This is a genomic window from Caballeronia sp. GACF4, assembly GCF_023631025.1.
Lineage (GTDB): Bacteria > Pseudomonadota > Gammaproteobacteria > Burkholderiales > Burkholderiaceae > Caballeronia.
In genome coordinates, this window is the sequence record NZ_JALQDW010000019.1 from 1 (window position 1) to 57,671 (window position 57,671).

Sequence of the window (57,671 nt, forward strand, 5' to 3'; positions counted from 1 at the left end):
GCAATACCCACGACGAGCGAGATGAAGCCAACGGTACGCACGGTTGCGTAGCTGCTGTCGTTTTCCTCGTCCTGGCGAGCCGCGTCGATGAGTTGAAATTCCTTCAGCTTCTTGAAGGCATCGCTCGTGCGATTGTAGGCATCGGGCACATCTTTCTGTGCATAGCGAATGATCTCGGTCTGATCGCGTTTCTCGATGGCGGCGCCAAAACCTTCGAGCGCTTTGCGCATTTGAGTGCGGCCTTCAACCACGTCCTTCGCGAGGACGTCTTCATCTGCGCCACGGGGGATGACATCGTACTTTTTGTACCACTCATCCGAATCGGCCAACGCTTTTTCTGCGCGCGCGCGCAAATCGGCCGATTCGGTGCCGTCGCGGTCAAGTGCAAAGCGGTCGAGGAGCACGCGTGCGCGGTTTAGGTACACATCCGAGACACCCAGCGCGTTGACGGAGGGCAACGTGCTCAGACTCACATCTCTTGCGGATGCTTTGATCGTCGCCATGCCGTATAAACCGATGCCCACGGACAAGCTGAGCAGCACCCCAAGGAGGATCATGGTAAGCGCGAGCCGCGCGCGGATAGACAGACTCTTCATTTTGAATTTTTCCCAATTGTTCAGTTGCGAAGTAAAGCGAAATACAAATTTATATGGCCTGCGCCGTGTCGACGTGTTATCGGCATGTGGTGGAAAGACTGTAATAAGTCGTATGAATTTTCTCCAGCAGAGACCACCGTAGCAAATTGCGGCGATCCGAAGATGCACCGACAATCAAGGCTCAAAGTCCCTGGCAGCGCAACGTGAATCGTGAGAGCGTCGAGGCACTCACGCAGCGATAAGCAGCGCTACCTATAGCGAAGGTCAACGCAGTGCAGATGGCTTGAACATGGATCGCTACTTAACCAGATCGAGCGAGCAATTTGCGAGCTCCTTCGTTCTCACTGAGAACTGCTGGCACTTGCGCATAGGAGGTTGCTTTACCAAAAAGGTATCCTTGACCAAAGCTGCACCCGCGAGCTCTCAACGCGCTCTCTACGTCTTGCGACTCTATCCCTTCTGCCAAGGTTCGCAGGCCTAGACCGTCTGACAGATTCAAAATGGCATCGACGATCTTTTCGTGCTCAGGGTTAGACAGCATTGTTAGCACGAACGACTTGTCGATCTTTACCTTGTCGAACTTGAGTTCGCGCAGATGGTGCAAACTGGAATAGCCGGTCCCAAAATCATCCAAAGAAACTTTGATCCCTAACGCCCGAAATTGATCGATGGCAGACTTCGCGGCGTTCAAGTCATCCACTAGGGCAGATTCAGTCATCTCAATTTCAAGCCTTCTCGGAGAGAAATCTTCCTGCTGTAACACTGTGACCATTTGCGTCGGCAGAAGTGGATCGGCAAGCTGTAGTGGTGAGACATTTAAGGCTAAGACAATATGGTTCGGCCAGTCTTGGGCATGCCTGCAGGCGCGACGAAGCATGGAAATCGTAAACGGCGTCGCAAGTCCTAAGCGTTCAACGACGGGGATAAAAATCTCGGGCGACACGGCTCCTCGTCTTTCGTCCGTCCATCGTGCCAGAACTTCAAATCCGTAGATACTATCGCCTTGTAGGTCAACCAAAGGCTGGTAATAAGGTTCGATAAGCTCCTTGGCCACTGCGTTCCTTACGTCGGCTTCTAATTGAGCCTGAACCTGCATTGCCTCGCGCATGCTTTCTTGGAAGAACTGAAATGTCCCTCGGCCACTGCTCTTCGCGGCATACATCGCCGCGTCGGCCGACCGAAGGAGGGTGTCTGCGTCGACGCCATCCCGACCGTAGCGTGCAATGCCAATGCTGCCACCAACCTCGATCTGACAATTGTCGACTGTGACAGGCAATGAAATAACTGCAAGCATTCGTGCAGCAAGCAAGCCGGCATCTAAGTCTTCGTCCATATGCCCAAGCACGGCAAACTCGTCGCCGCCTAGACGGGCCACGATGTCGCCTTCACGAGTTTCGCCGCGCAGGCGTTCAGCAATCTTGCAGAGCACAGAGTCGCCGGCGGCGTGCCCATGAAGGTCATTCACCGGCTTGAAGCGATCCAGATCGATCACATATAGAAAATGGGCGCGTTTCGATGCGTCTTCAGATGAAAGACTGTTGATGCGTGCCGATACGAATCCACGATTGAAGAGTCCAGTCAAGGAGTCATGACGCGCGATGCGTGCAGCCGCTTCCTCTGCCAGCTTGGTCGCAACGTAGGCGTCACGCAGCGCATCGGCGTGCTGTCGGAAACATTCGAACGCTTTCGCAAGTTTTCCTATCTCATCACCTCTATGTGCTGACAAAACGCTCACGTGACCGTTACCCGCCGATAGTTGGGTGAGCGCCTCGGTGATCTCGTTCAGCGGACAAAAAAGGAGCTTATCTAAGCGTCTAATGAAGAACACGGTAACGACGCATACCAACGACCCGATGACAATGACGGAGACGGATAGAAGATTGGATGTCGTTGAGATATGGCCCGTGTCGCTGTGGGCAGCGTTGGCGTTTGCATTAATAAGCAAATCGAGGGCTTCGTCGGCCGCGACATATAGCGCTTGCGTTTCGCCAACGAAATCAGCATGCCAGCGTAGATTCAGATCAGCGTCGCCTTCCCATGCAAGTTCTGCCGCTTCATAGGCGTGCAATGCTGCGAAAGCGGCTTCGGCCTGTGCCAAACTACGCGATGGCGCGCTTTCGAGGAACGCTCGTTCGCTGATTGCTAACGTTTCTCGGTGTTCTCCTGCTTTGGTCTTCGCATTTACGCGCGCCTCGCGCGAATTAGACAGGACGAGCAATGCCTGAGCAAGCCGCAACTCTGTTACGCGGTCGCTCATCTCGCCCAAGATTCGAGTGTTTGCTATCCAAGTGTCGTCGATGCGGTCAGCATCGCGGGCAATGCGCATCAAATTGAGGCACATCACACTGAAGGCTAAGAAAAAGAGAACCGTGGTAGTACTTGCGAAAAAAACAAAACGGTACCGACTTGAACTTGCAAGTCTCTGCATCAACGTGTTTCTCATGATTTCAACTCTCAGCGCGCTCACCGTCATCAAACAGCGGCTTTTCTTTTATAGTGGACGCAAGGCAGCAACAGCGAAGAAACCGATCGAGTTCATCGACCGCCCGGATGGTTGCCCTCAGCGCATGTACTGCACATTTGTTGCCGTTGTCCTCAATCGCCGGCGAAGCTCGTGAAGCTCATGAATAACGTCGCCGACGTAATAGCGGACATCACGCGATTCCATTTCTTGGTAACATACGCACGGTGTCCAGTCACGCTTTTCTGTTTCTACCATGCTGCCCCCGTAGTGTTTTTATGGCCTTATAGGTACCGGCCCCATGTGGGGCGGCGCGGGCACTGTTTTCCCCTATTTTCGGGCCAACCTAGCTAGTTGGAGTACGCCGAAATCGACCAGTTGCGCCTAGTCTTAAGTCAATAACGGACGCGGAGCCGAAAACTTTTGTATGCCGACCAAAAAATGCCGCCATCAAATGCTCTTAGGGAGAACTTTTTACGGAGTGGCGTCAAAGACGTCTCTGGGCTGATCAAATTATTGTTTTAATTAAGCGAATAAGAGATTGACGGTAATTTCGCAGGTGGCATTAAGCACCTACTCATTAGATTGCCGTTGGCGGCCATTCGAGGTGACCGCTCTGACAACGCTTTGGTTCGATCATCAACGGTTTGCACAGGGCTGAACTGATTTGCCGCCGCATTTGGAGAACGCGCGAATCTGTTGGATTGGCAACGTTCGACTCGGTAGCTTGAATTTGATCATCATCGGTTGATGGAACCATTCGGCGAAAACCCGCCCGCCGAAGCCGAGGCAAACTATTATGGAACCTCGAAGCAGCGGCCGCTGAAGCTGCATCAATGCAGCCGAGGCAGCCGAGGCAGCCTGCAATTTTAGTGCGGTGCAGTTTTTCGCTTAGCACTAAAAAAGTAGGCACGTAGCGCCCGATTCCACAAGTGAGGGTTTGGCCCGCCTTTACGTTATTCGAGGCAATAATAATACTCAGCTTACGCTGTATATCCGGCAGACGTTACAGTTATCGTCATTAGGGTTTATACGGTCTCAGACGACAATTCGCTTATACACCTTTAGGCATGTGCAACCGGTTATTAGCGGGAGGGTCAGGTTCCTACGCCCAAGCAAACGTTTGCGAAAGCCGGTGTTTTTTAGCCTAAGAAGGAGCGGGACCGTGTCGAATTCGTCAAAAAGAGACGCCGTATCAACAAATCAATTTGCATTTCCCCCATTGAATTTTCGCGCCGCACGGCGCCGGCTTCGGGTAGCCCTGGCGGCCTCCGTTGTCGTTCCATTGGGGCTTCTTCTCCTATACGCCTCGTACACATACCATCGAACTTTGGAGGAAGAATCAGCGACGTTGAATCGGTTTGCATGGATTGCGGAAGGAAAAGTCACAAACCTATTTGATCTTAATTGGCAATTGATCGAACGGGCCGAAAATTCAATCGGCCAGCGGGACTGCCACGGTATATCACAAGACGTTGCCTACTTGCATGCTGTCCTGGCATCGTTGGTATCAACTCACCCACAAATCGCAACGCTATCGATAGTCGATGCCAATGGAAAGCTGATAGTTAGCAGCCGGTACTTCCCTACTCCAACAGTCTCGATCGGCGCTCGCCAAGACTTCATCTCGACCCGCGCAACGCTAAGTCGTTTCTTTATCTCGCTTCCTCAACGGAGCCTAGTCCAAGGCATCGATATCGTTAGCTCGTTATCCGCGAGAGTTGGGCATGACGGCCGTTTTCTTGGCGCCATCGTTATATCCTTGCGTCGCGATTACCTCCTGAGATTTTATACGGAACTTCACGCGGAGCATTCTGCTGTGACAGTGGGTCTCTATCGGGACGACGGAGGCATTCTTGTTCGTTTCCCGCCTCCGCTAGTTCCTGACCCGCCAACGACCCACGACATTCTTGCAAAGGCTTTCGCTCAAAACCCTCGGCGTGACATCCTGAAAATCGATTCGCCACTGGACGGGAAACCAAAATTGATTTCCTATCGGAAAGCAGGCCCATACCCCGTGTATGTTTCGGCGGGCCTTGCCATGCAAGACATCATTCGAGATTGGCTTCGTGAGGACATGTCCATTGTGCTCGTTGCGCTAATACCTTGCATCTTTTCTTGGGTGCTTATCCTCTTTTCTCTTCGGCGGCTTCAAGCGGAAGAGTCGTCGTGGCGCAACTGGCGGCGCGAATTAGGTCGTCGTCAGACCGCGGAAGTAGCCGCACGTAGGATGCAACGTATGGGAGCTCTTGGAAATCTCGTCGCCAGCGTTGCCCACGACTTCAACAATTTGCTAATGGTCGTAACAGCAAACATGGAGATCGTGCGTCGCAAGGGGTACAAGGGTGTGAAATCAGAAGTCGACGCAGTCGAGCGCGCATCGACGACGGCCCGTGCCCTTGCTCGTCGGCTGATGAGCGTAGCGCGTCGGGCGCCGCTGCGAATCCAAACGATACTTCCGAGCCAATGGTTAGCCGAAACGAATCCGCTCGTTAGATCCAGCCTACGCGACGACGTAGCGTTGCACATAAGCGCTTCAGATTCGGTATGGATGATCGCGGTAGACGCGTCAGAATTGACGTCCGCGCTAATCAACATTGCGGTTAATGCCAATGATGCAATGCCGCATGGGGGCTGTTTTTCAATAGGATGCAATAACGTAACGTTTGCAACGTCTCGGCATGGCTTAACTGCGGGCGATTATGTCGAATTCATTTGTGAGGATAGCGGCACAGGGATGGCGCCAGAAGTGCAAAGTCACGCTTTTGAGCCGCTATTTACCACCAAGCCTGCGGGCATTGGCACAGGCCTTGGACTCGCCCAGGTCGCAGCGATGGCCGAGCAGGGGGGCGGTACGGCGCGAATTGAGTCAACCGTAGGACGTGGCACGGTTGTATTTTTCTACTTGCCTCGTGCGAACGAAGAAGCAGTGGCGCATACACGGACGCAGGCAACTGAGCCTTGCTCATTAACCGCCGAGTCTAACCATTCTCGCCCGATCCTTTTGCTTGTTGAAGACAACGAGGAGGTCGCTGCTGGCCTGCTCGCGGTGGTCGATGTATTAGGATGGAAAGCGCGCCATGCGCCCACTGGCGATGCTGCGCTTGAGGTTTTGAAGGAGGATTGTGCGTTTGACCTTATCCTGTCCGATATTCAGATGCCGGGCACATGTGACGGCATTGGACTCGTTGAGTGGATAAAGCAATGGCGCCCAACTCAAGCAGTTACGTTGATGACAGGCTATGCCGAGCATATAGAGAAGGCTCGACAGCTCGGGGTAGCCGTACTGTCCAAACCGTTCAATGCAGACGATTTAGCCACACTGTTAAGCAGTATCAGACCTACAAAAGTTGTTTAGGATGAGAAACGATGAACGAAATTTCGGCCTACGTTCTCGCGCCGGAAATATGCAAGTGTCGTCGATGAGGAAGGGCGTTTCGGGGCTGTTTTGGTTAAACTAATCGTCAGTGACAGTGTCGCAATCCCGAGTAGGCTGCCATAAGTCCTCCCCTTCATTAAAGGTGATTGCAACGGCGCGATCTCAGGATTTTTTGACCAGTTGCTGCCAGTGTTGCGTCGACCGAATAAGATAAAAACTTAGATGGAGAGCAGCTGCCGTCGAACTGTTAAGTACTTAAGGTGCGAGCAACACCCAAGCCGAAAGTACTTAGGACGCGTCGCCATCAAAAATGGTAAGTAAGACACCGGCCTCGCTAACAACATCGGTCCATCGCTGCATGTGGCGTCATTTCGGTCGCTAATCATGACTGTCGACGGTGGCTAGACAGAGGATTCGTTTTGATTTGAAGCATGAGCATCGACACATGAGTGGGGCGAACTGTTAAAATAAATTTAAGTTTTTGCCTTTTTGGCCGTTATAAGAGTAACTCTCAGGTCCTGTAACCCTCGGATTACAGGATCTTTCAAAGCTGCCGCTTGGCAGCTTTTTTTTGCTCGCAAGGTCGGGCCTGGCAGTTTGAGTCGCCTCCTAGTATCTCGCGACCGCCTGCAAGATGCTGCTCGAACCTGTGCGGACGACGCATTTGACCGTCCTTCACAGCGAACTTGGTGGACGGCTGAAGCGCCCCGGGTATCTCGAAACGGTTTTGCTGGAGTTACGCGGCCATTGACACTCCAGCGAGTTGCTCATAGTAACGGGCTTCCGTTTCGGCCGGAGGGATATTGCCGATAGGTCCAAGCAGACGTCGGTGATTGAACCAGTCCACCCATTCAAGTGCCGCCAGTTCGACGGCTCGCACGTTGCGCCATGGGCCACGATGATGAATGACTTCCGCCTTGTAAAGGCAGTTGATCGTTTCGGCAAGCGCGTTATCGTACTAATCGCCCATGCTGCCGACTGACGGTTCAATCCCTGCTTCGGCTAGGCGGTCCGTTTACGAATGGAAACGTAATGCGACCCGCGATCCGAATGATGTACCAAACGGTTACCTTCGGCTGGTCGCCATTCATGCAGCGCCTGCTCCAGCGCGTCCAGCACGAATTCGATACACGCTGAAATTGACACCCTCCAGCCTACGATGCGTCGCGCGAACACATTGATGATGAATGCAACGTAGGCAAAGCCTTGCCAGGTGGCCACGAACGTGAAGTCGGGCACCCATCGCGCGTTCGGCCGTGGCGCCTTGAATAGCCGCTGCATATGCTTAAGAGGACAAGGTGTATTTTTCTGGCTAACAGTGGTCGAATCGATCTGCCGCGCCGCACGCCCGCAGCCCGAGCCGCTTCATCAGTCGCTTAGTCATACACCGTGCGAGCTTGAATCCTTCGCGCAATAGCCGCCGCCAGACCTTGCGTGTGCCATATACGCGAAAGTTCTTCTCCCATACACGCCGGATATGCAGGCACAGTAGCGCATCGCGTTGCGCCCGCGGTGGCAGCCGACGCGGGTCAGCCCGCCGTCAATTAAGGCGATCATCACTCCGGTGCGCGGTCGAGCTCCGCCTGTGCGAAATACACCGAGGCCTTACGCAGAATTTCGTTTGCTTGGCGCAGTTTCCGGACCTCGCGTTCGAGAATCGCCGATTCGACCCTGCTGCTGCGTCGAGGACGCCGCCCGCAAAACACGCTCGCTCTCAGCCTGGCGAACCAAGTTTCGCAACGTCTCGCGCGACCAACCCGTCTTCGCAGCGATCGACTGGATCGCTTCCTCCTGCGTCGCGTATTCCGAACGGTGCTCAAACACTGTGCGATCCGCGCGCTCGCGCACCTCCGCCGAGTACTTCGGCGCCGTCTTCCTTTTTGCTTTGTCGATTTTTTCCACGACCCTATTCTCTCAAGAGTAAAAGGTCTCCGGCAAACCGGGACGCTTCATTTGCGCCCGTCGATGACGCCTTGCATTTCCAATAATTTACGAAGAAGCAATAAGCGCAACTTCATTAATCGCTCAGCTTAGTCGTTGTTGCTTAAGATCAGCTTTCGATCGCATCGAGCTCGGCATTTATACTGGGAAGCGAAACGAGGTTTGGAGCCAGATAACTAATGGTCACCTGTTACAACGAAGCCGCGCTGACCGTCTCAGCATCGACCGCCAATTAATCAGTGCAAGCAGTTCGACAACTCCTGCGGGCTCGCTACTTGTTTTTCGCTTTGATCATAGCCAAATTGTTCCGCCTGCACCGGCCCCTAAGACAATAGAGCTAGAAGAGCACCATACCGCCAATAACGGAGGGGAAGCAATTAAGCATTCGACGATGCCAAGTTCCTAATGGTCGACGATGAACGCTCCTTCCGCGATGGATCATGTCGTCGGCGCTGAGATATCCGTATGCTCAAGCACGACGGCGCATTTAAGTACTTTAACCACGACGTTCCTGCACGGCAATTCCCGAAATCGCGATACCCAAGACTGACCCAAAGCGAACGGCGAATTCAGCATGCTGAATTAGATGCCGTTGCTTAAGCTTTGGCTTGTTACCTTATGCCGACACTGCTGCAAATTAGGCGACTTTAGGCGTTGAAACAAGCGTCGTTTTCAAAAACTGGTCGATTTCGGTAGCCCGCATGGGTTTAGCATAATAATACCCTTGCACGAAAACCTCGCCCAAGGGACGCAGCGCGGTCAGTTCCTCGTGCGTTTCAACGCCTTCGACAATACAGTCAAGACCCATGTCTTTGCTGAGCGCGAAAAGCGACTTCACGATTTTGTAACTTGCCGGATTTCGATGGAGTTGTGTTACGAAGCTCCGATCGATTTTGATTTTGGTCAATGGGAGCGCGTGCAGATAGGAAAGACTTGAGTAACCCGTCCCAAAATCATCAAGCGAGACACCACATCCGAGCTTTCTTAGTGCGGTTGCGGCTTTTTGCACCCGCTCGAACGCTAATTCCTGGATGAATGCGGTTTCAGTGATTTCAAAGTCAATACGTGCTGGATCAACGCCACTTACTCCGATGATCCGAACAATCTCAGTTGTTTCGAGGTCCGAGCTGAGGTCGTAAGCAGACAGGTTAAAGGATAGGCGCAGCGCCAGCGGCCATGTCGCCGTTTCGGTCAAGGCCTTTTTCAACAAAGTACGCGTGAGATTGCTAACAATGCCCGCCCGCTCGGCGACCGGAATGAACCGAGAGGGCGCCACTTGCCCCAGTTTTGGGCTTGTCCAGCGTGCAAGTGCTTCAAAACCGACAGTGACTTGCGTCTGAATATCGACGATCGGCTGATACACAACTGCTAGTTCAGTCTCCACGTCCGCCAAGTGCAGTGCTTGTTCGATGCTTGCATCGGAGAAAATCGTCGCTTGGTGGTCCGCAGAGAAAAGTGCGGGGGTACCCCGTCGATTTTGCTTCGCGTAGTAAAGTGCGTAGTCGGCGTATTCAAAAAGCTTGCTAGCATCCGGCGCCATTTCGGGGAAAACCGCAAATCCAATTGTGCCGCCAATTTGGACGCGGAGATCGCCCAGCATAAATGGCTGGCGCAGCGCGTCGCATATGCGATTACCAAAATCGAGCACCGCCGCATCCGTGCCGACGTCGCTCAGGATAAGAGAGAATTCGTCGCCGCCTAGTCGGGACAGATAGACATGCTTGCCGCACGTGTCAGAAAGTCGCTGCCCGACTGACGCCAGTAGTTTGTCGCCCATCGGATGACCATAAAGGTCATTCACAGGCTTGAAGCCATCGAGATCGATGACTCCTAGCCCAAGACGGGCGCCCCGGACATTTGCGTTGCTGAACGCTCGATCGAGGGCCGAGAAAAACGCGCGCCGATTGGGCAATCCGGTGAGACTATCGTGATTTGCCAGTTGGAAATTTTCTGTCCGAGCCTCCACCATTCGGGTGAAGTCTCGATAGTGTACGAAAAGCACGGCTAACATTGCAATGCACACCAACGCGGTGTTAATCGCAATGGCGACGAAGACCGGATTATCGGATAACGCGAAGAAAATCACAAACGCACCGTTCACGATAATCGTTACGGTGATGGCGGCGGAACGCACGTGCATCAAGCAGAAAATTACCCCAATTACGGTGATCGCCATATAGAAGGCAACGTGCGCTTTCGCGTACGCATCACCGTAAGAAAACAGCGCCAGCGCCCAACCCGTGAACGCTGGAGCAATAATACTTGCTAGCCGATTGGTCCGCCGCAAGGCGCGATAAGCAAGCTGTGCGTCAGGGACCTTCCCAACCGACGTCATCCAGATCGCGATACGACCTATGCAGATGAGCGTCAACACACTCGGCGCCAAGCGGGTCATCCAAGAAGGCGCGCAGTACAGATGCGTGACTGCCAAGGCCCATGTATTAATCAAAAGGATCAAATACATGAGCGGAACCTGGTACGAAAGTACCTTGTACTGCTCGATCAATAGCTCGGGATTGTTTCGAGGGATCGAGGCAACGCTTTTTATCTTGCCGAGAGACAATGCCATAGCCCGCGCGTTGGAAATCGGAAGGTTAAACTAGGGCGAGAAAGTGGCACTCAATCGGCGATTCTTGGACGCTAAAATTAAAAAACATCCGAATTACGAATGCACCTTCCCGTGATGAAGCAGTTTACGGCGAAATTCAAAATAACTTTACAGTGGGACTCCAAAAATAAAATCGCGCGGGAATGTTCCCATTTGACCAAACCTTCACGCGATGTATTTTTACTTCCTATTGTAAGATCAAGTTCTTCCTTGGTCGTGCCGTTAAACCTTATGCGCTCGGGCAAGTCCTGCGCGCCGCACGAAACTGGCGCATCAAGAAATCGGCAGATTGACATGACAGATCACTTAACGCTCATTGAACGCGATATTCGAAACATGCAGATAGCTGTCGAGGCTCTGTGCACTTCTACGAAAAACCAGATGGCGCTTTCTGTCTGGCGATACCGTATCGAGTTATTGTTGGCATCAAGTCAACTATCGGCGATGCAGTTTTCGGAATTAGCACGGATGCTCGATTTGATCGACGCAAGCCGCACGGAATAGGTCCGTCGCTTCCGTCCACACGGCACTGGTATAAGGGAGGCGACGCTGGCCTTAGACACTGATCCTGTAAGGTATGCGTGTGTATGGCGTCAATTACTGTGGCCGCCGTGTTGCCTCACGAGAAGATTTTTACTCCAGCCGAATTGTCGTCTTCCGATTGTTTTGCGTTGAAGGTTGGCGCTGCGTAGCGGCGCCAACCTTCAACGCATCTGCGTCGCTCAGTATCCGGGTCACCAGTTCTCGTGCACGGTTTGATCTCCATGCTTTAACGCGGCGCTGCAGGGTGCGCAGTTGCGCACTGGAATACATAGCGGGTGCCAGCGCGACGAGGCGCTCGTGCAGTTTCCTTGCTGTAATGCCGGGCTCGGATTCGAGCCATTGCTGGATCGTCGGCCACGTGTGCTCGAACGGATCTTGCCGGTTGCGCCACGTATGGGGCACGCCGGCCTTTCGTTGGTGGGTTGGTATTACCTCACCGTCTTGCCACGCTGTTCCGAAGCTGACCCAAGAATTCTGCCAGAGCAACACGCTCGGGTATCTCTGTCTCGGCAGGTGGGATGCCGCGTTCACTGCAGGTCGCAACGTGCCGCTGTGCTTCACGCATCCGAGACAACAGATCCAGCGGGTCGAGCGCCCTGAATCGAGTTCGGAGTTTGCGTTTGGTTGTCGCCGGCACTTAGGCCGATCGTAGGACGCGCTCAAGCGGCGTCAAGGGCGATTCATAGTGCTTCGTCACCTTCGCGCCGTGACGTGTCTTGGATTTCAGCTTGAACGACGGTTGGAAGAAGTTAATGTAGAGCCGGAAAACCTGGTAAAGGGGCGCAAGGATTTCCGTGGCCTCCAAACCTTGCAGCCGTCCGTAGCCGACCAGGCGGCGAAGTATAGCGCCATTCTTCTGCTCGACCCATGCCTGGTCGTTCTTCTTGTAGGCACGCGACCGCGTAAGCTCGATACCCGTCGCTTTGCAGAAGTCAAACACCGTCTCGTTCATGAAAGCGGTATCGTTGTCGCAATCCAGACCGCGCAGAAGAAAAGGCAACGCACGGCGGACCTGCTCGATATACTCCAGAACGAATGCGCCGCTGCGAAACGGCATGGCCAGGCATTCGGTCCATCCCGTCGCGATATCCGTCATTACAAGCGTGTGTACGAGTTCGCTGTCGACTTTGCCGCCACCGCAATGCTGCACAAAATCGATCTCGAAATAACCGGGCAGTGGATTGTCCCAGTCTGAGAAGGTCCGGATCGGCACGGCACGGCGAATAGCACTGCCGACTCCGCTAGCGCGTCGGCGTTGGCCGCCAAAAGCCTGCTCGCGAACGGCGTGCAGCAGTCGATCAATCGTGGCGGCGCTGATCTGCTCAAGCCGCTGGTGGACGCCCTTCGATAGTGACAGGTGACCATGCCTTGTCATCGACTCGATCAGCGTCGGGATCAGCGCTTTGAGCCGCTTGCCGCAGATCCGGTCAGCGGGCTCCCAAAGGGTAATCAGCGCGGCGCGCACCTCATCGTCATAGTTATCTGGCGCTTCTCATTCCGGTCAGAACGGCGATAGCGCGCGCCGACTGCTTCAGTCAATTCTAGTCGTGTTGTCATGCTGAGCCGCCTGGTCATAAGTCGCTCCCGCCTGCATTCTGATGGGTAGCAACTTACATGAGGCAACGACTCAAAAAATTTGAGTCAATGCGTGGCGACACATAGTTGTCGCGCTCGAGTGCGTTTGCCTGTGCAGTCCGGCGACGGTAGCTCTCGACGTTCAGTCCGAACACGGTAGCGTGGTGCACCAGCCGGTCGATGGCCGCGATGGTCATCGCGGGATCTGGGAATACGGAGTTCCACTCGGAGAACGGCTGATTCGCGGTGATCAGAATCGCATACCGTTGAGCGATGAGTTCGAATAGACGCTGGTTTCGGCTTGGTCTCGATCAACAGGTCAAAGCGATCGAGCTTGTTGATCGCCGATTCAGTTGCAGGCTTTGTCGGGCGAGCGATGCCGGCTATCGGGTGTTCTTTACGCGCGCTGACGAACTTGTGCAACGTCTGCAGCCGATCAGCGCATGTCCGAGCCCGGCCGCTGCGTGCGACTTGCCGGCCCCCGGCGGCCCGAAGAGCAGCAAATTGGCACCTTTCTCAAGCCACGCATCACCTGCCGCGAGCGCTTGCAGATGAGGCTTCGATAGCATCGGTACCATGCTGAAGTCGAAGCACTCCAATGTCTTGCCAAGTGGCAGATGAGACTCGGTACGATGGCGCTCGATGCGCCGGCGCGAGCGGTCCGCCAGTTCGTGTTCAACCAGCGCCGACAGCAATCGTGTCGCAGGCCAGCCTTCCTTATCGGCGCGCTCGGCGAACTCGGGCCACAGCCGGGTGATCATCGGCAAGCGCAATTCGCCGAGCATCAGGCTCAGGCGTGCGGGGTCGGTGAAGGCGGAGCAAATGGTGGGCTTTAGTTGTCCAAGTTCGCTCGGCGTAGGCTGGTCCCTGTGCTCTTCGATGACGGAGCTTCTCTATGGGAGTCCAACCTCATCGTCCGCTACCTGTGAAAGCGGTAAATGGCGAGCGCCGTCTATTGCGATGAGCCATTGCAGCAGGCGCTCGAGGAGCGTTGGGTAGATTGGTGCGATCTGAACTCGGTGGACTCGTGACTTCTCTTCGGGGCCGTTTCAAACGACGAATGGCTTTATGCCTGAATTGCTTGACTCGCGTCTTGCCCGAGGGAGGCAACTGTGGGGAATGCTTGACCAGGCTCTTGTACAGAAAACGTACATCGGCGGATTCAATATTCAATCGCGGACGCATTGCATCGTCCCCATCTTGAATAGAACCACGCGGATTCTCCGGTTCAACGACCATATCTCGGCCATCCAAGGTCGTAAGAGCACGTGTGCCGGGCATGAGCCGAGAAGCGCTGAAGATGGCTATTTCGTCGCTACAAGTGCGCCAACTCCTACAGAAATATATATTGCAGGATCCAAGGGCCGAAACGCGAACATAAGCCTGTGCCACGTTCAGCAAAGAGTCGAGAGGCCAGTCTGGATCTAACCCGCTTTTCGCGCGTTTGTTGATAGTCGCTCTGTTGCACTAATGAAGGACAGCAAAACTACCTAGTGGCGTTTTTCCGTTTGATTAATACGCTTTGGCCAACTAATCTTCCCTGATTTCGCTTGGACACTCCTCGTTACGCCGTTGCCCTTGCTTCGCAACGAGGTGCTCGACCTTCTCTGATGCCGCGATTATCGCGTGCAGTCGGGTTTCCCGCATCTGGCGATCGTACTCGTTGATAACCAGCGTAAATTGATTGATTAGCGCGTCCGTGAATGCCCACACGCCACTCATTGCCCCGGTGTCCAACGCATCAAAGGCGCCTTTTCGAGCCTGTTGGATTAGAGGCAGCGGCAATAGACCATGGCCGGCTGCCGTGATCATCTCGCACATGAGTGAGATTGAAGCCATGTTCATAACGGTGGCTCTATCTCCTCGACCTTCCCGCATCGCTTGAAACGACAGGCGCGCTTGTAAGCACAACTGGTCAGACTCCGGCTGCTTTAGAGGCAGATACAACTGCTTTTTACGGCGCGATTGCACGGTTCTTGATTCGGACGATCTTTGACGCTTTTTCAATACTGGCATGGTCGTCAGCGGATGGCAAAGAGCTCGATAATAGGTCGAAAAAAACGCCGGTGCGCAGTGCACAAATATCTGGATGGATAGTGCGCAACATTGTCTAGGCAACAATTTGTTTGAGTTGTCGTGGTTAGTCCACGTTTCGCCTAAACGATGATCAGCGCGGCTCGTAATGCTATGGGGTTTCTATCGTAAATATCTATCGATCATTCAAGCCTGATAATCGTATATTATCGGGATGGCGGTTGCGGGTAAAATCCTCGAATTACCATTTACAACAGAGGGCAGAAGCCCGTGGCACACGACTTTGCCGGCTTTCCGGAGGACGAGGACGACCATCACGATTTCGGTGCCATGCCGGATTCGGAGGTCGCGCGCCTTGTGCTCGAACTCGACCGGACCGTCGTGCGCCGCCGCCGCGCGGCGGCCCTGCGCCAGATCGTGCAGGGGCAGCCGGTGCCGCTGCCGGTCAAACCCAGCCGCGTCGAATTGCTGGTGCTCACGGCCCTCGTCCTCACCTATGGGCCGGTGCTGTTCGGCAGCGACTTCACGCCCGTGCTCGACGTGATCGCGGAATGTGGTGCCGTGGTCTTGCTGCAGCGGGTGGTGTTTGCCGAACCGGCTGGCATGGGCGTCGAAGCCAGTGAACCGAGCAAGGACCGGCGGGTTGCCGCGCGCCTGCAGAATGCGCGACCGATGTTCGAGGCGCTGTGCCGCAAGTTTCCGGGGGCGTTCCTCGCGGACGCCCGGGTCCTGCTGAAACGCTTTACGACGTCGCGCGCCGCACCGGGGAAGGGATCGGCTGGCGCGGCTGGATCGGGCGGGGAGGGTCCGCATGGCTGAGCCCCGGCCCGCTGGGCCCAACCGGTCCGGGTCTGCCCGGGCCGCCTCAAAAGCGCCCCACGAAGCACCCCGCGAGGCGGCCCCGGAAAAGCTCACCGCAGAGACGCTGACCCTTGAGCGGCGCTATACAACGAAAGACTTCACGGCGCTGCGCGCGTACGTGCAGCGCATTGCGCCCGCGGTGATCGCGCGCACCTACTACGACCCGGACGAGGACGCGCACGCGGCGACGCCCGGCGCGATGGAGCGGCATCTCACGACCATGCTCGACGCGCTGGTGGCGCTCGCGCTGGCGCACGGGTCGACGGCACTCGCGGACCATCTGCGCGCCTCGATCCGGCAGCACGGGCAGCCGAAGCTGACGGCGGTGACGTTCCGCATGGTGACCGAGGCGGCGCAACTGGCCGCGCTGCCGCCGCAGGCCGATCACGCGATCAGTGCGTGGCTGCGGCCACGGGTGGCGCGGCGTCTCAAAGGCGAAGGCATCCAGACGCTCGGCGAACTCGTCGCGTTCTGCAACCGGCGCGGCGGCAGCTGGTGGCGCTCGATTCCGCGCATCGGCCCCGGCCGGGCGCGCGCGATCATCAGTTGGCTGCGCAGGCAGCAGGCGTCGCTGCAACTAACGATCGACCAGGACATTGACTCCGAAGAACGGGACGGCGTGCCGTTGATCGCGGCCGATCTGGTCGAGGTGGTGCCGGCCGCCAAGGTGACGGAAAGCGGCCCGAGCAGTGGTGTGGGCGGCAGCGGTCCAGGCGACGGGTCTGCGACTCGACTCACGCTGGTGCCGCTCGAGCGGCTCGCCGTGCCGCACGCGCTCTCCGGCGCCGCGGGCGAAAACCGGGCGACGGCCTTCTGTTATATCCAGGCGAACCACGATCTCGATGCAGTGCGCGCCTATCTGAACCGTTACCGCGATCAGCTGAAAACGCTGCGCGCCTACACCAAGGAACTCGAGCGTTTTCTATTGTGGGCGGTGGTACTGCGCGGCAAGGCGCTGAGCGATCTACGCGTCGACGACTGCGAGGCGTACAAAGACTTTTTGAAAAGCCCCGACCCGCGCTTTTTGGGCGAGCGATTCGCGCGTCACTCGCCGCGTTGGCGGCCCTTTGCTTTATCCACCTCCACGGCAACGCCGGAGGGCTCCGCGGCGCTTTCCGCGGAATCACAGCGCTATGCGATCCGGGTGCTGCGCGGCGCGTTTGCATGGCTCGTCGACGTCCGCTACCTGGCGGGCAACCCGTGGACGGCGGTCAACGATCCGATGGTCGTCAAGCACGAGCGACCGATCAAAATCGAGCGCGCGTTGCCGGCCGGGTTGTGGCGCAAGCTGCGTGCTGAACTCGATATGCGCTCGGCAGAAAAGGGCGCGGTGCAATGGCGCGCGGTCCGCGCGGCGATTTTGCTGATGGGTGACTCGGGGCTGCGTCGCGAAGAAGCGGCGATCGCCCGGCGCGAAAATCTGAGCCCATCCTCATATGGGACACCGGATCGCCCAGTGTGGGAACTGACTGTCGTCGGCAAGGGACAGCGTGAACGGACGGTGCCGGTGAGCGCCGCGGCACTCGTTGCGTTACGAGCCCACTGGGCCGACCGAAACGGAGCAAGGAACGATGGACGCAGTCAAGCTCACATCGATCAAGCTCAAGCATTTGAAGGAGCAGCCGAAGAAAAGCGTTCGACCGAAGAAGAACATCTAACCGGGCCGCTGCTTGCACCCGTGGTCATTCCTTGGACCGAGGCCTCGCGTCGCCGGCACCGGTGGGAACGAGTAGGCAACGAAGACGACACCCGTCCTGGCGTTCAATCTAGCTCGGAGGAGACCGGTTACACCGCTGACGGATTGAACCGGCTGATTGGCCGGATGCTCAAGGTACTCGTCGAGACGATGGATAGATTAAGCCTGGACGAGCGGGTGCTGTTGGGCCAGACGAACGCCCACGCGTTTCGCCATACCTTCGGCACGCAATCCGTCGCCGACGAGGTGCCCGTGGATGTCGTGCAAAAGGTGCTTGGCCACGCCTCGCTGCAAACCACAACAATTTACGTCCAAGCCGAAAAGCAGCGCGTGCTCGAAGAGCTGGCCGGCTACTACGCGCGACTGGCCGCGCCCGACTCAAGATAAAAGACAACCTGAATGAACTACCGAAATCCCGACGCTTACTCACTGATACATGCGGTGCGGTGCCTCGATGATTGCTGCAGGGCGAGCCGTCAACGCCACTGACTTGATGATTGCGGTTGATGCCCTGACCGCGCTCACGGGCTTTTATAACCAGCACGGGATACACGACTCGAAATCATCGATGCACGGGAAGGACTCAAGCAAATCGCGTCTGGCGACAAAATCGAGGACAGTCCTTGCGTGCGACAGCGCACGCGTCAGCTTGCAGTCATGCTGCTCGCCGTAACGCTCGATCGTTGGTCACCCGATAGAGAGCCGGTTACGTGGACGACGTTGAAACATGGCGGACTCAGCGCAAGCTATCGTAGCTGGGAGTTCGTCATGCATCGCGTGTCGAGACCGCCTGACGTCAGTTGACGATGGGTTGTTCGACGCATTGAGGGGTGCGGCGCAGAGACACGGTTCGTGCGCGTCGACGAGGGAGAAGCGCATTCCACTTTGGCGGCCGAGCTCTACATGGTGATGTGCGCTGATTTCTGCGCGCAGCAAAGCAATCCGATTGAGCGCCGGCAGGCGCGAATTCGGACGTGAAGAAGCGGTTAGCTAACTTCACCTATCTTGCCCGGCCGTCAACCCGGATGGATCAGCGACATGATGCGGCACTTTGCGACGTTCCTGCGACACCATGAGAAAAGTTGCGGTGAATTTGCGACACACCGTGCAACATTTCCGCGAAATTTGAGGTCAATCTGCGGTGAATTAGCGGTGAATTAACGGTGAATTGGAGTAAGACTTTGTCTCAAACAAATGTTCCACAGTAGACCGCACATCAAGATCGGGCATCAAGACGCTATCAAGATGAATCCAAGATGCTTTTGCATCTAACAAGATGGAATCAAGATGCTCTCAAGACGGTTCAACGACTAACAAGATTTTTCGACGAATCGCACGACGCTTTCAAGATTTCCTGAAGTAACCCGCTGATTCTTACTTGGCGTCGCAAAGTGTCGCTGAAATATCGCGATTTAGAACCGGGCAAGACATGTGAAGTAGGCCCACTCTGCCGAGATTGAGCCTTACTTCACTTTTTCCCCGATTCGCGCTTCGCGCTCAAGGGAAGTCTTGCCCTTCCAGTGGAGTCGGCTACCGCCGACGACTATGCGGCAGGGGCCGTTTAGAAAATGAACACCAAAATGAAAAACGAAACGAAGGCCACCCGAAAAGGCAGTTCGCCGATCAAGGTGTGGTGCCTGCCAGAAGAGAAAGCCAGCATTGAAGAAAATGCGCAGAATGCCGGCATGAGTACGTCGATGTACCTTCGCAACGTTGGAATGGGCTATCAGATCAAGGGCGTTATCGATCAAGACCTCGTGCTGAAACTCGCCAAGATCAACGGTGATCAAGGCCGGCTGGGCGGATTGCTGAAGCTATGGCTGACGAACAGCGAGAAATTGAGCCACCAAGATCCGGAGCAAATGCGCCGGGTCATTCATGGCGTGCTCGAGCGCATCGTGACGATGCAGATCGCCATGCTGGATCTCGTGACAAAAACAAAGTAGAGCAGTTGTGAACGGACCTTCCCGACATGTTGCTCTGAATCGGAGGGTGACGACCCGCACGCAGGGCGTGGGGCAGGACTGCATCCAGCGGCGAAAGGGGGAACCTCAGTGACCCTCGAACGCGCCGAGCAGTTCATCGGGCAACGGTGCGTTGAAGTCATCTGCAATGGTGATGTTGCCCTTGCGTGCGCCAAAAAGAATGAGGCGACGAACGACTATCTCCTCGCCGGCGGGATCAAATTTCACTATCTCGCGACGACCAGTCGGGTAATCCTTCACGTACATGCCGGGCGGTGTGCTGGTCCCCTGTAGTAGATTGGTTTTTCCGCCGTCAACTCATCCCGTGCAGCGTTCCCTGGACTGGCGCCTTTCATGATGCCTCCGACAACAGGAAGGGGACGAATCGTGTGCTCAGTCCTCGCCGGGCTTGTTACCTAACATTTTGTCGATGCGTCGGATCGACACGGCGATAGACGACAACGCATCATCCAAGGCGTCGTTGGCCGCCTGAGTCGACGCCTTGATCTTCGCGAGTCGTTCATCAAGAAGCGCCTTGTCGGACTCGTCAGTGAACAGCGCTTCGCTTTGAAACTCCTCCAACTCGGCCCGCGGCGGGTCGAAATCGAAGTCTGCTTTTTCGCCCGGCTGAGCCAATCTGTCAGCAAGCGAGCTCGACTCGCCATCGTCGAGTCGACGTACAAGCACTTCATCGCCAGTTTTGCGGTCGAAGCTAACCCATTCCCGGTGTCCGTCCGGGTATTTTTTGATGCAGAGGCCCGCTGGCGTGTCGGGTTCGCGATAGAAAATCGCTCGCCCGGCCGCCAGGTGTTCCCGTGCCGCACGACCATCGTCCGATTGCAGTAGCCGGATCCACTCGTCCGTGTCGTCCGGTAGGGGGTCACGTCCGTCTTGATTCATGGTGAATTAGGACATTAAGTCCTACTCCATAATTTCGGCGAATTCGCCGGTGTGAGCGTCGAGCATTGTTGCCGCTAAGCGCTTGCCCGACTTTTCAGGGTATCAGCGATGAGATTTGTACACCATCCGCCACAAGCGAGCCTTCAATCCTGATCGAAGAAGTGCTCTACCGTGTGGTGCGCCGAAGCTGCGCCAACGTGACGACTGATCAGCTCGGTGGTCAGGGCAAGGTGATAGGTATGAAGCCACGAATCAAAAGGCTCTGACTCAAAAATACTCGCAAGATCCCACGCCTCGGGAAGCGGTTGCGCCTGCTTTCGCGCGGAAGCCAAGGAAAGGACCAGCAGTTTGACGGGTAGGTGATCGTGTCCCTCTGGCATTAGCGTAGCCACCATGTCACGCAACAGCCCGCGTAACCAGGCGTCCGGCAGGTTCTGGGGCAGCGCTGCCTCTGGTCCGCGTGTGAGCAACGCACGCATTAGCGCGACGACATCGGTGGGCGGAAGATCAAACGTACGCGCAGTCTCGCCAGTCTGTTCGGCCATGTCCGTTCGCATGAAATGGGTCGTAAAAGCCGTGGTCGTTAAAGCATAGCATCGTGACCATAGTCGCATGCAAAGAATCTCCGCTGCGGCTGACGACACCGGCTACCTCATCGCCTTAGGGCAGGCCATTCGCGCGCTGCGTAAAGAGCGGGGGTTTTCGCAGGAGGCGTTGGCACACGAGGCCCACATCGACCGAAGTCATATGGGTAAGATCGAACGCGGCGAGCGGAACGTCACGATCTTAAACATCGTCCGCATTTGTTTGATCCTGGGATGCGCGCCCTCTCAGTTGCTAGTTCATGCAGAGGAAGGTAGTCGCTCAGGATAAGCTGACACCGACAATTTGATCGTTGTCTGTGCGTGAATCAACTTCGCTGTCAGCGAAAATATTTCGCCAACAGCGAAGTTTGTGCTATCTTTGTTTCTAGGTTGGGATCGAAGACAAAGCCAGCGTATTACCTGGGCTTGCTTAAAGCCTGCGGAGAGGCGACTCTCCAACCATTGCCCCCGGTCATGTGCCTTGGGCGCCCGGCCGCCGCCTGGTACGGCGGCCGGAAACGGATAGGCAGGGGAAACGTCGTCCCTCTTCGCTTTCGTTACGCACTGGTCCTCACGCAATTAGGCGTCAGGGTAACGAGAGGATCATCATGGTGAGAAAAACCATAACCAACCAGGGACGACAGCCAGACGAAACGTTGCCGCGGCGGAAGAAGGGCAGGCTCAAGCAGGCCCTTACATGCCGCGAAACGTTGCTACTGCTCTTGCGATGTCTTCGTATCGTCGTGACGATCCTGAGGCTCTTCGACAAGTGGTGGTAACGCCTAGCACCCCTGCCTAGTCCTTGTCTTGAATGGAGGCGTTCTATGTTGCACCAAGCTTTGCGCCACCTTCGCCGTTACCACCAGATGACCCAAGGAGAGTTGGCCAAACGTCTGGAAATCTCTAACACCTATCTGTCCGAGATCGAGTCTGGCAAAAAGGCGCACGCGCTCACCGTCGATCTGCTCGGGCGATATGCACAAGTGTTTGACGTTCCGGTTTCAAGTTTGATGCTGTTCTCCGAACAACTCGACTCCAAACGGCGCAGCGACAAACTGCGTGTCGCGATCGCGGGGAAGGTTTTGAAGGTCATGGATTGGATCGATGCCGACAAAAAATCTGACGCATAGACGAGAAAAGGCAGCCGGGCGCGCACGACTTCGCAAGAATCAATCGGCTCGCTATCCGATCGAGCACTCCCCGTTATGGCAGCTATCGAGTATTCACCGGCTGGCCGCTTTACTCGACGTTAGCGCTCAAACTATCGATGCGGTCTGCACGGCGCCCACCTATAACCGGTTTGACGATCACTTCAAGCCAGGTAAGGAGCCTCGACATATTCAGGAGCCCACTGAGGCCACGCTCAAAATTCACTATCGACTTGCCAAGCTCTTCGACAGTATCGAGCGCCCGGCCTTCTTGCATTCAGCCACGAAGACCCGCTCGCATGTCACCAATGCGCGCGCGCATCTGACGAGCGGTGGGGCGGTGATTGCGATGGACATTAGGAAGTTTTTCGAAAGCACCACCTATCACCATGTGAAGGCGTTTTTTCACAGGAATCTGGGGTGTTCGCATGACGTGGCTCGCCTGCTGGCGACGGTGTGTACAGTGGACGGTCATTTGCCGACGGGTAGTTGCATTAGCCCGCTGCTCTCCTACTTTACGCATCGAAAGATGTTCACCGAGATCGAAACGAAGTGCGTCGCTCGCAGTGTCGTCATGACGCTATACGTTGACGATCTGACCTTGTCAGGGATTCATGCGACCAAGGCAATGCTTTACGAGATCAAGAAGCTGATTGTTCGCCACGGATTGCGCACAAAGCCGAGCAAAGACGCCGTAGTGCGTCCAGGCAAGTCAGCCATCATCACGGGCGCTGTTCGAGACGGCGATCAGCTTCGACTGAGAAACAAACATCACGATGCAATCGTCAAGATTCAAGATCAAATTGCCGTGGGGAAGCATCCGTCTCTTGACCAACTCCGGGGCCGTGTTGCTTCGGCCCGCGCGGTGGAGCCGCGTGCGGCAGAACGCCTTGAAGCGCGCCTGAAACAACTTCAAAGTCATCAAGCGCGGTCTGGCTGCACTGATAGTGGCTCGTGATTTACGGGGTGTACGGGTGTGCGGCCTAGGCCCATTCTGCACTTAGCCGTTCAGCCTGTAGCAAGACTGTCGCCACGGCTTCTTCCTGCTGATCAGGCGGGTATTTGTACTTACGCAGAATTCGCTTCACCATCAAGCGCAGGTTGGCTCGTACACTCTCGCGAACAGCCCAGTCAACGCTGATATTGCGGCGGAGGTTTTCAGTCAGTTCGTGGGCGATTTTTCGCAGCGTTTCGTCGCCCAGCATGCGGACCGCCGCCTCGTTATTCGCCAACGCATCATAGAAACGCAGTTCGTCTTCAGTCAAACCCAGGTCTTCGCCCCGATTCGCGGCTTCCTTGAACTTCTTGGCCATCGCGATCAGCTCCTCCATCACCTGTGCCGTTTCAATCGACCGGTTCTGGTAGCGGCTAATTACGTTCGACAGCAACTCCGAAAATTTCTTCTCTTGCACCACGTTGCTGGCAAATCGGCTTTTGATTTCGCCTTCGAGCAGGCGCTCGAGGAGCTCAACGGCGAGGTTGCGTTCGGGCAAATTTTTGACTTCTGCCAGGAAATCGTCGTCGAGGATGCCAATGTTGGGCTTGTCGAGTCCCACCGACTCAAAAATATCCACCACATCCTGGGACACGACCGCCGAGCTGATGATCTGGCGGATCGCCAGATCCTTCTGATCGTCGGAGCGTTTCTTCTGGCTCACGTCCTTCTTTGTCAGTAGCACCCGCACAGCTTGAAAGAACGCGACTTCTTCGCGGACGGCCTTCGCTTCATCGAGCGTACAGCACAGCGAAAACGCCTTGCTCATTGCCAGCGAGTGATCGGCGAAGCGTTTCTTGCCTTCCTGCTCGCCCAGCACGAAATTGGCGGCGCCGGCCAGCAGCTTGTGACCGGCGGAAAGAAAATCGCTGTAGTCGAAGCCGTGCAGCATCGCGCGCAGCACATCGAGCTTTTCTTCAAGGACGGCGTAGGCTTCATGCGCGTCGACCGTTGGCCGCCCGCGGCCATTGCTTGCGGTGTATTCCTTCAGTGCCTGTTTGAGCTCGTTGGCGATGCCGATGTAGTCGACCACCAACCCGCCTTGCTTGTCCTTGAACACCCGATTGACGCGGGCGATCGCCTGCATCAGGTTGTGGCCCTTCATCGGCTTGTCGACGTAGAGCGTATGCACACACGGCGCATCGAAGCCCGTCAGCCACATGTCGCGGACAATCACGAGGCGCAGCGGATCGGCCGGATCCTTGAACCGTTTTTCGAGCCGCTTTTTGACCTGTTTTGGATAGATGTGCGGCGTCAAGAGCGCCTTATCTGACGCCGAGCCGGTCATGACGATCTTGATGGCCCCTTTCTCCGGGTCGTCATCATGCCAATCTGGGCGCAGCGCGATGATCGCGTCATAGAGATGCACGCAGATCTCGCGGCTCATCGCGACCACCATCGCTTTGCCCGGCTGGGCGGCGTCACGGGCCTCGAAATGGGCGACCAGATCGGCCGCGACGCTCTGGATGCGTGGGTCGGCGCCGACGACTTTTTCGAGGGCGGCCCACCGGCTCTTCATCTTCGACGCGTTGCTGTCTTCTTCGTCTTCGGCCAGTTCGTCGACTTCGTCGTCGATGGCCGGCAGCATCTCCGCTTTCAGGCCCAACTTGGCGAGACGTGACTCGTAGTAGATCGCGACGGTCGCGCCATCGTCGCGCGCCTGCTGCATGTCATAGACGTGGATGTAGTCGCCGAACACGGCGCGCGTATCGCGATCTTCGCTCGACACCGGCGTGCCGGTGAAAGCAACGAACGTGGCGTTCGGCAGTGCATCGCGCAGGTGCTGCGCGTAACCGACCTGATAGCCCTTTTGGTCGCCCTTGAACTTCGCCTCGAACCCGTACTGGGTGCGGTGGGCTTCGTCGGCGATCACGACGATGTTGCTGCGCTCGGACAGCACGGGGAACGTGTCCTCGTCCTCACCGGGCATGAACTTTTGGATCGTCGCGAACACAATGCCGCCGGACGGGCGGTTGCCGAGGAGGGCGCGCAAGTCCTGGCGCGTGTTCGCCTGGACCGGCTGCTCGCGCAACAGATCCTGCGCAAGCGAAAACACCCCGAATAACTGCCCGTCGAGATCGTTGCGGTCGGTGATCACGACGATGGTCGGGTTTTCCATCGCGGCGTCGCGCATCACGCGCGCGGCGAAACACGTCATCGTGATGCTCTTGCCGCTGCCTTGGGTATGCCAGACTACGCCGCCTTTTTGAGAACCCTCGGGGCGGGACGCATCGATCACCTGCGCAATGGCGGACCGGACTGCATGGAACTGATGATAGCCGGCGATCTTCTTGACGAGGCCGCCGTCGTCCTCGAACAGCACGAAGAACCGCAAGTAGTCGAGCAGGTAGTGGGGCGCCAGGATGCCGCGGATCAGCGTTTCGAGTTCGTTGAACTGGCCAAGCGGATCAAGCGTGGTCCCATCGATCGTGCGCCACGACATGAACCGTTCGGAGTTGCTTGATAACGAGCCCATCCGTGCTTCGCTGCCATCCGTGATCACCAGGATCTCGTTGTACTGAAACACGTCCGGGATCTGCGCCTTGTACGTCTTGATCTGGTCATACGCCTTCCAGATGTCGGCGTGCAGCTCAGCGGGGTTCTTGAGTTCCAGCAGGACCAGCGGCAGCCCGTTGATGAACAGCAGGATGTCCGGTCGGCGCGTGTGTTTCGGTCCCTTGATGGTGAATTGGTTGACCGCCAACCACTCGTTGGCCGACACGTCTGCAAAGTCGATGAGCCGCACGAAGTCACCGCGCGTCTCCCCGTCCAGCTGATATTCGACCGGCACACCGTTGACCAACAGCGCATGAAAATCCCGATTCGCCGACAACAGCACCGGCGTATCCAAATTCACCACCTGTCGCAGCGCGTCGTCTCGAGCAGAAGCCGGCACGGACGGATTGAGCCGCGTAATGGCGTTGCGTAATCGGTCGACCAACAGCACCTGCTGGAAAGTGCTCCGCTCGGGTGTCGGGCCGTCCGGCGCGATATCCGGACCGTACAGGCGCGTGTATCCTGTCTCGGTCAGCCAGTCGAGGGTTTCTAGTTCCAGCTGGTCTTCGGTCATGGTTGTTGGCGATTTTTGTTGTTATCGTCTGTCTATGCAGCGTCTTGCAGCAGGACTTCAGCTTCAGACAATGGAATCCGCCCCGAAATCAAACGCGGCAGTAACGCGTCGCGAACTTCGACAAGTGCCCTGGAACGCAGCGAATTCTCGACCCATAGGTCCAGCAACGGGCTCAAATAAGTAGTGGCTTCACGGATCAGCGCCATTGGTGGCACCACCACCTTGGCCTCTGTCAGATGCTTACGCTGAATATGGCCCATCGTAGTTGCCTTACTCGCAGCAACTTGCTGGAAGTGTGCAAGATGATGTCTAGTCCAAAAGTAGTAAAACCACTTCGGAAATTCGCGGGACGTCACCTTGAACAGATGTTGGTTCAACGCTCCCTCGCCGCCACACCAAATCGCGACTTCTAAGCTACCGGACCACGAGAACAACACGTCACCATCTTGAATGATGTATTCCGGCTTCAGATTCCTTCCGGCTCGGTCGGAACCGATGGTATCGCCTTTCCGTAGCTGCGCTATTTTGATAACCGGAAGCCAGCTATCTTCTTTGGGGGGAAATTTCTGCAAGGCCAATCCGTTCAAGTAGTCCGCTACATCGTCCAGAGATCTAACGGTCCAACCCTTCGGTACAGCACCCAGCTCTGACTCCTCAAATTCATTGGGGAAGAGCCCCGCAATCTCAGTACTCGTTCCCTCCGGCTCGCGTCCTTCTGCCTTCGCCCGCACCGGATCAAAGTCTACAAACCATGATTTGAACAGCGTTTGTGCAATGGCCTCGAGGGTAGCGTTTGTCTCGCGAAGCAAATCAATGCGATTGTCGAACGCCGAGAGCACAGCAGCGATTTGCTCTTGGACATTCACCGGAGGCAGGCTAACAGGTGTCTTCTTCAATATACCAAGATTGGTATGCGGTACGCCTGTTTGAATGGCTGAGTTGAAGATGTAATTCTGCTGTACCTCTGTCTTGAACAGATAGTAAAGAAAATTAACGTCTGCCTTGGTTGGATCCGGCGTGATTTTCATCTGGCTCTGGGAAACGATGTATTCGTCGCAGTGGCCAGATGGCACGATCGAAACTTGTCCCAACGTGCCCCGTTGCGTGAAAACTAGATCGCCAGGGCGAGCTTTGTTTGCGGCAAGCTCAGATGCCTTTTCGGGAGATACAAACACAAATTCGCCCGCCACCCATTTTCCGCCCATGTTCTGGCCTCGAATGACGGGGACGCCTTTAGGCACATAGTCCTTCGATACAAGGTTGGAACCAAACGGGCCACCAACGATTGCATTTGCCACAGGAGCAGCAAGGTCCGCCAGGGTCTGCACATTAATATTCATAGCCGAGTCCTGCCAGGTTTTGACGGATCTGCGAATCCAGCTCCGCGCCCTTGGCCATCTGCTCACCCAGCCTTTCAGTCAGCTTCTGCATCTTATCGGCGAAAGCCTCATCGTCATCTTCGATGGCTTCGGCGCCCACGTATCGTCCCGGCGTCAGCACATGACCATGCTCGGCAATTTCAGCCAGCGGCACACTCCGGCAAAAGCCGGGTACATCGGCGTAGGTCAGCTTGGCATCCGCATCACCGCGCCAGGCATAGACGGTCTCCGCGATCCGGTCGATGTCTTCATCTGCGAATTCGATCTGCACACGGCTAACAGGACGACCAAGCTTGCGCGCATCGATGAATAACACCTCGCCCTGGCGCACCGCTTTCTGCTTGGCGAGGAACCATAGGCAGGCAGGAATCTGCGTGTTGAAGAATAGCTGGCCCGGCAGCGCGATCATGCACTCAACCACGTCCGCCTCGACCATTGCGGCGCGAATTTCGCCCTCGCTGTTTTGGCTGGAGCTCATCGAGCCGTTCGCGAGCACAATGCCCGCGCGGCCCGTGGGTTTCAGGTGATGCAACATGTGCTGCAGCCACGCGTAATTCGCGTTGCCTTGCGGGGGCGTGCCGTATACCCAACGCGCATCGCCTTCAAGGCTGCCGTGCCACCAGTCCGAGACATTGAACGGTGGGTTGGCCAACACGAAATCCGCACGCAGGTCAGGGTGCTGGTCGCGCACAAAACTATCGTTCGGCTCCTTACCGAAATTGAAGTCGATGTCACGGATCGCCAGGTTCATCGCCGCCAAACGCCACGTTGTGGGGTTCGACTCCTGCCCATAGATCGAGACGTCACCGAGCTTGCCGCCGTGTGCCTCGATGAATTTCTCGGACTGGACGAACATGCCGCCGGAACCGCAACACGGGTCATAGACCTGCCCGTGATGCGGAGCGAGCACGGCGACCAGCGTCTTCACAATACTGGCAGGCGTGTAGAACTGGCCGCCTTTTTTGCCTTCGGCACTGGCGAACTGGCCGAGGAAGTATTCGTACACCTGGCCCAAGATGTCCTTCGCAACGGCCGTGTCAGCGCCAAAGCCGATTTTCGAGATTAGATCGACCAGTTCGCCGAGCTTTCCGTCAGGCAGCTGCGCACGCGCAAAGCGCTTGTCGAGCATGCCCTTGAGCTTCGGATTGTCGGCCTCGATCAGGGTCAGCGCATCATCAATCCGCTTGCCAATGTCCGCTTGCTTGGCTTGCGCGCGCAGCGTTTCCCAGCGAGCGCCTTCGGGCACCCAGAACGCATTGACGGCCCGATAATAGTCGCGGTCTTCCAGTTCGGCAGCGACCGCGTCGGGATCGTTGTCACCGAGGTAGTACTCGTCATTCTCGTCGAGGAATCGCTTCGTCAGTTCGTCGCGACGCGCCTGGAACGCATCCGAGATGTACTTCACAAAAATCAGCCCAAGCACGATGTGCTTGTACTCGGCCGCGTCCATGTTGGCGCGCAGCTTGTCGGCTGTCGCCCACAGAGTTTTCTTGATGTCTTCGATCATTGGTTGCTTATTTGATGTGACTTAGTCGAGTGTCCAGAGTCCTGCTGCAACTTCACTCTGTCGGCAGGACAATCGATTTATTTCTTCTTGAATCCGTGCTTCCTCTTCGAGCGCCTGGGCAGCGTCGAGTGCTTCTTCCAACGGAGGTAGCCAGACGGCCAGACGGTTCAACTCGTGCATGTTGATCATCTGGATCGTCGTTCCGCCCGAAACGATGCTGTGAAGTAGCGCCTGTCCCAACGGCGAGCGTAGCTGAAGAGCCAGCGCACGAGGTTCGACGTCTTTCCGATCGACCCGCAAGACGATAGCCGATACTCCTGCTACCCATCCACCCGGCCCAGGCGGAGGAACGTTTGGAGGCACGATCCCAAGCTTCCCGACACTGCCTTTGACGATCAGCACAATGTCGTAAGGCATCAGATATTGCTTAGGCTGTACTGCATGGCGCTCGACGGAGACGCTCTTCACGGGAGCCTGAATGTAGCCGAATGGAGGCAGATCAGAAGCGCCGATTTCCCACACATTAAAACGATCACCGTCATTGGCCTGTTTCGTGGGAACCGGGCGAATGGTAGTAACCAGATCACCTAGCGATACCTGTTGGACGCTTGCCATCTTGATCTGAAGTCGCTTTTGAGAGACAGGTAAAACGTATCGGCCTACTTGAAGCTGCGCGTCGTTGTCGAGAATCTCCGTAATAGAGATCACCGCGACGCCGTCGTCCTCATCGCGCTGACCAGTGATGAAAGACATCAGTTCAGAAGTGTTGACCAACTTGGTACGCGCTTTTGAGAGAGGCTCACGAAATTGATCTTGATCGGCATTGATAAATCGCACCGTTTGGTGTCCGCCTCGCGGGTTCAACACCAACAGAGCGAAGGGGATGTTGGTGCCTATCAGGCATCCGCCTGGCATTGCGACCACGGTTTCGACGATGCCGCGATGGACCAAATCTGCGCGTAACGCATGTTCAGCCCCTCGACCAAAGAGCAGACTCGGTGCGACCGCAACGACAATCCGATTCGTCGCGTAAGCCAACAAATGACGAATCGCGAGGACGGTCCCGGATTGCGTTTTCTCGGGAAAGCGACCAAACCAGTCGCGCGTCACCACATCGTTGTCGTACCGTTGATTCAGCGGCGGAAATGCAATGGCGAGATCAAATCGGTGTAGCTTGCCATTTTCGATAGCCGTTGGCGCACTAATAGGGTCGCTATGGTGCACGTCGAATGTGCTGCCAGTCAGTAAACCAATCAAAGTCGGCAATGGGGAGGGAATGGGTGTTTCCAAGTAGACGTGAGCACCTCGCTGCGCACATCGCACGGACAGCTGAGCACTGGAATCCCACGGTGCGTACAACGTGTTGCCCGGCTGGATTCGACCCATCGCCACCATCAAATCTGCAAGTTCTGGTGGACGAGCCACCTCGCCACTATTGTTACCAGCGAAGCGTACGACCAAATCAGTAACATCGTCGGTCTTCAGCATGCCGGTTTCCCGTAACTGATGGACCACTTCCAACGTCGCCTGCAGAGTTGATGCGCCAGATAGGGCGAGCGTCCGGCTATCCGGAAAAACCTGTTTGAATGCAGCGTCGTGGCGTCCGAGCTGTTGCCATATCTCGACGCATCCTTGAAGGTCCAAAGCCTTGTTGAAGCTGAGCGATGCCGGGAGGCGTCCCTCATTCGACCATTTTTCCCAAACAAGAACTTGAAGAACTAACTCTAGCGCGTGCCACGGATCTAAGGCACCGCGCACGCGATCAATGATCTGCCAAACGATATTTTCTTTTTCTTTCACAAAACTCTCTTACTGTTTGTAATTGTACGTCGTGATCAAGGCGTCGCCATCGGCGACGACGACCACCCCGCCCTTGTCCAGAATTTTTTTGAGCAGACGCTCGGAGCGCTGAAAGTCTTCCAACAGGCGTAGAGCTTCCTTGCGCCCAAGGACATACCGATCTTGCTCGGGGATCCCATGAGCAAGGACAAGCTCCACCATGTCGCGGCTGATTCCCCGCTGCGACATACGCTGTTTGATGTGTTGGGTCTGTTGCATATTGTTTTCCCCATGTGTTGAACAGATAGTACACGAGGTATCGACTTCCGTCAAACGTTATTTAATTACGTTAAATATAAAAAAATACTTCTCTAAGCTGATCAGCAATAGTTTGCGCCCAAGTGCGCTCATACTCACGTTCACCGTCGATGCGCGTCTTCTCTGCGCGATGCTAAAGAGGACAAGGGCACCGAGCATCCCGTCTATTGCACAATATTGGCACTCTTCACTTTGCAGATACCAAAGCGGTGGCGAGCGGGTCGAGCCCGTTGGCGACGGCGCGAGCCCAGGCGCCCCACGCCTCTCGGTTTCCTTCAAACGCACGTCCGGCCACGGCTCCCGGTGAGGACAGGACGGCCTCGACATACGCGCGGATCTGCTGCGCCTGCTGCCATCCGCTGACCTGATCGAGCAACCGCGTGACACGATCACGCTCAGCTTGTAGGCGCGCCTCCAGGTCGCGCTGCTCGGCTTCCTCGCGGGCCTTGCGCGCCCGCTCAACTTTTTGTTGAAAGCTGTGCCGGGCCCCCTCGTATGAAAACTCTCTTGCCTTCCGGTATTGCCGCTCGCCGGTCAGCACAATCGCTACGCCAATTTCCCGCACCCGGTCTTCGAGCTTGCCGTCTTCGCCATCGCTCCAAAAGAGCCGCTCTTCACGCTCACCATGCTGCCAGCGGGCAACCTCTACCTCGACCGCTATCGGTTCTTTTTTTGTGGTGGCTGGCCGCGCACGAGGCCGCAATGTGGCGAGCGTCTCCACCTTGAACGTCACGAACTGGTCGCCCACATGGACGGCCAGTTCGCGACCGTCGCGCCCCCGCGCCGAACCCTGCGCGTCGAGCCGTCCCAGCAGCGTAAACAGGTTGCTCAGGAACATGAGCCGCCGCTGCTCGAAGCGGCTCTCAAAGCGCGGCTTGTCGAACGCGTAACGGCTTTTCGTCATCGCTTCGCGGCGCTCGTCGTCTTCCCGCAGTAGCCGGGCGATCTGCGGGTGTGCATTTTCCAGCGTGCGCACGAAGCGGAACTTCGCCGGCAGCGCACGACGGATCCGCGCCTCGACCTCATCCAGTGTTTCGTCGTAGACCGGGGGAACAGGTGGTAGCTCTTCCTTCACGCTGTCGTCGGCGTCCTCGTTACCGGCGTGACGCTCATCCCCAGTTGGCTGGAAAGCCTGCGGTCGCCCGGCACCCACTGTGATGCGGTCCGACATACCGGGCGCGCGTCTCGGTAACGGCGGGCGTGCAACCCGCTGGCCAGTGGCCAGCCTCGCCCAGTAGCCGCGGGGCGGGACTGGAACGTCGCCACGCCGGCACGCCTTGGCGAGTCCGACACCGGAGATACCCAGCAACTTCGCTTGCGTGGTCATCGGGCCAGCCCAGACCAGGTCGTAGAGCTGCTGCCGCGTGAACAGATATCCCATAAGAGGCTCCCTGATGGACCGTGGCGGGGCACGGGAGCAACTATTTTCTCCTCGTCAATCTGCGCGGTGTTCGCCTACCATGCATCGACAGAATGGAGACCATGATGGGCACCTACCGAGACCTGCAGCTGCTGGTTAAACGGACCCACGACCGCGTGATGCAGTCGTGCTGGATTGCCGACGTGAAGGCAAGAAACGGGTTGCCCATGCGCAATTCCCGGCGCAGCGGGCCGCGGGTCAAACCCTGCCCGGACGAATGGCGCCCGGTGATCGAGGACGCAATGCGCAAGCTGGGATGGATGTAGTCGTAGCGTGAAGCGACTGACCGATGGTCAGAGATGGATCCGCTCCACCTCGTCGAGGCTGACGTCGTCGCGGCGCCGGTCGTACAGCTGCGTGGTCCGCGTCGATGCATGATTGGCCATCGTCGCGGCATTCTCCAGCGTGCCGCCGTTTTTCAGGTAGGCGGTGATGCCGGTCGCGCGGAACGTGTGATTGCCGATCGCCGTGCCGATGCCGGCGGCCAGCGCGCGCCGGCGCACCATCGCATACGCGTTCGCCTGGGGCAGGGCAGTCGTACTGAGCCGTCCGGTGCCACGCGCGATCGTGCGGAACAGCGGCCCCTTCGGCTCGGCGCGCAAACCGGTTTGCTCCAGGTACTCGTGCAGGTATGTCTCGAGCGAGTGATGACAGGGCATCGCGTGCGCCTTGCCGCCTTTTTCACGGAGGCGCACCCACAGGCGCCGCTGCTGTACATAGACGTCCTCGACGCGCATCGCCAGCGCCGCGCCGACTCGCGCGAACGAAAACACCATCAAAGCAATCAACGCTCGATCCCGCAATCCGATAGGCGTGCTGACATCGATGCTGTCAAGCAGCTGCCGCGCCTCAGTGGTGTCGAGCACCGGCGTTTTACCCTTTTTGGTGGTGTGTCTCGGCCCCCGCACCGACGCAGCTGGGTTGTGCGGCACGATCTGGCCGGTGACGAGCCAATCAAAGAGATGCCGGATCGCCGCGAGCCGCTGCTTGACAGTTGGTGCCGACAGGGTCGATGTCTGCAGCTCGATCCAGGCGGCCACATGCAGCGGCTGCACCGCGGTGATCGACGTCACGCCGGCACCGGCGCACCACGCCAAAAAATCTCCCGCAGCGCGTGCATACGCGCGTCGCGTATGCGGATTGCGGATCGCCGAAGCGAAGAATTCTAAAAAACGGGTGCTGGCTGACTCACCCGCCACAACAACAAGCGATGGAATGGCAGAAACCGCTGGAACGATCCCGTTCATAGGCGTGCGTCAGTGCAGGGTTGGCTTCTTAAAGTCCGATATGCCCGGCGTGTAGGCATCGGCGCGCTCAGCCTGTTCGTAAAGGCCAGCTTGGCATTCCGCTTTCAACTCAGCGATGGCTGATTCGACCATCGGGTGGCCTCGGTAGGCGGCGACGCTCGTGTCAATGGCGGCGTTGACCGATCGCACTGCCGCCTCGATGCTGCTTGGATCGTCGCGGTCAAAATCCACGGTGATGACAAGATCTTCAAGTGCCTGCAATGCGTCGATCACGTCGGCACGCGAATCGCGCGGTGATTTGCTCGTCATGTGACTTCTTCCAAGATTGCGTTGTTGAGTCCCGACTCTCTGTCGTCAAACGTGGTGCCCCGACTAGTCCCCACGGCGCTGACACGTGCTTCACTAGCAGTGACGTGCGTGCGAGGTCAGCGGCGCCCGTCTGCAGTCACGCAGCCTTCCCGTAAAGTCATAAACGTCAAACCCGTTTGCTAGAGATCTACAGCAAGATGCATCTAAGGTTTGGGATTTGGCCGAAGCGGATCAAAGGTGCCGGCAGCCCAGCCCTTCGCAATGTCGTCCCATTTGGCAGCGTCGATTTCCGCAGTGGCAAGACGCCTGGCCATTTCAAGCGGCAAGCGCACGACCACGCGTGTCTTCGCCTCGTCCGTCACTTCGAGTTCGACCGCGACTCCTTTCAGCTCGAGATAGACCGCATCGGATTCGAACAGCTCTTCGTAGAGCCGCCATGACTGTGTCCCATCGTTCGATTCGTAGGTGTCTAAGGTGGCTGCGGTGCTCATAGGTTCTCGCTGAGAAGTCCGAGGAATCCGGTGCGGCGCTACATTTGATAAAGGACATTATCCTATATAAACGCGCTGCTCTAGGGCTGGCCGGCAACGTGACGGTCCTGAGTTGGGTGTGCAACGGTCGGTTATACTTGCACTTTGGAGACTTTTAGATACTACATGTAGTATCACAAGCATGAATCAACGGCGCAAACTACTGGAGAGCATTCGAAATAATCCGAGGGATGTTCGGTTCGAGGATGCATGCAGCGCCGCAGTTGAGCTCGGCTTCACTTGCACGGGCGGTAGCGGGTCACATCGGGCGTATACCAAGCCGGGGTGTCCCGTGGGACTGAACTTCCAAAACCGGAACGGGAAGATTCCGACCTACCAAGCCAGGCAACTTATCGCACAAATGGACGAACACGATGACCAATCCTGAACGCTATCCCGCCCAAGTTTTCTGGAGCGATGAGGATGAGGGATTCATTGCAACGGCTCCCGATCTTCCCGGATGCTCCGCATTCGGCGAGTCAAAAGCAGAGGCTTTAGACGAGCTGCTTCCAGCCATCGTTGCCTGGATCGAATCGGCACGGAATGCCGGCAACCCAGTCCCCGGGCCATCGCATCCTGCAAATGATCAATACAGCGGAAAGTTTGTGCTGCGGCTCCCGAAGTCTATGCATGCATCTTTGGCTCATTCAGCAAAGATGGACGGCGTGAGTCTCAACCAATATGTCGTCACACTTTTAGCCTCAACGCATTCAATAAAGCACAATGTCGAGCGTCAAGTTTTCTACCTAGAGCCTAAGCAGCACTGGTTTAGCTACGCTTTTAATGGGAACCTCTCCGGTGTGTGTTTTGGGGCTCGACAAGTTAAGGCGACTTTCGCCGACTTTGAGCTTTGGAATACCGCTACGTCAGCGTGTTCGGTCACGGCCGCATCCGATATAGGAACTATCTTTCCTGCCTTTGCCTTGGCCCATAAATCTAAGGAGTCTAGTCATGGCTGAGGCCACGCAATTCTCGTTCACTCACCAAGAGTTGGTGACCTTGATGCTACAAAAACAGGGCATTCACGAGGGATATTGGGGGCTACTAGTGAACTTTGGGCTGGGCGCGGGAAACATTGGCCCGAGCAATGAAACTCTCAATCCGACATCTATATCAGCGGTTACCTCAATTGGGATTCAAAGATCAACTGAACTCAACAATCTTTCGGTGGACGCTGCTGTCGTAAATCCGAAAACTGACGATCACTGATTCAGGAACCCGATTCCAAACAAAATGGACGCTTGAATCTCGATCAAGACTACCCTCTTCGACGTGACGCACTGGGGATGCGCACCATGCCCTTTAATCGCGGAAGTCGCTTGTACTCCCGTTGGTTCGCAGAACTCTCTCAAGGAGGGTGCTGATGATAGGGTGGGAGTACGCGGGTAGGATCCCGACAACATCACGTATCGTCTAAAAAGGCTACCGCGGCGACCGATGGCGACCTGCAAAGAAGCAAAGGCGATGCACAACAATCGATTTTTTCAACTAGAAGATCGCTTTCAGACCACCGCCCAAATCTTCTGCTCTCTCAGGCCGAAACGCGGGCCCGAGAGCGTCCCACTCGCCATCGCGACCTTGGGTGCTATGTCCACCGCTGTTGTTGTTCATCAACGCGGGCCGTGAATATTTCAAAGGCTGCCCTTCGCGCGGCGTTCGAGATATGGTGGAGGGAGCACGGCGCACGCATCAACGGGCTGGCTGGGAAGATGAACGACAGGGCCCGCCTGGTCGGATCGCGCGGCGATCTGCTGGCGAATTTAGCGAATCGCTTGGCACGCGATAGGGATGCTCCATCTATTCCTCAAGTGCGCGGGATTATCGCGGATTCTGGCATCAGACCAAGTATGACTTCGGCAAGCGACGCGAAGGGGGCGGACGCTTGGCGGGCAAGCATCGTAACGGCGCTGGAAGACAAGGCGGGTAAGGAAAGTCTGGTGGAGCACAAGCTCGTGTGTTTCCTGATGAGCGATTTCGTCTATGCAATCAGTGAACTGGAGACGTCGAAGGCGGAACTGGGTAGTCTGATCAAGGCTGGGAGCCCGAAAGGCGAGGCCGCTGCGAGCACGGATGACGCTTGTTGACAAAAACGCGGTCGATGAGGCTCAAGTGAAGACATGGAAGAAGGATCTCGCTGCAAGTCACAATGCGCGCAGGTCAGTTCCGAACGCCAGCCCCCGCGATTGAACAAGCCGACCCAAGGTTGAATTCAAACCTTGTCCGATCTGATCGGAAACTTGTGCAACGCGACCGGTCGCAGGCTGCAGCAGCGTCAAAAAGGAGAACGGGCAGGATCGAGGCGGCCGCTCGGAATGAGCGGCGATATTTGTGCGCCGTCAAAGAATCTGGTTGAGCGGGCGTAAAAAAAGCTGCAAGTCGGTCAGACCTTGCAGCTGTGCTATCCTAAGGATCGGTAGCGGAGTTGCCGTTGCCGGCATCTAGCGGGCCAGTGCCTCGATAAGATACGCGATTGCGAGGCCTGCGTGGAGCGCTGCAAACGCCAGCGCGATTAGGATGTTGGTCATGATGTCACCTTTGATTGTCATGAGTTAGATGCTGCTGTCGTGCGGCCCGTCTGCGCGTCCGGGAAGATTCTCAGACGGGTCGTTCCTTTCCCTGCCTCGATCACATCCGTTCGTCTGCAAGGCTGCCTGTTGAAACCAAGGGCGGCTGGACGAACTTCTTGCCTCCCCCGTGAACCCATTCTAATCAGCTCGGACAATTCCGCTGTTCGAAGTATGGGTAATTCCAGCAACCGAGCGGTACATGCGATTTTTGCTTCGCAAATTTGCGGGATCCCATGTGACGACAGTGGGAATTACGCGATATTTCGCTAGCGTTCTGCGGGATTCCTCCAAACCCTTGCTGCACACAAACGTCGTGGCTACTCTGCCTGCTGTATGGCGAGCGCAGGATCCGTGCACAACGGGAGACGACAGGCATGACGAAACAAAAACGCAGACGGATCAAAGAAGAGGCAATTTGTCGGGTGCGATATAACGGCGAACCCGAAGATGATGTCGCGCGTTCGTTGCAGGTTCAGTCGGAAACCTTGACAACCTGGCTCAAAGAAGCGGCGACGAAGGAATCCGCCCTCAGCGAGGTTCTGCGGGGGAGCTCTCAGATTGAAGTGGCCCGCAAATACGGGATTCCTACAACGACTTTGAGCCGTTGGCTCAACTCACGCACCGTCCCCTCGGAAACCTATGCTGCCCCTCCGGTGCAAGATGTGTATCTGGGCTCCATCGTTTTTGGGATGTTATTGGCCCGACTTCGCCGCGAGCGTGGGGCTGACGGACAAATCTTAAACGTAGACGAATTCGCCAAGAGGCTGGAGATCGGCGGAAGCACCCTAAGAAATCTCGAAAGCGGGAAATCAATTCCTGGAGCCTCCCTTGCCTATCCTTTATGCACAGCGTGTGCTCTGCTACTTCCAATGACGCTCCTCATCATCGGATTTATTCGGGCATTCGACGAAAGTACCTCAACGGATATGGCGGTTGAAATTGGCCGAGCGATGTGCAAGGCAGATCCACGACTCTGTTTTCTTGCCGATCATCTCAAAGTGGCGATATCCATCAACGACACTAAAACCCGGCAAACGCACCTTGCAGATTCAACCGTGCAGGACAAAATACTTCAATTAATGCGGCTGCATCCTGGACAGTCCATGCTTCCGCAAGAGAATGCTGCGTTCGCGTCCGTACTTGCACAAGTTTCTCCTGTTCTCGCTGATGCTGTTATCGCTCTCAGCGAAAAACTGCAGTTATTCCAACCAGCGTTGGACCCGACGGCGCTCATGAAATGGGAAGACGCCAACGCACATCGAATCCGGCGGGTCTTTTCGTACTATAAAAACCCGAAGTCTTTGAAAGACACAATTGATCTTTTTCCCTGCAAGTTTCTAAATTTTAGTGATGCTCAAACAAAATACATAATTATACTGCGTGGAACAAATACCGGCGCCGAGAATATCAGGCGCAAAATCCTGTATAAGATGAAAAATTCTAACGTTGCTGCCAATAACAGTCCAATAATTGTGCATGAAGCCGAAACAGGCAGCAATCTAGTTCGAGAATTTGACTCGGCTCTGCAGTACGATGTCGCAGAATGCCGCATCGCTTCGTCGAACGATGCCAATATCGTTTCGATGACCACGCTCAATCTTTATGAATTAGAGATGCTGAGATCTGATCGAATATCATACGGTTATATATTTTGCGCGTTTATTGATAATTCCGGAAATGAATCTCCAAAAACTGCCATCAGTTTTGCAAGAGCCTTGCAAAGTTTTGATATAGTTAAGATACTTCCTCTTTTCAAAAATGTAGCTCTTAGTTACAAGGTCGAGCTATGAAAGGTTTTCGGTATAAATTGATTTCTAACGATAAAGATATCGATTTCGCTAAGGTTGACAGATGCTTATATGGGGTTAGCGTTGGTACGGAGTTAAAGATTGATCGTATTATTGATGGATATTTTTGGGCGAGAGAAAATTTTTCGCGATGCCGGATCTTGATCGGAGATTCTCTTTTTAGATTTACCATACAGATTCAGTCCGGATGCGATGCAAAATCCGCGTTAAAACAGTCAGCCGATCAAGGTGAACGTGTTTTGAATAATATTTTGACACAAATCGCGCACAAACCAGAGGTCGTCCGCTGTAGCGAGATCATGAAAGATAGCGTGTTTTACAAATATAAAAAAAATGTTGAAAACCTTTACGCCGATAACATGCATTTTAAGTCTTCCCTCGAAGACGACGCACTCAATTTCGTCCGCCGGCAAGCCAAAAAGGGACGTTTGGCAATCCCAGAAACGGAAGCGATAAACATTTCAATTTTTTATTTGGTTGAGGAAATTGCCATCTACAGCTTGCTTGCTGACCAGGGGTGGCGAGTAGATGTTTATCTTGGGCAAGAAGTGCCAACGCTTGCCAAGATCATAAGTGGCGAGATACCTGATATAAGCGGTTCGCTGCTGGACAGAGTGAACGTATCCATTAGAACGAGATAGGACGTGCTCTCGATGACCATTACATCAATTGCAATCGTTTCAATACTTATATCCGGTAGTATTTATTTGTTTGTTTCGTACCGAATACATGGCAGGTCGTCGCGACTCGACGACCAGCTGCCGATGACCACTGGCCAACGGCAGGCTCGTGTTCGAAATTCAAGCGAGTTTAGTGCAGCCACGGTCGCGGCCACAATCTCTCTAGCGACCGTGATCCTAGCATACGCCGAACTGGCCGGGTCTATGGGAACGTGGCTGTTTTGGACAGTGATAACTACTGCCGCCGGAATCTTTGTGGTCAGGCTAGCTGCACCTCTCATCTGGCGAAAGCTAGCATCGCGTGGAGCGTTACGACCGACACTTCATGAATTTCTGGGAAGTTCCTATACCTCCCGTATCCTAATGAAGGGTGCTGCCGTATGCACAAGCCTAGGATTTATTGGGGCTTTAGCTGTAGAGCTTACCGTCGGATCAAAATTCCTTACCGGTCTAGCACCGGAGGTGCCGGCGTGGGCTGCCCTACTATTGCTGTGTGGCATCGGCGTCGGTTACACCCTCTTAGGTGGCTTTCGCGCGGTTGTAATCACCGATCGGATTCAGATGATAGCTATATGGATGTCAATAGCCGCGCTTACGCTTTTAATCGGATACCGGCTCACTTTAATGGGCGGAATACATGCTGTAACCGAGCATGTCCCTAAAACAGTATATGATTTTTCTTGGCGGGACGGTTTAGGATCGTTTTTGGTGGGTATTGCGGTTATCAACATCCCGACGTTTCTTGGAGACATGTCCATTTGGCAGCGCATTGCTGCATCAACTGATGAAACGACGGTCAAAGCGGGTCTTCGGGGAAGCATTTTTTCCGCAATGGCAAGTTGGGGAGCTCTGGCGGCGATCGCATGTCTCCTTGTAGCAGTGACGGTTCCGAAAGCGGGGCAAAATCCCCTACTAAACTTTCTTCTACTCGAAGCAAGCGTCGATAAGCCTCTAATCTACGCATTATTGCTTATAGTACTAACAGGTCTTTATGGTGCTAGCCTTTCGACAGCGTCCACTCAGCTAATTGCGGCTGGGCATGCACTTCATACTGATCTGCTGCGGTCATCGCATGACCGCACAACAATGGCAGACTCGAAAATAGAGTTATCTTATTCACGAATAATTCTAGGGGTCAGCGCCGGTGTCGCAGTAATCATTGTTGAGGGACTGACGGCCTTTGGATTTAGCATCGCAGACCTCGTCTTTGCTGTATATGGGTCCCAACTCGGCCTAGTACCCGTTGTCATTGCCGCTCTCACCCTTCCTCCTGAACGCCTTGGAAGGTTAGGGCCTGTTGCTACTTGCGCTGTTTTATCCGGATTTGCGGGTGGCTGGCTTTCAGCAGCATATGGTAAATTTTTCGGTAACGACAACCTTGTGTTCCTCGCTCCTGTGGTAAGCCTGATTTTTTCGATGATTGTTCTTGGATCTGGTTTAATGCTTGTTGAGCGATTTTATCGGAAATCGCCGCGAAAGCTTTAGAAAGATAGGTGATTTAATGAGGTTAATTTCGGTCGTTCTTCGTGCGAGAAGAGCGGGCTTATTGCGTCTCAGAGAGGCAAATAAAAAAACTCGCTTTGAGTGCGTTGGCGGGAAGTGCGGGTTATGTTGTAGCGTAATGGGTGGGGCTGTTGTTGTAAGCAATACGGACTCTCATAAGTTGTCTTCGGGTTCGATCGAAAGTGCTAGAAAAGTATTCATTTTAAAGAGTGATGAAGGAGCTTGCGGTCAGCTCGTCGATAAGGGGTGCGCGTGCTACAGTTCAAGGCCAGCGGGATGCCATGAATATCCGTGGTACTCAATCGACGATAAGTTATTTTTTGACAAGGGCTGTCCAGGAATTTTCCATGACTACGATGAGCGCCCCGATGTTTTTTCAATCTCCCCGATTCAAAAATATCTCCCGACCTTCTATATAATACAAAGAATAATGATCGCCGTTTTTAGAATATGGTAAAGAACTGATCCGCTGCAGGTGCGTCGTTGCCAGCCCATCAGGCGAACATCGGGCGTCGGCCAAGGCATATGGCTAGTACAAAATCGCCAATTGAAGCGGGCTTCTCTTTTCCGGGTCGCTTGGGTCCTTGGATACAAAACGGCCCGGCCGTCCTTCTTGCGCACGCTTTCAAGGCCGAGGGTGACCCCTGAAAAATTGCGGCCATCATGGCACCAGACCGTGCCGGTCCGGTGATTGAGGAGGTCCCTTACCAATCCGCCTCGTTATTTCGGCTCACCATCGATGATTTTGCTAGTCACCGGAAACTCAATCGGATGGTCAACGTCTGGTGTGCCATTTCTTATTGGATACAACGTTGCCGTTGGCGAGCAAACAACCTGTCTACCTGTTTGGAGAATACCCGCTGTCGCAAGTCCTCCAATTGCAGTAAGTGTCTCGGGAATTTTTGTGTCCGTCTTCTGACCCACGGAATTGATCATCCCGTTAGTCAAATTTACAGACAGGTCAGCCGAACCATAGCCGGATCGGAATTCCACCGATCGTTTTTTCCCGGCAGCGTGATTGTAGTGGCGGTCGAGACACAGTCCTTGTTTGTTTGAACAAACAAATACGGCTCTGCTTCGTAAAAGGTTAGGGCTGCTGGATCTTCCCCAGCGTTAAACTGCAAACGTGCACATCCGGCGAAAGAAAAAGAGATGACCGTTGCGACCCAAATAGGAAGAGTTTTTTGTAAAGGCCCTTCACTTATCATACGGCTTCCTCACGCGTCTGTTAATGAACAGTCCGAACACCATGAGTTTTAACTTACACTTTAGTCCCGAACTCGTACATAAACGTTTTCGACTGCCAACCCACACCGGTCCAAGGACGTGAATCGGGGCCGACTCCCCCGTGTGACTCCAAGGTCCACCCCTTGTACAAGAGCACAACATGTCCGATGCGACTCGTTGCGTCCTGAGGCCGAAGAAAGGCGATGCGAACGATCCCGTCTGAACGGGAGCCGTCCGCAAGCGGACAAGCTGCGTATGCCCGACTGCGAACCCATTCGTGTTGAATCACTGAGCCATCGGGAAAGGCCAATATTGGCTTGGTTGAGCGCCTCAACGCCTCGCGAACGAATCCGCTGCAGTCCACTTTCGTAAAGTCTCGCCCAGGCACTGCACCTGAGAAGGGGACCTTCGCACCCAATCCGTAAGTTACGCGCGGAGTTGAAGTCTGACAATCGTGCAGGAATTCTTGAGCCCTGTCGAATTCAATGTCCGTCGTCGTTGCGACCCGCTTTCCTTCACTGTCGACTCGAAACTCAGGTGCTCCGGGATCAACGCTTCCGCCAAACCCGAGGTTGGCCATGATCCTACACGTCTCGAAGTCCGCAATATCAGAGTCGGTAATCCAAGGCTCACCGGGATCGGTGAGGTTTTCGCTCACGGTATCTAAAGGTTCGGCAGACATGGCTGATAACGGCTCCCATACGCTCGTTTTATGACGTTAGCTTTCGAACCCGCACTGACCGACAGCCGCATCGCATCGGAAGGATAGTACGACCAGCAGTCTTTACAAGGACTAAATTAAAGACCGAAAGGATAGAGACAATGACAACCTGTGGCGTTGCCGTAAAGCATCATCCAACGTGCGTTTTCATACACTGCAAACGCATGTGAGCTGGCAAAAAAAACAAATTCTTCTACCCTTCGTCGACACTACTCCTGTAATTCGATGGCCGAACAAGGCAGGCTTTCGCTGGCAAAGTCACTGCGCCGGCGCGCCGACTCATTTCCCATACATCGATGAGGCGGTCATGTCCATTCCAACGTTCAAGGGATTCGAGAAGGGTCGCTATCAGAACCACGACGAGAGCATCGCGACGGTGGTCGGCGCATTCAATAAGGACAAGACATGGATCGGCGCAACCGCCGATCAGGCCGCGGGAATCGATGCGCTGTCCGAGGCGGTCGTCAAGTCGTGGATCATTCAGGAAACCGGTGGAAACGACGCGGCATCAAAAGCCGCCTGGGCAGTCGATCCTGCTCAGGTCAATGTGCCCGGCGACTGGTCGGACTACAAGCTGAGTCTCGGCCTGACCAAACCCACGACAGTCAATACGGGCGACATCGACACCAATCTCAAGGCGGGTGTGGGATGGTTGGCGAGAAAGGGCTTTGGCACGTCCGGCCAACCGCCGAAAAACCGGGAGGACGGCTTCTTTGAAAGTTGGACCAAAGCACTTCAGCGATATAACGGCCGAACCGACGACATGGACGACGGCAGGCCCTATTGCGTCCACTACGCCGAACGTATCATCGCGAGAGCCAACGACCCCGATACCTACTTCCCGATCGAACTCGCTCCGCTTCTTATCGCTGCGCGTGCGCTGCCTGTGAACTCGTACGGACGACGCGTCGAGATCGAATGTCCCAACGGCTACATTCTCCGATTCAACGCTTCGACCGATCCGTCGGTCGTGAAGGCGCTTCTGTCGACCATCGAAAGTTTATGATCGCGGGCTTCTTCCGGCTAAAGCGCGGCACGCGTGAAGTGAGGCGGTCTCTCGCAGCGGCGCGTGAGATCCAACGCCGTCGAGTTAGCCGCAGCGCGACTGCGCGCCGCGCAGGCGAAACCCTTAAGAGTGCGGCGGCCCTTTCATTCGGTGAACGGTACGTGCCAAACCTTTACACCGGATTCGTTCTCCAAAATTTTGTTCGCCTCGACGAAAGGAAGCTCGTCGAGTGCGTCGCGGACGGCCTTCCGCTTGTCGCTCGTGATCGGTTGCATGTCGAAGGCCGCGCCCGTGAGATGCCGCGACAGATTGCCCAGCTTCGTCTCATCCCATGTGTTCATGACCGACAGAAGCCCGGCCTCCAGTTCTTCTTGCGTCTGCGCTTTGGGATGGTCATCGACCCACTTTTGCAATTCCTGCCCGTTGATGTAGGTTTTCCCAATCCACTGACGATCTTGCTTTTCCACGATGTTATGCGCCATCACCCGCGCCTGATCGTCGACGCTGCGCCGCCCGCTTGTGAACACAACGATACTCCCGAACTGCTGCCTGAGGCTCTCGGCCCCGACTTTGGCGTGCGGCGCGAGGTCGAGATCGTCGATCGATTTGCTGACCAGTACGAAAAACGCACATTCTGCCGCGCTCGCCGCGCCGGTATGCGATGACGTCGAGCCAGGTCCTTCTATATCTAGGGTTATGCCCGTGTTTCCCGCGATCCTAATATCGACCGATATTTTGGTAATGCCGCCCGGAAAGAGCTGGCTCGACATATTCTCCGATAGGAGCCTCAACGTATTCTCAAGTGCATTGTTGAGCGAAGAAACAGACGCCTGAGCGTTGGGCGAAAGCTCCTTGGACACACTCTTTCGTGTCGATGATTTCGAGGTAACCATGTCGATCTCACCCTTAGAGAAATGGCGCAGCGGTTATTCAAATCAACCGCGCCTGACGATGTGTGCGCGGACGATTCGTGTAGCGATTAGACTTATCCTAAGAAACCCTTAGGCATAAGCCTTTAGATACGCGGTTCTCACGGATGATCATCGCCGTTGTTTTCCGTCATCGAAAACTCCAACTGATCGAGGTAATAAAGCGGCCCTTGACGCAGATGGTCCGGATCGTCCTTAACGGGTCCGCCGGGAAACAGTCCACGCTCCATCAGGCAAACACGCATCCGCCGCGCAGGGAGTTCCAGTCGCGGCGAGACGGCCAGCTCACCGCTCCATGCGATCAGATTCTTATCTACCATCGCACTAAGCGCGACGGTGTCGCCGTGCTGCTCCCACACAGGCGAACGTCCCGGCTGACGCGAGGCGATTTCGAGCCACGCCTCGACGCTGCGCCGTCGCGACACGCAGCATTTTACTGGCTGACCGGCGTGTTGCGCAGGCGGGCGCTGCTTTGCATCGCAGCAGTTTGTCTTGACACATGATCGGTCCATGTGACCGTCCACGAGCGGACCTTGGACCGTTACGTGGAACTTCGTCGGATCATGCGGATTCGGCATGATGCTCGCGCAGCGCCTGTCCTGCAATTGGATGAAATCGGCGAGCACGACCTCGGAGCACTCCATGCCGGGCAAAGCATGCGGCTGATAACGCATCAGCGCCAGTTGCAGGAAGGGTTGAGCGGCGCCGTCCGGGACCTCGATGCACATATCCACGCGCCAGCATTTCTCACGATGGTCGAAGACCGGACAAAAAAGCACGAGGTCCTGCGGCGCGCCCGCAACCGTCACGCGCTGGCCGGTATCGTCAAAGCCTGCAGCCGTCAGCGCGCTTGAAATTTTTCCATCGATTGAAAGCGCGGGGTCGCCGCCCCATCCGGATACGGCGACAGGGATGCCGGATGACGCTTGCCCTACGCTTTTCGTCATGGACACGCGGACTGCTAGGAGTTCGTCCGGGCCGGATGACCACCAGCCCCGTTCGAGCGTCAGGGTGACGCCCGCCATACGCTGGCTCTTTGCCGAATTCGAATGCTGAGTCCTGACGAAACTGAAGCTCGGCAGTACATCACGCACCACTGGCACGCGCGGAGGCGCGGACGCGAGCACGTTTACGGCGATCCCGGGACCTTCGCGCGAGCGCAGCGCGTCATCCTGAAACGCGCCGCCGCTCGGTTTCGGCACCCGGCTGTGCGCGACCGGAACATAGCGGACGTAACGGTGCCGGGTATCCGGCAAAGTGAACATTCCATCCTGCGTGCCCCTGTACGGGACCGGGATTGGCGGCCGCAGCACCTTGTTCACGTGCGCATCGGACAAGGCGAGATCCGCGGCGACATTCAAATACGAACTCATGACGCAGACGGGCGCTTGCATCAGTCCGGGCGCATCCTCGTTGATACGATTAGCCGGTTTCGGATAGACCGGCGCGTCGGCGCCCGGATCATCGACCGGATCGTTCCACCGCGCGATGACGTCGAGACCGGTGGCCGAACCCGGCGCGGCCCCGGCGCTCAGTGAAAACGGTTGCTGAGCGGAAAGAGGAGCGCGCTTTTTCGTCGTGCCGTCCGGCTCAGGCTTGAGGGATGGCGCATCGGGTATATCGACGAAGTGATCGATGAGAATCGCCGACGTCTCGGAGATCAGGCCGCTCACCCCTTGCGCCGGAAAGTGCAGCGGCACGTCGGGCCGCGATTCGGCATTGACGAAATTGTGCCAGTGCGCGGCCAGTACGCCGAAAGCGTGTGCGCGCTCCAGATCGTCCGGATGGCCATATGGCCAGGCGAGCAGGGACAGTTGCTCGCCCGGCGGAACGTGGATGTCGAGCCGGGCTTCGGTTGCTCCGAATGAAGAAGGCGTATAGCGCAGCGCGGGCTGTCCGGCCGACACCTCGCCCGAAACTGCAATGCGCAGCGCAACGGCCTCCGGCCACCTTCGCGGCGCAGGGTAAAACGGATGCACGAAACACAGAGCTTCGTTTCCTTGTAGGACCGGCAGCCATTGGCCGCTCTTGGACTGACGCGCAAGCGAAAGGACAAGCCCACACACGAAAGGATCCGGATGATACGGACGTTGAACACGATAGGGCGGCGACCCGAGGCGAAAAATGGGCAGCTTCGGCTGTCGTTGCGACGCACCCGAAGGATCCGTCGCGCTTTGCGCGGCACGCGGATACGGCTCGGGCGGCGAATCGACGGTCTCGAAATCCTCGCCGTTGCGCGCGTGATACGGGAAGGCTGTCGCGCGGGGCGTGAGACCGCTGTCGAATGCACCGTGCCGATCGACTTCCGAGAGATCGCGCAGGTCGCCGGGCAGCCAATAGCGCGCACTCGTCTTGCGCGAAAGCGCCGGGTCGTGTCGACATGTCCCGAGCACGACGTGATTCAACGCTTCGGTCGGCAGCCACTCGGACGTTTCGAGCGGCTCAGTGAGCAACAGCGCCGGCGCCTTGAGCGGTTCGTATCGCCGGATCCGAAAGCCATTGGTCGACTCACCCGGGACGACACAGTTCGGCGCGGCCAATACCTCGTGAGCAGGAGCCGGAAACGACGAACCATCGCGCAGCACGTGACGCGCGCGCACCCAGATGGACGCGCCGTACCGAAACAGGGGGTTCGATCCGGGCACGCCCGTGACCACCGGCAAAAGCGAATCCGAACACGCGGAATCGCTCCGATGACCGCCCATGGGCAGCGCAGGATTCCAGCCGTGCCACGCGAATAGTTCGTCATCGACGGTCAGCTTGTCGTCCAGTGTGCTGCTCATGCGCGTGAGCGGGATATAGCCTTCCATGCGCCCCGATTTCCGATCGCCCGTTGTGGCTTCGAGCGTCTTTTCGTCGAACCGGTATGATATGTGCCGTCCGAGCATCGGACGCCACGGCGACCTGTCCGCCGCGCCGGGATACATGATCCTGAGGTCCGGCCTGACGCCGATGGTCAACTCATTCAGCGTGAATTTGACTTCTTGATCATTCTGACCCTTCTGCAATCCTGAGTTGTTGCGCCTTGCTACGACATTCGAAGCAGCGCCGCCACGCAGAATCTGGAGCGGCCCGGATTTGAAACCGGGCGCGAACGGCGTGTCGTTATCGGGATCCTTCGGCGACTGTGACTCGAAATCGAGTTCTCCGCGTGACTTCTGCGACGCGTTGACGAAGCGCTGCATGCTTTGCCGTAGTTCGAGTGTGGTGAGATGGGTGTCGTCGAGCGGAAACAGCACGGCGCTTCCCTCCTCGCCGGCGCCCAACGGATACCGGCTGGCGTTCATGCTGGTCCATGCTCGGGGCGTGTCCCGGCCGACCATGAACGCGGGCGCGGCGCAAATGTCGAGCGTGTTGGGGGAAAGGAGCATCTCGCGGCCGCCGACCTCCCATTGCGTTAGATCGAGTTCAAGGTCGCAGATCATGCCCAATTGCGTCTGCAGGGTGAAAGACTGGCCGACGCCCGCCAGAGGATGAGGTTCGGTGTCTTCCCGAGGCCGGGCGGGATCCCGTTTCCACGGCAACATGCCGGTCAGCGTTTCGAAAAAAATGGCGCGGTCGTCGCGAGCGCTGCGCTTGCTCAGCGGGGAGGAGCCGAGCCGATGCCACGTATCGCGGGCGAGCGCGTTCAGGCTGTCGTGACGCAGGCCGCCCGAGCCTTGTTCCGCTAGTTGCTGCTGCCATGTCGCTGGCTGCCCGTCCGTGGTTTTTCGGCTAAGCGATCCGCTATACCCGTAAGCCGACCTGATCTGCCGCAAGATGGCCGCTTCCCCGTCGTCCAATTGCGTTTGCACCGTTGTCTCGCCGAGGTAGCTGGCAATGTCCAACGCAGCGGGAGGATTCGACATGTAGAGATCAAGCACCGTGCCGAAAGCGCTGCACAGCGTGTCATAGTTCGATCTCGATTTGATCGGGCGCGGCGTGGGCCCGGCTCTCCGGTTTCTCATCAGCGCGCGTGTCGAGATGGTCGGCATCATCGCAGAAAGGGGTGTGGAACCGGATTGGCTCTGGACGATATGCGAACCCGAGTAAGACGCGTGCCCGTCCTGCATCGCAGTTGCGATGTTCGACAGATAGATCGACAAATTCGCCGTTTCCCACGCCATGGCGCGCTGCGACGCCGCAGCAGGCTTTTTCGCGGCGGACATCGTACTCCTGGCACATCCGTCGTTCGAGGCTTTGGGCGGAGCGAAGACTCGGGCCCACAATCCCTTGTCGATGGCCGCCGGCCGCGCAAAGGCGTCTCCCATAAAGCGCCATGTCACGGTCGTGCGCGAATCCGCGACGCGCAATCGGATGTCGAGCTGCGTGCGATGTGCAATGTCTGGCCATTCACTGCCGGGCATGTCGTAGGTTTCCGACGGGATCCATTGCACCGTAATGGCAAGCACGCCACGGTGCTTGTCGATTCCCTTCGGGATGACGATCCATCGCGTCGCGTCTTTATCGATGGGCGTGGAAGCGCTCATGCAGCACCTTTGCGCGGAAGATCATCGAGTGCGAAAGCCGCACGATAGGCGAACCAGTTGTCATCGTTCAGCAAATCGGTGCCGCACAGATGCTGGTTCGAAAGAATTGATTCCGACGATTGCGGCGGGCCGCCAGAACGCGCGTCCGCAAGCCGCATTTGAGTCGCGCCGGTCAGAAAGAGCGCGTTTTGCGCTGAATGTTCGACGGTGTAAGTTAGCGTCCATGAGAACGGACCTGCGCCGATCTCAACGTGGAATTGCCCTTCGCCATGCGCGCCCTTGCCCGTCTCATAGGTGATCGAAAGTCGCAGGTCGGCCGAGATGGATACAAATCCGAGCACCGTCGCGTGGCCACCCGCGTAGAAGTAGCCGCGCAGTCTCGTCGCGCCGCCCTCCAGACCGAAGTACAAGCCCACCACGACGCGCCCCGTTCCCTGCACCGCCGGAAAGGAAAATCCGCCGACCAATCCATACTCGAACGCCGCTTCGATGGACACCAGCTTGGTGCCCGCCACCAACATCGAAAAAAAAGCGCCACCGCCATAGATTCCGAAGGAAATCAGACAGGGCGCGCTCTCTGTGGCCATGGCGACGTTGATGAGCGCGGCCCGGTCGTCAAACGGAATGAGGATGCCCACCTCGAAGCTGAAGTTCTGAACGATGAACGGTCCGACTGGCGTGAGCGGAAACGCCAGTCGGTAACCCGCACGGATACCGTTGGGAACGGGTTCGATGTACGGCCCGCTAGTGCCGCCCATCAGACTCTCAAACGCCTTGACGAAATCCAGATCGCCGCCCATGGTCACGTCGCCGATGCGCGGCTGATCGAGATGGAAATGCCCGTCGTTCGCTTCGAAGCGGACTTCGAGCACTTCGATGCAAATCACATCCAGAAGATTGATCTGAAACGAAGTGAGCCTGCCGGAAAACCTGCTCGATTGCGTGCGGGCGATCAGATCCGCTTCGATATGCGCTTCGAGTTCAAGATGCGCTTTATTTTCTTCGGTTTCCGGACCCGTTCCGTGTGCAATGAACACACCGGCATAGTCGGAAAGCGTTTTCTTAGGCAGAACGAAATCTAGATGCGTGCGTGCAGGAATCATCCGTTCTACAACGCTATCGAGCACGCCCTTGATTTCTTCGAGCGCGCGGGCTTCCAGATTCGAGCGAATGTTCCGAAGCGCCGCGAACCAGTTGCCGAACAGCGAATCCGCATCTTCGAGTTGCTGAGCCAGGTCGAGCAGATTCACGACTTTTTTTGCTAGCTCTTTGCAGTCGCATTGCGATGTGCAATTGCCCGATGACGGTTTAGAGTGGCTGACCGTGCCGACCGCGATCTGCCGCGCTTCGGCATCGAACGAATTCACTAGCGCGCACGCCGACGCGCCGACTTGATTGGTGTCATCGATAAAATCCTTGCCGAGAATATGCGTGACGGTTTCGTTCTGCTCGAGACACAGGCCCGACAAGGGCGCCAATATTTGGCGCAACGCGCCCCAGGCCACGATGGCAAGCTTCGACATGTCGACGAGAATATCTTGCGGCAGGGAGATGAGTGTCGCGTCTTGCGACTTCCGTGCGTCCGGCGGCGCAGCAGCCAGCCTTTGGTCCAGCAGATTGCCAATCGCCTCGCATAATGCAAGGGCACGCTCCGCGCCCGTACCGTTTGACGCGGTATCGATCGTCTGCGTCGTGCTTTTGACGAACGATTCCAGCGCAAGCCTAGGTCCTTGAAGCACGGACAGCTTGTTGAGGTCGTCCTGAATCCTTGTCAGATCCCGGCTCACCGTCACGAGACCGTTGGCAACCGTATCACACACGGACGACAGCGCCTTCTCCGCTCTCTCGATGGCCATCTGCGCCGACGCCTCGAGCTGATTGCCGGCCGCCTCGACGGCGGCATCGATCCGGGCAAGTAAGCGATGAGCCCGGTTAACCAGTTCGAGCGGATCCCCCGGCGGCGAAGCCGCGCCTGCCGACGCCGCGGCATAACTGTTCAGCAGGTTGGCCAGATCCGCAAACGCGGGCGCCAGTTGTTTGGCGAGCGCGGGCTGATTCTGCTGCACCACATGCCACGCGGAGTCAAGGGCGAAGCCAAGATCGAACACTTTGTCATAGAGGCGCGCGAGGTCTCGGGCAAGAGAAGTGCGAAGGGCTCGCGTATCGGCGCGCAGCGTCGCGATATCATCCATCAGCGGGTGGACGACGCTCTGGACGATCTGGTCGAGCGCGTCTTGCAGGCCGAATCCGTCGATATAAAGCCGCCGATACAGTTCGACGAGCTTCGCCAGCCGCAAAACCGCGTCCGGCACCTCGATTCCGGTAGCAAGCGCGGCCTCGATGTTGGCGAGATCGGAGCGATGGGCGGCAAGCTCGGTCACCACGCGTTCGATGAACTGTTCGGACAGGACGCGCAAGTTTTCGCTTGCATCGCTTTGCGCCTGCTCGACGAAATCATTTAGCTTATCGACGACGGCGTTCCTGTCTTCGGAGAGTTTCTGTCGTACCTGCGCGAGATTCGATGTCAGGATCGTCGAGATGCTGGCCGCCATCGTTGCCAGTTGTTTTATTTCATTCACCGAGAAGAGCGCTTCCGGATTATTGGCGATCGTCTGGAAATCGTCGCGCAGATTCCGAATCTGCCCGGAGACGGCGGCCACTTCGTCGGGGATTTTTGTCGCATCGCTCGTCTGAAGCCGTTGCGCGGCCGCGTCGATTGCGTCGACATCGTTCAGGATGCGCTGCCCCGCTTCCGTATCGCGGAAATCGTCCGAAGCGGACAGCGTCTTCCTGACTTGCGCAATGGCTACTTTGATCTGCTGGCCGAACTCCTGCGCGGCGCGCTTAAGCTGTTCGAGACTTTCGCTTATACCCTCTTCGATCGACTCGACAAACCGAGGCAGATCGCCAAGCCCTGCCGCGTCGAAGAACACGCTGAGCGGCACGATGCCCAGCAGCTTCGCATCGGATGCGAACGGGTTACCGAAGCCGCCCGCGGCGCTCGCGCTCTGTTGCGTCGTGCTTTGCGCGACCCGCTGACGAGCGAGCGGATGCTGCTTTCGCATCGACTCGTTTGCGCGCCTTTGCACGATGCGCGACAACCGCGCCGTGACGCCCGGCGTGCCCGGGTCGTGAATGTCGGCGAAGCCCGACATCAGACCTTGCGTTCGCGACAGCGCGTTCGGCTGCATGTTGGGTGTCGCTACTCCGCCGGAGCGCTCGCCATTGTTCGTGTACGAGAGCGTCACGGGGCTTATCAAGTTCAGAAATACCTCGGCAGGATTACTGATCGTTTGAGAATTCTGTTGTGACCTGAGGATTGGATCGGAAACCGGTGTCGTGGCGAATCCAACCGACTTGTAGAGCTTCGTGTAGGCTACTTCGGTCAGCTGCCGGTCCGACCCGGCCGTTGCGCGCTGGATGGCGTCCAGTTCGACGTGCGCCGTATCCAGCACCGGAAAAAACGGCGGCAGATGCTGCTCTTCCAGCACTGCGGAATTCACGAGCGACTCGTTGACAATCACCTTAACCGTGGCCAAGTGCGTGACGAAGCGCGTGTCGCCGGTACGGACGGAGGGCGCATAGGTGATGCGAGCGCCGTGAGCGTCGAGCGGCGAGCCGCCGTGACGATTGAATTCGCCGACAACCAGGTCGAGCTGCGCTGCATTGTGTACAACGTCATTGCTGACGAAGGCAAGCGGCGCGGTTCCTCGCCCGTCCGCGCCGATCTTGATCGGAAAGGGAAAGCATACGGTGGGGGAATCACCGTTCGGATTGTTTTCAACCGGGCACACAACGGGCGACGCGCTCGGCGCTCGTACCCAGAACGCATCTTGCCCCAAACCCGCAAGCGTGTATTTTTGATCCGACGGGTCGTCGATCTGCACATCGTGATCCAGATCGAGTGTCAGACGTTCGGGCTGAAAGAAGCCGTTACGGCTTTCGAGCGGCTGCCCGACAGCCGCCGGAAAGACTTTCTCGCCTTCTTCCACGCGGAGGAAGAAGCGCTGGATAGGTACGGCCATCAGTCCGCGGTGTGTTACGAAACGAATCTCTCGAACTGTCATCTTAACGATCGCAACGCGGAATCCGTAGGGCAGCATGAAGCCGCGATCCACGACGCGATCGAAGTGCGGGCGCGCCAATGTCGACACGTGCGTCCATTCTTCCATGGACATCGCGAGTACTTTTCCATCGGATCCATGTTCGATATGCAGCGATGGCGGGTCCCATTTGCCTGTCGAGCAAAGTGATGCGCCGAGCGAAGTCAGCAACAACCTGTCGGCATAGAATGGCTGAGGGACATAGATGCCCAAGTCTTTGCAATTAGCATCGTGCACGTCGTCAGGTTTGGCGTCCGGACGCTTGCAAGCGACCGGCGGCCGATCCTTCGGTTCGAGCTTGCGTACATTGGCGGAGCCGAGCAAGCCGTACCGACCCCATGTACCGCTCAACCAGACAAGTTCATTGCGATCCTGTTCGTCCAGATTCGTTCGAACCGGATCGATATACGGACGATAGGACGGATCGGGCTGCGCACCATAGTGCAACCAAGTGCCCTCGAAGAAGTCATCCGATGCAATCGCGCGAAGCGGCAAGCGCTTGTCACCTTTGGCGTCGGCGGCACACGGTCTCAGACAGAACAGCGGATGCATATGCCTGTTGTGCGCCAGCTTCAACGGCGATGTTTCAAGGGCGGCATGCTGATTCGGCGAAATCTCTACTCGCCACGGCAACTCCAGGCGCGTGTATTCGTCCGTACCTTGCTGGTTCGATCGGGCAACCGCGTCTCGCCAGCATTTTTCATCGCTGCTGGCTTCGGGCGCTACGTGAATGGCCCACTTTTGCGGGTCTAACAGCGCTTTCACCGTCAGTTCGAATTCATCGATGCGGCTCGCCTTGGGCGCGAACACGAGGATGCTCTCGTGCGCGACGCGTAACGCGGACAATTCGGTTTCCGGAATGGGGTCGCTCTGTTTAAGCTTCGGACCCGAAGGCGTAGCCTGGGGCGGCTCCTCGAGAAAAGCTTGTTCGGAGAACGACTGCGGAGGAAACACCCATTTCAGCCGGGCAGGCGTACGCGCGTCATTAGCACTGGCCACAAAGAAGCGCCCCGCGCGTTGCCTAAGCACGAAACCCTTCAGTTCCGCGCGCAGCCATAAACAGTCGGCCGCGCGGCTGAATTCGACGACCACGTTATCGAGAGATATCTGCTTCTTGTGCCACGGAACGGCATCGAGAATATCGGTGATGTCATGCTGATAAGGCGGATTGGCCTGAGTGCGAAAGCGCAGCCGCGTTGACACGCCGTCATCGTCAGACAGCGTGCCATCGGTCCAGACCACAGTTCTCGCCAGATGCGCCGATGCGCCGTCGCGCTCAGTGAGACGCATAGGCGTCGTGTCGATACATCGCCCGGTCATCGCGAGATTGTCCGCCGCAACATTCACGCGGGACGTGCGCGCCGAAAGCAACGAAACCGGCCTGACCGATGCCACTCGGCCGAACGAAACGCCATCGGCAATAAGCGTCACGCGAGGCTGGTCTCGTGCGCAAGCGGTACTGTCCAAGCGATGCGCCCCGTCCTCAACCGCGTGGGCGACGTAACCATTCCTCGGGCCGCCGCCCGCGCTCTCGTGAACCTCGAATACGACACGACGGGTATCGAAACCCTTGCACCGCAGCGCCGCACGAAACTGACGCGGCTGAACGCGCGCGGGACCCGCGTTACCCGACTCGAGCGTTACGCGCATTGCCCGCGCATCGCCTCCGTTGACAAGCCGCTTCTCTGCCTCACCGGCGGGTTCCATGACACAGTCGTCGAAGCCCCCCCGAACTTCATGCCCGTTCACTTCGAATGAGCCAGCGGAGTGCAGCCGCAAGCCGAGGTCGGGTCGCAAAAAGACCTCAGTTATTCCGGATTGCGTCAACGCCGCGAAACGTCCGACTTTCACTTGGAGCCCAAGCTGCCGGTGCCCGAGTAGAAGCCCCTCGCTGCCGACCAGCCAGTTCTCCAGATCTGTATGACGAATAGCTTCGCCGAGACTGTGCTCGATCGCGACGTGGACGCGCGCGTAGTTCAACGTTGCGAGCAATTTGAAGTCGCAACGGATATTCGTGCCTGGAAACACGGCGTCGCTTAACGCGACCTCTGCGCCGCGACGAGAATTCTTGAGCGAAAGCCTTGCGGACCCCGAAAGCCAGACCGTCGAGACCTGCCATATCACGACGCCGCGCCGCAGGAGCGCGAATCCGTCGGCGGTGCGCCGGACGAATAGCATCGGCACTCCTCCGTGAGGCACCACGTTCAGCGACGGCGCCAGCGCCAGCAGCGCACCACTCTGCAGGAACCGGCGTCGCGGTCGACTCGCAATTTGATCTCCGCTGGTGCCAGTCCCCTTTTCCACCTGGCTGGAATAAGCCGGTTCGAGTTCGACGGCGTGACAGTTCAGCAGACTTTCACTCATTCGAGACCTCTTGTCGTGAACCGCTACCAGTCGCCCATTTTATAGTTGTACGAATTAGTTTATTCTCGGCTCCCTGTACGTTCAGACATAAGGAATCGACTACGGGAAATCAGCCTTGAACGAGAAGGCTGTGATGTGCGGACGGCCAGTTCGTTGCCGGGTGCTTCGAATGAGGCGGAATCCGCATGCGTGGTGTCTACCCAAGAAAGCGAACGGGAAGTTTCGTTGAAACATAGTCGACAAAAGGCGCTTCGGCATGTTAGCGTTTTCACTAATGCCAAAATGATTCGCCAACTGCATTAGCTTCTAGCTTTGATTTCGCAGCGGCAAAACTGGACCAGATGCGCGCTAAAACGCTGAAGCACGATTTCATTCTCGTGCGTCCTTCGCCCGATTGAGCAGTCGCATCCGACCGCCCCGGCAAGATAAACCGAACCCTGGCGCAGTCAAATTTTATTGCGTCGGAAGGTCGAGCCTTGCCAGCATGAACTCTCCTAATCAGAAAAGTATTTTACGGACGATTTGAAATAATGAAACTTAACACATCTTCTTTAGTTATCCGAAACACGGGGGTCATTCAACGCTTGACCGATGAACACCAGTCGGTCGGGTCGAATTCTTTCCCTGGCGAAAGCGATCGCTACTGCATCCGCGCGGCACTGGCAACGGCGACCTTCGTCCGATGAGCGTGAAGCGATCTAGGCGTTCGCAGGCGTCCATGTACACATAGCTTGCAACACCCGCTTGCCTATGTCGACTCTGATTCGCCAAAGATACCATTTCAAACGCGCCAAGCTCGACGGCTTTGCTAACGATGAAGGACAAAAAAACGATTGCGAAGATGATCGCGGGGATGGACGAACAGATGCGGGTTTGCAGCGAGGTTCAAGCGCGCGGAGACTAGCGCTGATGATGCCAAGCCCAACGGCCCATTGAGTTCTCAAGGTAGCAGACGGTGCGTGGTGCGTGGCCGAAATGACTTCGACTTTAAGCAAGGTGAAACGAATCGTCATCCGCGCCGAACACGAAGCGGACCCTTCCCTCTCCACGGAAGCCGAGCCATTTTCTTTATCTGAGATTTCTTAAAAAAGAGCTAAAAACCTTCTCAAAACCTTCTAGCATCGGTCGACGGGACCTCTTTTCCCAATGTGGTCATAGGTTTACGCAAGTCCAGGGGTGAATATCTGACTAGAATCGGTGGGTATCTGACTAACTCCGGTAAGCATTTGACTATCGTTGGTGCACATCTGACTTAGAGGGGTGAGCATTCGACTATTGGCCTGTGGATAACGGGCGTTTCATCCTCTTACCTCTGTGATTGGCACGTTTTTTGTGGTCCGCAGGCCTGCAAACCCCTGCGTTACCCGTCGAAAGGCTGGTTGTTCTCTCGGTTGGTGACTATTTGACTCGATTTGGTGCGAGCTCAACGGTTTTTGAGAGTCAAATAGTCA

Annotated in this window: 42 protein-coding genes and 3 pseudogenes; 21 read left to right on the forward strand and 24 right to left on the reverse strand. The window is 56.5% G+C overall.

From position 1 onward, the window contains the following. Positions 1-764, reverse strand: a 764-nt coding sequence (locus NCR40_RS19035) for a Tar ligand binding domain-containing protein (RefSeq protein WP_250510354.1), incomplete at its 3' end; no start/stop codon positions are given. Between the two features lie 133 nt (positions 765-897). Further along, complete coding sequence (locus tag NCR40_RS19040; RefSeq protein WP_250510304.1) at positions 898-3,039, reverse strand: putative bifunctional diguanylate cyclase/phosphodiesterase; 2,142 nt, start codon at positions 3,037-3,039, stop codon at positions 898-900. On the opposite strand from NCR40_RS19040, the gene NCR40_RS19045 reads away from it, so the two are divergent. From NCR40_RS19045 to NCR40_RS19055, 3 genes and pseudogenes are all read left to right on the forward strand, one after another. Next, positions 3,038-3,214: a hypothetical protein gene (locus NCR40_RS19045; protein ID WP_250510305.1), complete on the forward strand. Its 177-nt coding sequence runs from the start codon at positions 3,038-3,040 to the stop codon at positions 3,212-3,214. The two genes, NCR40_RS19040 and NCR40_RS19045, sit on opposite strands and share 2 nt — an antisense overlap. Positions 3,215-3,645: 431 nt before the next feature. Beyond that, positions 3,646-3,930, forward strand: a pseudogene (locus NCR40_RS19050) (hypothetical protein); the annotation flags it as partial. 292 nt (positions 3,931-4,222) lie between these two features. After that, positions 4,223-6,415, forward strand: a complete 2,193-nt coding sequence (locus NCR40_RS19055) for a hybrid sensor histidine kinase/response regulator family protein (protein ID WP_250510306.1) — start codon at positions 4,223-4,225, stop codon at positions 6,413-6,415. 757 nt (positions 6,416-7,172) lie between these two features. On the opposite strand, the pseudogene NCR40_RS19060 reads toward NCR40_RS19055, so the two are convergent. After that, a pseudogene (locus NCR40_RS19060) lies at positions 7,173-8,329 on the reverse strand (IS3 family transposase). Positions 8,330-9,014: 685 nt separating this feature from the next. Next, entirely contained in the window at positions 9,015-10,946 is a 1,932-nt protein-coding gene (locus NCR40_RS19065) for a putative bifunctional diguanylate cyclase/phosphodiesterase (RefSeq protein WP_250510307.1), read from the reverse strand. 99 nt (positions 10,947-11,045) lie between these two features. Between NCR40_RS19065 and NCR40_RS19070 the strand changes: the two genes are divergently transcribed. Beyond that, positions 11,046-11,489 carry a hypothetical protein gene (locus NCR40_RS19070; RefSeq protein WP_250510308.1) on the forward strand — a complete coding sequence of 148 codons (444 nt, stop codon included), beginning with the start codon at positions 11,046-11,048 and terminating at the stop codon, positions 11,487-11,489. A gap of 129 nt (positions 11,490-11,618) precedes the next feature. On the opposite strand, the gene NCR40_RS19075 is transcribed toward NCR40_RS19070, so the two are convergent. The 4 genes and pseudogenes from NCR40_RS19075 to NCR40_RS31325 all read right to left on the reverse strand — a co-directional run bounded on the left by NCR40_RS19075 (position 11,619) and on the right by NCR40_RS31325 (position 13,888). Continuing rightward, positions 11,619-11,930 carry a hypothetical protein gene (locus NCR40_RS19075; RefSeq protein ID WP_250510309.1) on the reverse strand — a complete coding sequence of 104 codons (312 nt, stop codon included), beginning with the start codon at positions 11,928-11,930 and terminating at the stop codon, positions 11,619-11,621. 235 nt (positions 11,931-12,165) lie between these two features. Further along, positions 12,166-12,993 carry a transposase family protein gene (locus NCR40_RS19080; protein WP_250510310.1) on the reverse strand — a complete coding sequence of 276 codons (828 nt, stop codon included), beginning with the start codon at positions 12,991-12,993 and terminating at the stop codon, positions 12,166-12,168. Between the two features lie 145 nt (positions 12,994-13,138). Continuing rightward, positions 13,139-13,384 (reverse strand): annotated as a pseudogene (locus NCR40_RS31320) (ATP-binding protein); the annotation flags it as partial. Between the two features lie 102 nt (positions 13,385-13,486). Continuing rightward, positions 13,487-13,888, reverse strand: a complete 402-nt coding sequence (locus tag NCR40_RS31325; protein ID WP_284507806.1) for an ATP-binding protein — start codon at positions 13,886-13,888, stop codon at positions 13,487-13,489. 51 nt (positions 13,889-13,939) lie between these two features. Here NCR40_RS31325 and NCR40_RS31490 point away from each other — a divergent pair, with 51 nt between their 5' ends. After that, on the forward strand, positions 13,940-14,032 hold the full coding sequence (locus tag NCR40_RS31490; protein ID WP_350029310.1) for a glutathione S-transferase N-terminal domain-containing protein: 93 nt from the start codon (positions 13,940-13,942) through the stop codon (positions 14,030-14,032). A 601-nt stretch (positions 14,033-14,633) separates the two neighbouring features. Here the strand turns inward: NCR40_RS31490 and NCR40_RS19090 are convergent. Beyond that, entirely contained in the window at positions 14,634-15,119 is a 486-nt protein-coding gene (locus NCR40_RS19090) for a hypothetical protein (RefSeq protein WP_250510311.1), read from the reverse strand. A gap of 288 nt (positions 15,120-15,407) precedes the next feature. On the opposite strand from NCR40_RS19090, the gene NCR40_RS19095 reads away from it, so the two are divergent. From NCR40_RS19095 to traJ, 3 genes are all read left to right on the forward strand, one after another. Next, on the forward strand, positions 15,408-15,956 hold the full coding sequence (locus tag NCR40_RS19095) for a hypothetical protein (RefSeq protein ID WP_250510312.1): 549 nt from the start codon (positions 15,408-15,410) through the stop codon (positions 15,954-15,956). Further along, entirely contained in the window at positions 15,949-18,081 is a 2,133-nt protein-coding gene (locus NCR40_RS19100; protein WP_250510313.1) for a site-specific integrase, read from the forward strand. The genes NCR40_RS19095 and NCR40_RS19100 overlap by 8 nt, the downstream gene beginning before the upstream one ends. A 1,193-nt stretch (positions 18,082-19,274) precedes the next feature. Next, a complete protein-coding gene (traJ, locus tag NCR40_RS19105; RefSeq protein ID WP_250510314.1) occupies positions 19,275-19,640 on the forward strand; it encodes a conjugal transfer transcriptional regulator TraJ in 366 nt (121 codons plus the stop codon). 105 nt (positions 19,641-19,745) lie between these two features. Here traJ and NCR40_RS19110 read toward each other — a convergent pair whose 3' ends face one another. The 3 genes from NCR40_RS19110 to NCR40_RS19120 form a co-directional block, all read right to left on the reverse strand. Further along, a complete protein-coding gene (locus NCR40_RS19110; RefSeq protein ID WP_250510315.1) occupies positions 19,746-19,925 on the reverse strand; it encodes a hypothetical protein in 180 nt (59 codons plus the stop codon). 126 nt (positions 19,926-20,051) lie between these two features. After that, complete coding sequence (locus NCR40_RS19115) at positions 20,052-20,558, reverse strand: hypothetical protein (protein ID WP_250510316.1); 507 nt, start codon at positions 20,556-20,558, stop codon at positions 20,052-20,054. A 143-nt stretch (positions 20,559-20,701) separates the two neighbouring features. After that, positions 20,702-21,103 carry a hypothetical protein gene (locus NCR40_RS19120; protein ID WP_250510317.1) on the reverse strand — a complete coding sequence of 134 codons (402 nt, stop codon included), beginning with the start codon at positions 21,101-21,103 and terminating at the stop codon, positions 20,702-20,704. Positions 21,104-21,170: 67 nt separating this feature from the next. On the opposite strand from NCR40_RS19120, the gene NCR40_RS19125 reads away from it, so the two are divergent. The 3 genes from NCR40_RS19125 (at position 21,171) to NCR40_RS19135 (ending at position 23,248) form a co-directional block, all read left to right on the forward strand. Further along, positions 21,171-21,431, forward strand: a complete 261-nt coding sequence (locus NCR40_RS19125) for a helix-turn-helix domain-containing protein (protein ID WP_250510318.1) — start codon at positions 21,171-21,173, stop codon at positions 21,429-21,431. Positions 21,432-21,966: 535 nt separating this feature from the next. Beyond that, complete coding sequence (locus NCR40_RS19130; RefSeq protein ID WP_250510319.1) at positions 21,967-22,272, forward strand: helix-turn-helix domain-containing protein; 306 nt, start codon at positions 21,967-21,969, stop codon at positions 22,270-22,272. Beyond that, entirely contained in the window at positions 22,247-23,248 is a 1,002-nt protein-coding gene (locus tag NCR40_RS19135; protein ID WP_250510320.1) for a reverse transcriptase family protein, read from the forward strand. Before NCR40_RS19130 ends, NCR40_RS19135 begins: the two co-directional genes overlap by 26 nt. Positions 23,249-23,273: 25 nt before the next feature. On the opposite strand, the gene NCR40_RS19140 is transcribed toward NCR40_RS19135, so the two are convergent. The 6 genes from NCR40_RS19140 to NCR40_RS19165 form a co-directional block, all read right to left on the reverse strand. Next, on the reverse strand, positions 23,274-26,354 hold the full coding sequence (locus NCR40_RS19140; RefSeq protein ID WP_250510321.1) for a type I restriction endonuclease subunit R: 3,081 nt from the start codon (positions 26,352-26,354) through the stop codon (positions 23,274-23,276). A 32-nt stretch (positions 26,355-26,386) separates the two neighbouring features. Then, complete coding sequence (locus NCR40_RS19145) at positions 26,387-27,694, reverse strand: restriction endonuclease subunit S (RefSeq protein ID WP_250510322.1); 1,308 nt, start codon at positions 27,692-27,694, stop codon at positions 26,387-26,389. Further along, on the reverse strand, positions 27,684-29,240 hold the full coding sequence (locus NCR40_RS19150) for a class I SAM-dependent DNA methyltransferase (RefSeq protein WP_250510323.1): 1,557 nt from the start codon (positions 29,238-29,240) through the stop codon (positions 27,684-27,686). Before NCR40_RS19150 ends, NCR40_RS19145 begins: the two co-directional genes overlap by 11 nt. 21 nt (positions 29,241-29,261) lie before the next feature. Next, the gene (locus NCR40_RS19155) at positions 29,262-31,040 is read right to left on the reverse strand and encodes an N-6 DNA methylase (RefSeq protein WP_250510324.1); all 1,779 of its coding nucleotides are present in this window, start codon (positions 31,038-31,040) and stop codon (positions 29,262-29,264) included. Positions 31,041-31,049: 9 nt separating this feature from the next. Next, positions 31,050-31,298, reverse strand: coding sequence for a DUF4258 domain-containing protein (locus NCR40_RS19160; protein WP_250510325.1), 249 nt, complete (start codon positions 31,296-31,298; stop codon positions 31,050-31,052). Between the two features lie 226 nt (positions 31,299-31,524). After that, the gene (locus tag NCR40_RS19165; protein WP_250510326.1) at positions 31,525-32,718 is read right to left on the reverse strand and encodes a hypothetical protein; all 1,194 of its coding nucleotides are present in this window, start codon (positions 32,716-32,718) and stop codon (positions 31,525-31,527) included. 101 nt (positions 32,719-32,819) lie between these two features. Between NCR40_RS19165 and NCR40_RS19170 the strand changes: the two genes are divergently transcribed. Continuing rightward, on the forward strand, positions 32,820-33,023 hold the full coding sequence (locus tag NCR40_RS19170) for a hypothetical protein (protein ID WP_250510327.1): 204 nt from the start codon (positions 32,820-32,822) through the stop codon (positions 33,021-33,023). A 27-nt stretch (positions 33,024-33,050) separates the two neighbouring features. Here NCR40_RS19170 and NCR40_RS19175 read toward each other — a convergent pair whose 3' ends face one another. The 3 genes from NCR40_RS19175 to NCR40_RS19185 all read right to left on the reverse strand — a co-directional run bounded on the left by NCR40_RS19175 (position 33,051) and on the right by NCR40_RS19185 (position 34,804). Then, positions 33,051-34,004 (reverse strand): tyrosine-type recombinase/integrase, encoded by a 954-nt coding sequence (locus NCR40_RS19175; RefSeq protein WP_250510328.1) that lies wholly within the window; start codon positions 34,002-34,004, stop codon positions 33,051-33,053. A gap of 9 nt (positions 34,005-34,013) precedes the next feature. Then, a complete protein-coding gene (locus tag NCR40_RS19180; RefSeq protein ID WP_250510329.1) occupies positions 34,014-34,313 on the reverse strand; it encodes a YuaX family protein in 300 nt (99 codons plus the stop codon). Between the two features lie 203 nt (positions 34,314-34,516). Continuing rightward, the gene (locus NCR40_RS19185) at positions 34,517-34,804 is read right to left on the reverse strand and encodes a hypothetical protein (RefSeq protein WP_250510330.1); all 288 of its coding nucleotides are present in this window, start codon (positions 34,802-34,804) and stop codon (positions 34,517-34,519) included. Between the two features lie 413 nt (positions 34,805-35,217). Between NCR40_RS19185 and NCR40_RS19190 the strand changes: the two genes are divergently transcribed. From NCR40_RS19190 to NCR40_RS19220, 8 genes are all read left to right on the forward strand, one after another. After that, complete coding sequence (locus NCR40_RS19190) at positions 35,218-35,802, forward strand: type II toxin-antitoxin system HicB family antitoxin (RefSeq protein WP_250510331.1); 585 nt, start codon at positions 35,218-35,220, stop codon at positions 35,800-35,802. Next, positions 35,795-36,052 (forward strand): hypothetical protein, encoded by a 258-nt coding sequence (locus NCR40_RS19195; RefSeq protein ID WP_250510332.1) that lies wholly within the window; start codon positions 35,795-35,797, stop codon positions 36,050-36,052. Before NCR40_RS19190 ends, NCR40_RS19195 begins: the two co-directional genes overlap by 8 nt. 413 nt (positions 36,053-36,465) lie before the next feature. Continuing rightward, positions 36,466-36,927 (forward strand): hypothetical protein, encoded by a 462-nt coding sequence (locus NCR40_RS19200; RefSeq protein WP_250510333.1) that lies wholly within the window; start codon positions 36,466-36,468, stop codon positions 36,925-36,927. Positions 36,928-37,784: 857 nt separating this feature from the next. Further along, complete coding sequence (locus NCR40_RS19205) at positions 37,785-39,200, forward strand: helix-turn-helix domain-containing protein (protein WP_250510334.1); 1,416 nt, start codon at positions 37,785-37,787, stop codon at positions 39,198-39,200. Next, positions 39,197-39,859 (forward strand): tRNA-dependent cyclodipeptide synthase, encoded by a 663-nt coding sequence (locus NCR40_RS19210; RefSeq protein ID WP_250510335.1) that lies wholly within the window; start codon positions 39,197-39,199, stop codon positions 39,857-39,859. The genes NCR40_RS19205 and NCR40_RS19210 overlap by 4 nt, the downstream gene beginning before the upstream one ends. 12 nt (positions 39,860-39,871) lie before the next feature. Continuing rightward, complete coding sequence (locus NCR40_RS19215) at positions 39,872-41,383, forward strand: sodium:solute symporter family transporter (RefSeq protein ID WP_250510336.1); 1,512 nt, start codon at positions 39,872-39,874, stop codon at positions 41,381-41,383. 16 nt (positions 41,384-41,399) lie between these two features. Further along, positions 41,400-41,858, forward strand: a complete 459-nt coding sequence (locus NCR40_RS31495; protein WP_350029312.1) for a YkgJ family cysteine cluster protein — start codon at positions 41,400-41,402, stop codon at positions 41,856-41,858. A gap of 1,630 nt (positions 41,859-43,488) precedes the next feature. After that, complete coding sequence (locus NCR40_RS19220; protein ID WP_250510337.1) at positions 43,489-44,355, forward strand: hypothetical protein; 867 nt, start codon at positions 43,489-43,491, stop codon at positions 44,353-44,355. A gap of 143 nt (positions 44,356-44,498) precedes the next feature. On the opposite strand, the gene NCR40_RS19225 is transcribed toward NCR40_RS19220, so the two are convergent. The 3 genes from NCR40_RS19225 to NCR40_RS19235 form a co-directional block, all read right to left on the reverse strand. Then, positions 44,499-45,215 (reverse strand): hypothetical protein, encoded by a 717-nt coding sequence (locus NCR40_RS19225; protein WP_250510338.1) that lies wholly within the window; start codon positions 45,213-45,215, stop codon positions 44,499-44,501. Between the two features lie 170 nt (positions 45,216-45,385). Further along, complete coding sequence (locus NCR40_RS19230; RefSeq protein WP_250510339.1) at positions 45,386-49,753, reverse strand: hypothetical protein; 4,368 nt, start codon at positions 49,751-49,753, stop codon at positions 45,386-45,388. Beyond that, positions 49,750-55,287 carry an apolipoprotein A1/A4/E family protein gene (locus NCR40_RS19235; protein ID WP_250510340.1) on the reverse strand — a complete coding sequence of 1,846 codons (5,538 nt, stop codon included), beginning with the start codon at positions 55,285-55,287 and terminating at the stop codon, positions 49,750-49,752. The genes NCR40_RS19230 and NCR40_RS19235 overlap by 4 nt, the downstream gene beginning before the upstream one ends. Before the next feature lie 102 nt (positions 55,288-55,389). Between NCR40_RS19235 and NCR40_RS19240 the strand changes: the two genes are divergently transcribed. Further along, complete coding sequence (locus NCR40_RS19240; protein WP_250510341.1) at positions 55,390-55,614, forward strand: hypothetical protein; 225 nt, start codon at positions 55,390-55,392, stop codon at positions 55,612-55,614. Positions 55,615-57,671 lie beyond the last annotated feature (2,057 nt).

Coding starts and splice junctions, on each gene's coding strand:
- NCR40_RS19110 (WP_250510315.1), bottom strand. CDS start 19,925: ATGTACGTGAAGGATTACCCGACTGGTCGTCGCGAGATAGTGAAATTT.
- NCR40_RS19040 (WP_250510304.1), bottom strand. CDS start 3,039: ATGAGAAACACGTTGATGCAGAGACTTGCAAGTTCAAGTCGGTACCGT.
- traJ (WP_250510314.1), top strand. CDS start 19,275: ATGAAAAACGAAACGAAGGCCACCCGAAAAGGCAGTTCGCCGATCAAG.
- NCR40_RS31325 (WP_284507806.1), bottom strand. CDS start 13,888: ATGCTCGGCGAATTGCGCTTGCCGATGATCACCCGGCTGTGGCCCGAG.
- NCR40_RS19230 (WP_250510339.1), bottom strand. CDS start 49,753: ATGAGCGCTTCCACGCCCATCGATAAAGACGCGACGCGATGGATCGTC.
- NCR40_RS19210 (WP_250510335.1), top strand. CDS start 39,197: ATGAAAGGTTTTCGGTATAAATTGATTTCTAACGATAAAGATATCGAT.
- NCR40_RS19065 (WP_250510307.1), bottom strand. CDS start 10,946: ATGGCATTGTCTCTCGGCAAGATAAAAAGCGTTGCCTCGATCCCTCGA.
- NCR40_RS19130 (WP_250510319.1), top strand. CDS start 21,967: ATGTTGCACCAAGCTTTGCGCCACCTTCGCCGTTACCACCAGATGACC.
- NCR40_RS19140 (WP_250510321.1), bottom strand. CDS start 26,354: ATGACCGAAGACCAGCTGGAACTAGAAACCCTCGACTGGCTGACCGAG.
- NCR40_RS19135 (WP_250510320.1), top strand. CDS start 22,247: ATGCCGACAAAAAATCTGACGCATAGACGAGAAAAGGCAGCCGGGCGC.
- NCR40_RS19165 (WP_250510326.1), bottom strand. CDS start 32,718: ATGGGATATCTGTTCACGCGGCAGCAGCTCTACGACCTGGTCTGGGCT.
- NCR40_RS19170 (WP_250510327.1), top strand. CDS start 32,820: ATGATGGGCACCTACCGAGACCTGCAGCTGCTGGTTAAACGGACCCAC.
- NCR40_RS19070 (WP_250510308.1), top strand. CDS start 11,046: ATGCACCTTCCCGTGATGAAGCAGTTTACGGCGAAATTCAAAATAACT.
- NCR40_RS19215 (WP_250510336.1), top strand. CDS start 39,872: ATGACCATTACATCAATTGCAATCGTTTCAATACTTATATCCGGTAGT.
- NCR40_RS19125 (WP_250510318.1), top strand. CDS start 21,171: ATGCAAAGAATCTCCGCTGCGGCTGACGACACCGGCTACCTCATCGCC.
- NCR40_RS19180 (WP_250510329.1), bottom strand. CDS start 34,313: ATGACGAGCAAATCACCGCGCGATTCGCGTGCCGACGTGATCGACGCA.
- NCR40_RS19195 (WP_250510332.1), top strand. CDS start 35,795: ATGGCTGAGGCCACGCAATTCTCGTTCACTCACCAAGAGTTGGTGACC.
- NCR40_RS31495 (WP_350029312.1), top strand. CDS start 41,400: ATGAGGTTAATTTCGGTCGTTCTTCGTGCGAGAAGAGCGGGCTTATTG.
- NCR40_RS19185 (WP_250510330.1), bottom strand. CDS start 34,804: ATGAGCACCGCAGCCACCTTAGACACCTACGAATCGAACGATGGGACA.
- NCR40_RS19190 (WP_250510331.1), top strand. CDS start 35,218: ATGACCAATCCTGAACGCTATCCCGCCCAAGTTTTCTGGAGCGATGAG.
- NCR40_RS19160 (WP_250510325.1), bottom strand. CDS start 31,298: ATGCAACAGACCCAACACATCAAACAGCGTATGTCGCAGCGGGGAATC.
- NCR40_RS19100 (WP_250510313.1), top strand. CDS start 15,949: ATGGCTGAGCCCCGGCCCGCTGGGCCCAACCGGTCCGGGTCTGCCCGG.
- NCR40_RS19175 (WP_250510328.1), bottom strand. CDS start 34,004: ATGAACGGGATCGTTCCAGCGGTTTCTGCCATTCCATCGCTTGTTGTT.
- NCR40_RS19090 (WP_250510311.1), bottom strand. CDS start 15,119: ATGCCAGTATTGAAAAAGCGTCAAAGATCGTCCGAATCAAGAACCGTG.
- NCR40_RS19150 (WP_250510323.1), bottom strand. CDS start 29,240: ATGATCGAAGACATCAAGAAAACTCTGTGGGCGACAGCCGACAAGCTG.
- NCR40_RS19205 (WP_250510334.1), top strand. CDS start 37,785: ATGACGAAACAAAAACGCAGACGGATCAAAGAAGAGGCAATTTGTCGG.
- NCR40_RS19145 (WP_250510322.1), bottom strand. CDS start 27,694: ATGAATATTAATGTGCAGACCCTGGCGGACCTTGCTGCTCCTGTGGCA.
- NCR40_RS19115 (WP_250510316.1), bottom strand. CDS start 20,558: ATGAATCAAGACGGACGTGACCCCCTACCGGACGACACGGACGAGTGG.
- NCR40_RS19045 (WP_250510305.1), top strand. CDS start 3,038: ATGATTTCAACTCTCAGCGCGCTCACCGTCATCAAACAGCGGCTTTTC.
- NCR40_RS19120 (WP_250510317.1), bottom strand. CDS start 21,103: ATGGCCGAACAGACTGGCGAGACTGCGCGTACGTTTGATCTTCCGCCC.